Annotated in this window: 41 protein-coding genes and 1 tRNA gene; 16 read left to right on the top strand and 26 right to left on the bottom strand. The window is 60.7% G+C overall.

Translation table 11 applies throughout. The annotated features are described in order from the left end of the window. Positions 1–133: 133 nt before the first annotated feature. The 3 genes from ROE7235_RS12790 to ROE7235_RS12800 are packed head-to-tail and all read right to left on the bottom strand — an operon-like array spanning position 134 to position 2482. The gene (locus tag ROE7235_RS12790) at positions 134–616 is read right to left on the bottom strand and encodes a TrmO family methyltransferase domain-containing protein (protein WP_121095923.1); all 483 of its coding nucleotides are present in this window, start codon (positions 614–616) and stop codon (positions 134–136) included. After that, positions 613–1329: an RlmE family RNA methyltransferase gene (locus ROE7235_RS12795; protein ID WP_121095924.1), complete on the bottom strand. Its 717-nt coding sequence runs from the start codon at positions 1327–1329 to the stop codon at positions 613–615. The genes ROE7235_RS12790 and ROE7235_RS12795 overlap by 4 nt, the downstream gene beginning before the upstream one ends. Positions 1330–1339: 10 nt before the next feature. Continuing rightward, positions 1340–2482 (bottom strand): Ppx/GppA phosphatase family protein, encoded by a 1143-nt coding sequence (locus tag ROE7235_RS12800; RefSeq protein ID WP_121095925.1) that lies wholly within the window; start codon positions 2480–2482, stop codon positions 1340–1342. Positions 2483–2656: 174 nt separating this feature from the next. On the opposite strand from ROE7235_RS12800, the gene ROE7235_RS12805 reads away from it, so the two are divergent. From ROE7235_RS12805 to ROE7235_RS12815, 3 genes are read left to right on the top strand one after another with little or no spacing between them, the layout of a single operon-like run. Continuing rightward, positions 2657–2953: a virulence factor gene (locus ROE7235_RS12805; protein ID WP_121095926.1), complete on the top strand. Its 297-nt coding sequence runs from the start codon at positions 2657–2659 to the stop codon at positions 2951–2953. Between the two features lie 39 nt (positions 2954–2992). Then, positions 2993–3904 carry a methylenetetrahydrofolate reductase gene (locus tag ROE7235_RS12810; RefSeq protein ID WP_121095927.1) on the top strand — a complete coding sequence of 304 codons (912 nt, stop codon included), beginning with the start codon at positions 2993–2995 and terminating at the stop codon, positions 3902–3904. 21 nt (positions 3905–3925) lie between these two features. Next, entirely contained in the window at positions 3926–4915 is a 990-nt protein-coding gene (locus ROE7235_RS12815; RefSeq protein ID WP_121095928.1) for a methyltetrahydrofolate cobalamin methyltransferase, read from the top strand. 74 nt (positions 4916–4989) lie between these two features. Here the strand turns inward: ROE7235_RS12815 and clpX are convergent, their stop codons facing one another. The 3 genes from clpX to ROE7235_RS12830 form a co-directional block, all read right to left on the bottom strand. Next, complete coding sequence (gene clpX, locus ROE7235_RS12820; protein ID WP_183073505.1) at positions 4990–6252, bottom strand: ATP-dependent Clp protease ATP-binding subunit ClpX; 1263 nt, start codon at positions 6250–6252, stop codon at positions 4990–4992. 139 nt (positions 6253–6391) lie between these two features. Continuing rightward, positions 6392–7015, bottom strand: a complete 624-nt coding sequence (locus ROE7235_RS12825; protein WP_121095947.1) for an ATP-dependent Clp protease proteolytic subunit — start codon at positions 7013–7015, stop codon at positions 6392–6394. 111 nt (positions 7016–7126) lie between these two features. Continuing rightward, positions 7127–8086: a Gfo/Idh/MocA family protein gene (locus tag ROE7235_RS12830; RefSeq protein WP_121095930.1), complete on the bottom strand. Its 960-nt coding sequence runs from the start codon at positions 8084–8086 to the stop codon at positions 7127–7129. Between the two features lie 123 nt (positions 8087–8209). Between ROE7235_RS12830 and argS the strand changes: the two genes are divergently transcribed. The 6 genes from argS to ROE7235_RS12860 all read left to right on the top strand — a co-directional run bounded on the left by argS (position 8210) and on the right by ROE7235_RS12860 (position 14134). Beyond that, entirely contained in the window at positions 8210–9940 is a 1731-nt protein-coding gene (gene argS / locus ROE7235_RS12835) for an arginine--tRNA ligase (protein WP_121095948.1), read from the top strand. 266 nt (positions 9941–10206) lie between these two features. Beyond that, positions 10207–11298, top strand: coding sequence for an SPOR domain-containing protein (locus ROE7235_RS12840; RefSeq protein WP_183073506.1), 1092 nt, complete (start codon positions 10207–10209; stop codon positions 11296–11298). Then, entirely contained in the window at positions 11295–12302 is a 1008-nt protein-coding gene (nagZ, locus tag ROE7235_RS12845) for a beta-N-acetylhexosaminidase (protein ID WP_121095932.1), read from the top strand. Before ROE7235_RS12840 ends, nagZ begins: the two co-directional genes overlap by 4 nt. Then, positions 12299–13180, top strand: coding sequence for a LysR family transcriptional regulator (locus ROE7235_RS12850; RefSeq protein WP_121095933.1), 882 nt, complete (start codon positions 12299–12301; stop codon positions 13178–13180). Before nagZ ends, ROE7235_RS12850 begins: the two co-directional genes overlap by 4 nt. A gap of 62 nt (positions 13181–13242) precedes the next feature. Next, a tRNA-Ser gene (locus tag ROE7235_RS12855) sits at positions 13243–13332 on the top strand. Positions 13333–13435: 103 nt separating this feature from the next. Next, entirely contained in the window at positions 13436–14134 is a 699-nt protein-coding gene (locus ROE7235_RS12860) for a hypothetical protein (protein WP_147434211.1), read from the top strand. A 32-nt stretch (positions 14135–14166) separates the two neighbouring features. On the opposite strand, the gene ROE7235_RS20825 is transcribed toward ROE7235_RS12860, so the two are convergent. The 20 genes from ROE7235_RS20825 to ROE7235_RS12965 form a co-directional block, all read right to left on the bottom strand. Then, positions 14167–14463: an HGGxSTG domain-containing protein gene (locus ROE7235_RS20825; RefSeq protein ID WP_306418875.1), complete on the bottom strand. Its 297-nt coding sequence runs from the start codon at positions 14461–14463 to the stop codon at positions 14167–14169. Next, positions 14439–14981, bottom strand: coding sequence for a helix-turn-helix domain-containing protein (locus tag ROE7235_RS12865; protein WP_121095935.1), 543 nt, complete (start codon positions 14979–14981; stop codon positions 14439–14441). Before ROE7235_RS12865 ends, ROE7235_RS20825 begins: the two co-directional genes overlap by 25 nt. A gap of 21 nt (positions 14982–15002) precedes the next feature. Further along, positions 15003–15188, bottom strand: a complete 186-nt coding sequence (locus tag ROE7235_RS12870; RefSeq protein ID WP_121095936.1) for a helix-turn-helix transcriptional regulator — start codon at positions 15186–15188, stop codon at positions 15003–15005. A gap of 79 nt (positions 15189–15267) precedes the next feature. After that, the gene (locus ROE7235_RS12875; protein ID WP_121095937.1) at positions 15268–15717 is read right to left on the bottom strand and encodes a hypothetical protein; all 450 of its coding nucleotides are present in this window, start codon (positions 15715–15717) and stop codon (positions 15268–15270) included. Beyond that, a complete protein-coding gene (locus ROE7235_RS12880) occupies positions 15714–17009 on the bottom strand; it encodes a tyrosine-type recombinase/integrase (RefSeq protein ID WP_245963963.1) in 1296 nt (431 codons plus the stop codon). Before ROE7235_RS12880 ends, ROE7235_RS12875 begins: the two co-directional genes overlap by 4 nt. A gap of 524 nt (positions 17010–17533) precedes the next feature. Then, positions 17534–20509, bottom strand: coding sequence for a type I restriction endonuclease subunit R (locus ROE7235_RS12885; protein ID WP_121095939.1), 2976 nt, complete (start codon positions 20507–20509; stop codon positions 17534–17536). Continuing rightward, positions 20496–22628, bottom strand: coding sequence for an NADAR family anti-phage protein (locus ROE7235_RS12890; protein ID WP_220669567.1), 2133 nt, complete (start codon positions 22626–22628; stop codon positions 20496–20498). The genes ROE7235_RS12885 and ROE7235_RS12890 overlap by 14 nt, the downstream gene beginning before the upstream one ends. Further along, positions 22628–23662 (bottom strand): phosphoribosyltransferase-like anti-phage protein, encoded by a 1035-nt coding sequence (locus ROE7235_RS12900; protein ID WP_147434212.1) that lies wholly within the window; start codon positions 23660–23662, stop codon positions 22628–22630. Before ROE7235_RS12900 ends, ROE7235_RS12890 begins: the two co-directional genes overlap by 1 nt. A gap of 87 nt (positions 23663–23749) precedes the next feature. After that, positions 23750–25882 carry a type I restriction-modification system subunit M gene (locus ROE7235_RS12905; RefSeq protein WP_121095941.1) on the bottom strand — a complete coding sequence of 711 codons (2133 nt, stop codon included), beginning with the start codon at positions 25880–25882 and terminating at the stop codon, positions 23750–23752. 10 nt (positions 25883–25892) lie between these two features. Then, positions 25893–26093, bottom strand: coding sequence for a helix-turn-helix domain-containing protein (locus tag ROE7235_RS12910; protein ID WP_245963964.1), 201 nt, complete (start codon positions 26091–26093; stop codon positions 25893–25895). 167 nt (positions 26094–26260) lie between these two features. Next, a complete protein-coding gene (locus ROE7235_RS12915) occupies positions 26261–26644 on the bottom strand; it encodes a ParB/RepB/Spo0J family partition protein (RefSeq protein WP_121095942.1) in 384 nt (127 codons plus the stop codon). Beyond that, complete coding sequence (locus tag ROE7235_RS12920) at positions 26641–27948, bottom strand: recombinase family protein (protein WP_121095943.1); 1308 nt, start codon at positions 27946–27948, stop codon at positions 26641–26643. The genes ROE7235_RS12915 and ROE7235_RS12920 overlap by 4 nt, the downstream gene beginning before the upstream one ends. Continuing rightward, positions 27945–28397 (bottom strand): DUF2924 domain-containing protein, encoded by a 453-nt coding sequence (locus ROE7235_RS12925; protein ID WP_121095944.1) that lies wholly within the window; start codon positions 28395–28397, stop codon positions 27945–27947. The genes ROE7235_RS12920 and ROE7235_RS12925 overlap by 4 nt, the downstream gene beginning before the upstream one ends. A gap of 195 nt (positions 28398–28592) precedes the next feature. Further along, positions 28593–30275, bottom strand: coding sequence for a DEAD/DEAH box helicase (locus ROE7235_RS12935; protein ID WP_082237862.1), 1683 nt, complete (start codon positions 30273–30275; stop codon positions 28593–28595). Positions 30276–30286: 11 nt separating this feature from the next. After that, positions 30287–30913 carry a hypothetical protein gene (locus ROE7235_RS12940; RefSeq protein ID WP_050663906.1) on the bottom strand — a complete coding sequence of 209 codons (627 nt, stop codon included), beginning with the start codon at positions 30911–30913 and terminating at the stop codon, positions 30287–30289. A 4-nt stretch (positions 30914–30917) separates the two neighbouring features. Next, the gene (locus ROE7235_RS12945) at positions 30918–31814 is read right to left on the bottom strand and encodes an ATP-binding protein (RefSeq protein ID WP_050663905.1); all 897 of its coding nucleotides are present in this window, start codon (positions 31812–31814) and stop codon (positions 30918–30920) included. Continuing rightward, on the bottom strand, positions 31811–32101 hold the full coding sequence (locus ROE7235_RS12950; protein ID WP_050663904.1) for a hypothetical protein: 291 nt from the start codon (positions 32099–32101) through the stop codon (positions 31811–31813). The genes ROE7235_RS12945 and ROE7235_RS12950 overlap by 4 nt, the downstream gene beginning before the upstream one ends. 157 nt (positions 32102–32258) lie before the next feature. Next, the gene (locus ROE7235_RS12955) at positions 32259–32870 is read right to left on the bottom strand and encodes a sigma factor (RefSeq protein ID WP_050663903.1); all 612 of its coding nucleotides are present in this window, start codon (positions 32868–32870) and stop codon (positions 32259–32261) included. A gap of 183 nt (positions 32871–33053) precedes the next feature. After that, on the bottom strand, positions 33054–34139 hold the full coding sequence (locus tag ROE7235_RS12960; protein WP_147434213.1) for a hypothetical protein: 1086 nt from the start codon (positions 34137–34139) through the stop codon (positions 33054–33056). After that, on the bottom strand, positions 34105–35304 hold the full coding sequence (locus tag ROE7235_RS12965; RefSeq protein ID WP_050663902.1) for a hypothetical protein: 1200 nt from the start codon (positions 35302–35304) through the stop codon (positions 34105–34107). Before ROE7235_RS12965 ends, ROE7235_RS12960 begins: the two co-directional genes overlap by 35 nt. Positions 35305–35538: 234 nt before the next feature. On the opposite strand from ROE7235_RS12965, the gene ROE7235_RS12970 reads away from it, so the two are divergent. Genes ROE7235_RS12970 through ROE7235_RS13000 form a run of 7 tightly spaced genes read left to right on the top strand, consistent with a single transcriptional unit; the run spans position 35539 to position 40361 of the window. Continuing rightward, positions 35539–35745 (top strand): DUF6511 domain-containing protein, encoded by a 207-nt coding sequence (locus ROE7235_RS12970; RefSeq protein WP_050663901.1) that lies wholly within the window; start codon positions 35539–35541, stop codon positions 35743–35745. Next, the gene (locus tag ROE7235_RS12975; RefSeq protein ID WP_050663900.1) at positions 35742–36491 is read left to right on the top strand and encodes an isoleucyl-tRNA synthetase; all 750 of its coding nucleotides are present in this window, start codon (positions 35742–35744) and stop codon (positions 36489–36491) included. The genes ROE7235_RS12970 and ROE7235_RS12975 overlap by 4 nt, the downstream gene beginning before the upstream one ends. Beyond that, positions 36452–38857 (top strand): phage/plasmid primase, P4 family, encoded by a 2406-nt coding sequence (locus tag ROE7235_RS12980; RefSeq protein WP_050663899.1) that lies wholly within the window; start codon positions 36452–36454, stop codon positions 38855–38857. Before ROE7235_RS12975 ends, ROE7235_RS12980 begins: the two co-directional genes overlap by 40 nt. 4 nt (positions 38858–38861) lie before the next feature. Then, the gene (locus ROE7235_RS12985) at positions 38862–39473 is read left to right on the top strand and encodes a crossover junction endodeoxyribonuclease RuvC (protein ID WP_442476005.1); all 612 of its coding nucleotides are present in this window, start codon (positions 38862–38864) and stop codon (positions 39471–39473) included. Beyond that, positions 39470–39727 carry a DUF6378 domain-containing protein gene (locus ROE7235_RS12990; protein ID WP_050663897.1) on the top strand — a complete coding sequence of 86 codons (258 nt, stop codon included), beginning with the start codon at positions 39470–39472 and terminating at the stop codon, positions 39725–39727. Before ROE7235_RS12985 ends, ROE7235_RS12990 begins: the two co-directional genes overlap by 4 nt. Continuing rightward, positions 39724–39924 (top strand): hypothetical protein, encoded by a 201-nt coding sequence (locus tag ROE7235_RS12995; RefSeq protein WP_438829812.1) that lies wholly within the window; start codon positions 39724–39726, stop codon positions 39922–39924. Before ROE7235_RS12990 ends, ROE7235_RS12995 begins: the two co-directional genes overlap by 4 nt. Then, positions 39921–40361, top strand: coding sequence for a DUF6362 family protein (locus ROE7235_RS13000; RefSeq protein ID WP_050663896.1), 441 nt, complete (start codon positions 39921–39923; stop codon positions 40359–40361). The genes ROE7235_RS12995 and ROE7235_RS13000 overlap by 4 nt, the downstream gene beginning before the upstream one ends. Positions 40362–40845 lie beyond the last annotated feature (484 nt).

The raw sequence follows: 40845 nt of genomic DNA on the forward strand, positions 1-40845 counted from the left end.
ACGAAACCCCTCAAGACTGATAACCAAAATACGCTGCCTCACGGCAACGCGTCACAGGTGGCCGGATACCCCGGAACAGGTGGCCGGATGTTGTCGGAATAGGTGGCCGGATCCTCCGGAATACGCACGCGCCTTAGCTGCCTCGGGCTGGATTATCGACGCCGCGAATAAAAGGTTTGATATCTATAAGTGGAGTTCCGTTAACAGCATCAATCGCATCGACCTGTATCCACCCGCGCGCGCTGTCCATATAGGTAATCGTGACAACGCCCAACCCAATCGGGTTGGGTCTTGCGGGCGAGCGTAGCGCGAACGTGCCTGCCCCCTCGGGTTTGTGGCTAGGTGCTTGCCGCAGCAGATCGCGCGGGGCATCCGACATCCAGTATAGCAAAACAACCGCCATGCCGGGCGCCAAGCCGTCAAGCGCCGGGACCAGTTCGGGACGAAGATGCAAAGCTCCGGCCCCGCCACGCGCCCGCGCTGCGCCAAGGTTCTTGGGGCAATCCTCATGCGACCACGGGCTTTCAATATGGCCGATGAAGCTGACGCTGACATCGCCCACCAAGGGCGCAGGCAAGCGCTGCTCGCCCGGACGCAGCGTGCCACGCCCGCTCATTCCGTGCCTTGCCCCCGGAACCCGGTTGCGACGACGTATTTCTCGGAGCTGTCGGCGCGGCTGGCAGGGGGTTTGACATTGGCGACCTTGCGAAAATTCTGCTTCAGCAATTGTTGCAACTCGGCCTCTGCGCCGCCTGCCAAGACCTTGGCAACAAAGGTGCCGTTCTCGTCCAGAACGTCGAACGCGAAATGCGCGGCGGCTTCGCACAAAGCCATGATGCGCAAATGGTCCGTCTGTTTGTGCCCGGAGGACGAGGCCGCCATGTCCGACATCACCACATCCGCCGTGCCGCCCAACCAGTCCTTGACCTGCGCGTCCGCGCCCTCGTCCAGAAAATCGAGCACATGCACGGTGGCACCGGCCAGTGGCTCCACCTCTTGAATGTCCACGCCCAGCACAGTGCCGGTGCGTTTTCCCTTTTTCTCGCCCAGAGCGTTGACCCGCGCCACGGCCACTTGCAACCAGCCACCCGGCGCGCAGCCCAGATCGACCACCCGCGCGCCCGGAACCAGAAAGCGGTATTTGTCGTCCAGTTCCAGTAGTTTATAGGCGGCACGGCCGCGGTAGCCGTCGCGCCGTGCAGCGGCCACATAGGGGTCGTTCAATTGCCGCTCCAGCCAGCGGGTGGAGGATAGCTTGCGCCCGCGCGCGGTTTTCACCTTGACCTTCAGGTCGCGCTGGCCGCGTCCGGATGTATTTTTGCCCGTCATATTGAAACTCTCAATTCTGCGCCAGATCGAGCGCGCCGTCGCCGCTCATCTGCGCGTATAGCAGCCCTTCGCGCAGGCCACGATCGGCGACAGACATACGCTCCGTGGGCCAGACACGCATCAGTGCGGTCAGGATCGCGGCACCCGACATGATCTGCGTGTGCCGTTCGCGCCCGATGCGCGGGTCTTGCCGCCGCCCGATGGGCCCAAGCGCCAGATATTCACGGATCACGCTATCCACCTGGGTGGAATTCATGACCAGCCCGTCAACCTTGTTGCGGTCGTAGCGTTTCAGGCGCAGGTAACTGGCCGCCACGGTCGTGATGGTGCCAGAGGTGCCGATGATCTGGAAAGCCTTGTGGGGCGTTGTGTCGGCATAGGGGGTGAAGGCCTCTAGCTGTTCTTCGAAATACCAGCTCATCAGCGCGAAGCGCGCGGCGTCGTCGTCCACATCTGCAAAGTAGTCCTTCAGCGTCGCCACGCCCAAGGGCACGCTGATCCAGTCGACCACGCGCGGTTTGTCGGGCAGAGGGTCACGGTTGAACGCGCCTTTATACATCGACAGGATTGCGTTGCGTCGTCCCTCTGGTGCGACGCGCGACAGGTCAATCCACACAAGTTCGGTTGACCCGCCGCCAATGTCGATGACCAGAAGTTGTTCTGTATCTGCCGCCACAAGCGAGGCGCAGGACACGACCGCCAGCCGCGCTTCTTCCTCTGCGGTGATGATATCCAGCCGCAAGCCGGTTTCGCGCTGCGCACGGCGGATGAAATCTTGGCTGTTGCGCGCGCGGCGGCAGGCTTCGGTTGCCACCAATCGCATTTTGCGCACGTCATGCCGTTCCAGCTTGGACCGGCAGATGCGCAAGGCCTGAAGCGTGCGCTGCATGGGGCGGTGCGACAGCAGGCCAGAGCTTTCAAGCCCCGTACCAAGCTCCACGGCCTTGGAAAAGCTGTCCACAACTTCAAATTGCCCGCCCTTGGGGCGCGCAATGAGCATACGACAGCTATTGGTTCCCAAATCCAGCGCCGCATAAAGCTGCGCAGGTTTGGGGGGGCGCGGGGCCTTTGCCGATGTCCGGCCCGCTGCATGTGCGGGGCCATGGTCTGGTGTCAGGGGCGTACCCGCGCCTGCGGGACGCTGGGGCGTCATCTTTCGCCCTCCAATTCATGTTAGGTGCAACGTAGTCCAGCGCCGCCCCCCGTGCAAGGCTTCTCGTGCAAGGGGCGCGGGGTCGCGCGTGCGGGGTGCAAGGTCGGTTTTCGCATCGGCTGGTGCGTCGTGCCGCGCTAGAAAGAGGACAACAAGGCGCAAGGCGGATGGATCATGGCACAGCTAGTCGTTGTATATTGGCGCGATATTCCGGCGCAGGTGATCGTCGGCAAGGGGCGGCGCGCGCAGAAAGTGCAGCTTTCCGAGCGGTTCGAGCAGGCGATTGACCGTTGCGCGATGAAGGTTGGCGCGAAAGACGCCGACGCGTATCTGGCCGACTGGCGCAAAGCTGATCCGGTCGAGGTCGCTGGCAGCGATGAAGAGGTCGCAAGCGCCACGGCGGCCGATCTGGAAGCGACGTATGACGCTGACAGACTGCGCATGTTGATTGGCAATGACGGCTGGGCATAGGCGCAGGTCGTGGCAGGGTTCAAGCTTAGGGAGAGCATTATGGCGCTATTGAATTTTCGTCGCCCCGTCGAGACGGTTGCGCCGCAGAACGGGCAGGTCGAGGCCCTGATGCAGGGCTTCTCGCTAGAGGTCATGCCGCGCACTGCCGAGAAAATCGACGATTTCCGCGCGTTGCTGCCCTTGGGCACGCGGGTCTACATCGCGCATATCGAAGGCACCCCGATTGCCGAGATGGTCGCCACTGCCGCACGCTTGCGCGCCGAGGGCATGGAACCGATGCCGCATTTCCCGGCGCGTATCATTCATGACCGCGCGGAACTGGCCGATTGGGTCGGACGCTACCGCGATGCGGGTGTGCGTCAGGCACTGATGCTGGGCGGCGGGGTTTCCACCCCGGCGGGCAGCTATGACAACTCCATGCAGTTGCTGGAAACGGGCTTGTTCGACGGGTTCGACCGGCTGCATGTAGCGGGCCACCCGGAGGGCAACCGCGATATTGAACCTGCCGGGCAAGAGCGGATCGTGATGGACGCGCTGCGATGGAAGCAGGACTTCGCGCGCAGCACGGGCGTTCAGATGGCGATTGCGACTCAGTTCGCGTTCGAAGCCCAGCCCATCATCGCATGGTGTGACCGCCTGCGGGACCAAGGCATCACCTTGCCCGTGCATCTGGGTGTGGCCGGGCCTGCCAAGCTGCAAACGCTGATCAAATTTGCCGTGGCCTGCGGTGTCGGTCCGTCGCTGAAAGTGCTGCAAAAGCGCGCCAAGGACGTGTCGAAACTGCTGTTACCGTTCGAGCCAACGGAACTGGTCCAGGCGCTGGCCACGCACAAGGCCGCGCATCCCGATTTCGCGGTCGACCGGCTGCATTTCTTCCCCTTGGGCGGCATAAAGACCAATGCCACCTGGACCGCGACCCATGGCGGCGCCAGCGCGCGCCCCGGTCTGTAACCCTTAGCATCTGGAACGCTTATGACCCGCACTGTCATCGAATCCGCCACCAAGACCGTTATTATCGGTTTTGACGAACCGTTCTGCGTGATCGGCGAGCGCATTAACCCTACGGGCCGCAAGAAACTGGCGGCAGAGCTGGAGCTGGGCGATTTCTCGACCGTCGAGCGTGACGCGTTGGAGCAGGTCGCCTGTGGTGCGACGGTGCTTGATATCAACTCTGGCGCGGTGTTTTCCAACAAGATGGCCGAGGATCCGCGCTACGCCGACAACAACTTTGTCGAGCCGCCGCTGATGCGCGATCTGTGCGCCAGGGTGCAGGCCTTGGTAGATGTGCCCTTGTGCATCGACTCTTCCGTGCCCGCCGCGCTGCTGGCCGGGCTTGAAACCTGCAACGGTCGTCCCTTGCTGAATTCGGTCACGGGCGAAGAAGAGCGGCTGGAGGCGATCTTGCCGCTGGTCAAGAAGTTCAACGTGCCGGTGGTGGCGATTTCGAATGACGACACCGGAATTTCTGAAGACCGGGATGTGCGCTTTGCGGTTGCCAAGAAAATCGTCGAACGAGCGGCGGATTACGGTATTCCCGCGCATGATATCGTGGTGGACCCGCTGGTCATGCCCATCGGGGCAATGGCGACGGCGGGGCATCAGGTGTTCACGCTGGTGCGCCGGTTGCGCGACGAACTGGGCGTGAACACGACTTGCGGCGCGTCGAATATCAGTTTCGGGCTGCCAAACCGGCATGGTGTGAACGCGGCGTTCTTGCCGATGGCGATTGGCGCGGGCATGACGAGCGCCATCATGAACCCCGTGCGCGCGCAGGAAATGGAAGCGATCCGGGCGGCCAACCTGCTGATGAACCATGACGCGAATGGCGGCGCATGGATCGGGCTGACCAAGGTTATGGACGCGATGAAGGACGGCGCAAGCTTTGCCGAGGCCTCTCGCGCGGCGATGGATGCGGGCGCGCGCACCGGCGGGCGCCGCGGCGGACGACGCGCACGCGGCTAAACCGGACTATCCAAGAACACAAAAACCCGCCCGAGTGATACGGGCGGGTTTTCTAATGTGCTCGGGCGAGTTGCTCAGCTTGCGCTGGCCGCGCCTTTTTTGTTTTCGGCGTAGATCAGCAGGGGCGAGGCGTCCGATGTGACGGCTTCGTCATTGACGACAACCTCGCTGACATTGTCCAGACCCGGCAGGTCGAACATGGTGTCGAGCAGAATGTCTTCCATGATCGAGCGCAGACCGCGCGCGCCGGTTTTGCGGGCAATCGCGCGTTTTGCGATAGCGCGCAGCGCCTCGTCGGTGAAGGTCAGGTCCGACCCTTCGATATCGAACAGTTTTTGATACTGCTTGACCAACGCGTTCTTGGGTTCTGTCAGAATGGTGACAAGCGCGTCCTCGTCCAGATCGGTCAGGGTTGCGGTCACGGGCAGACGGCCCACGAATTCCGGGATCAGACCAAATTTCAGCAGGTCTTCCGGCTCCAGCGTTTTAAGCCGCTCGCCGATGCTTGTCTGGGTTTCGTCCTTCACGTCGGCGCCAAAGCCGATCGCCGACCCTTTGCCACGCTGCGCGATGATCCGGTCCAAACCGGCAAACGCCCCGCCACAGATGAACAGAATGTTCGTGGTGTCCACTTGCAGGAATTCCTGCTGCGGATGCTTGCGCCCGCCTTGAGGCGGCACGGCGGCCACGGTCCCTTCCATCAGCTTCAGCAGCGCCTGCTGCACGCCTTCGCCCGACACGTCACGGGTGATGGACGGGTTATCGGATTTGCGGGTAATCTTGTCGACCTCGTCAATATAGACGATGCCGCGTTGCGCGCGTTCGACATTGTATTCGCTGGCTTGCAGCAGTTTCAGGATGATGTTCTCGACATCTTCGCCGACATAGCCCGCTTCGGTCAGCGTGGTGGCGTCTGCCATGGTAAACGGCACATCCAGAATGCGCGCCAATGTCTGCGCCAGCAACGTCTTGCCGCAGCCGGTCGGGCCGATCAGCAGGATGTTGGATTTTGACAGCTCAACTTCGCCGGATTTGCCGGAATGGTTCAGCCGCTTGTAATGGTTGTGCACGGCTACGGACAGCACCCGCTTGGCCTGCTCTTGCCCGATGACGTAGTCATCCAGAACATTGCAGATTTCGCGTGGTGTCGGCACACCATCGGTGGTTTTCAGCCCGCCGGACTTGGTTTCCTCGCGGATGATATCCATGCACAATTCGACGCATTCATCGCAGATGAAGACGGTCGGGCCTGCGATCAACTTGCGGACTTCGTGCTGGCTTTTGCCACAGAAGGAGCAGTAGAGCGTGTTCTTGCTGTCGGTTTCGGAAGTCGGCATCACTCACCTCTGCGGTCTTGTCGATAGGATAGCTTGTCGGACGGGTCATTTCCTGACCTTCTTATGACAAAGCCTAGGTCACTCGGGCGGCAGGGACAATGCAAAACTGCATTGTCCTGTGTGTTTGGGCCGGAATGCATTATGCCCCGGCGGCATCGGCACGCGACGTGACGATATCGTCGATCAGGCCCCAATCCTTGGCCATTTCGGCGGTCATGAAGTTGTCACGTTCCAACGCGTCTTCCACTTTTTTCAGGGTCTGGCCGGTATGGTGAACGTAGATCTTGTTCAGCCGCTCTTTCAGTTCCAGAATCTCGCGGGCGTGGATGGAAATATCGGTCGCCTGCCCCTGAAACCCGCCGGAGGGCTGGTGGACCATGATGCGCGAATTGGGCAGCGAGAAACGCATGTCCTTTTCGCCTGCTGCCAGCAACAAAGACCCCATGGACGCCGCTTGTCCCACGACCAGCGTGGACACTTTAGGCTTGATGTACTGCATGGTGTCATAGATCGACAGGCCAGAGGTGACGACACCGCCCGGGCTGTTGATATACATGGAAATTTCCTTGGACGGATTTTCCGCCTCGAGGTGCAGAAGCTGCGCCACGATCAAGCTGGCCATCCCGTCATGCACCGGGCCGGTCACAAAGATGATGCGCTCCTTCAACAGGCGCGAGAAAATATCGTATGCGCGTTCGCCCCGGCTGGTCTGTTCGACGACCATGGGAACGAGGTTCATGTAGGTTTCAATAGGGTCTGTCATTGCGCCTGCTTTCATCCTTGACCTGCTACGGTCCGTGATACCCGAGATTGGTTGATTGAATCTTAGTGCTGCGCTGGGAGCGCCGCAAGGGGCGGGGGGAAAGATTGCGGCTCAGGTCGCGTCCGGCGACGCTTCGAAAATCGCATCTATCATCGCCTGATTGCCGCGTGACATCTCTAGCGGGCAGGCAAACGCGGCACCTGTTTCGGCGCTCGTGGCGAAATTTTCCAGCATCAGGGCGTATTGGTTCACATTGTTGAACCGTTCCATATGCAGCCGGTCTTGCGCCAGCCATTCCACGCGGGTGTCGCCATACACTGCGCCGTTGAACGGGGCGGACAGTTCTATCCAGCCATCCTGCCCATGAAAGATCATGTGCTGGCGGCGTCGTTGCATCATGCCGCAGTAAAACGACATGGTGAACTCAGGAAAATCAGCCCAGACACGGGCGAAGATATCGACGCCGTTCTGATACCGGATGTCAGAGCGCAGGCGCACGGGTTCTGCCCCGGTCGCCATACGCGCAGCGATGGAGGGATAAACCCCCACATCGCGCAGCCCGCCACCGCCTTTGGTCGGATCATGGCGGATATTGCCCGTGTCGCGGTTTGTGTAGGTAAAGCATGCCTCTATATGTTCCAGCCGCCCGATCACGCCTTTGGATAGCAAGTCGCGCACGCGGTCCCATTGTGGGTGGTGGGCGACCATGAAGGCCTCTGCAATAAGTTTGCCGGTGGCGTCGCGCGCGGCGATCAGGTCGTCGATTTGCGCTGCATGCAGCGCGATTGGCTTTTCGCACAGCACGTGCTTGCCTGCTTGCGCCGCGCGGATGGACCAGTCGACATGCATATCGTTGGGAAGCGGGATATAGACTGCATCAACTTCGGGGTCCGCCAACAGCGCCTCGTAGCTGGTATGCACGCGCAGGGCAGGGGCGAGGGCCTGGAATGGCGCCGCCTTTGACGCGTCCCGCGTCGCCAGCGCTGTCAGTTCTGCCCCGCGTGCCAATTGCATGGCTGGCGCCAGATCTGTGCGCGCGATTTTCGCGGCCCCGAGTATTCCCCAACGCATGATCGTCCCCCCTGTATGGCGGCGCTACCATATCGGTCATAGGGTCACGCGCAAGGGGCGCAGGCCATTGACGCTTGCGTGACCGGCGGCTAGGGCATGGCGCAAGCTATAGGATGGTCGCAGATGAACCTCTTTACCGAATTTCGTGCCTGCGTTCTGGACGCGTTGCAGGCGTTGACGGCCCAAGGCGCACTGCCGGACGGGCTGGAGTTTGCCAATGTCACCGTAGAGCCGCCGCGCGACCCTGCGCATGGCGATATGGCCACGAATGCCGCGATGGTGCTGGCCAAGCCTGCGGGTCTGAAGCCGCGCGAGATTGCCGAAGCCTTGGGCGCGCAACTGACCTCGGACCCGCGCATTGCCAGCGCAGAGGTGGCGGGGCCGGGCTTTTTGAACCTGCGTCTGGACAATTCGGTCTGGGCAGGCGTGCTTGGCACCGTGCTGGACCAAGGCGCGGCATTCGGACGCTCGACCATGGGGCAGGGCACCAAGGTCAATGTCGAATTCGTGTCGGCCAATCCCACGGGCCCCATGCATGTGGGCCATGTGCGTGGCGCGGTTGTGGGTGACGCGCTGTCGAACCTGCTGGCCTATGCGGGCTTTGACGTGACGCGCGAGTATTACATCAACGATGGCGGCGCACAGGTTGATGTATTGGCACGCTCTGCCTTTGAACGCTACCGCGAGGCGCATGGCCGCTCGCCGGAAATTGCTGAAGGGTTGTACCCCGGCGAATACCTGATCGAAGTGGGCGAGGCGCTGAAAGCCGAATTCGGGGAGCAGTTCCTTGACCAGCCGGAATCCGTTTGGCTGGAAACCATCCGCAATTTCGCGACCGAGCGTATGATGGGCATGATCCGCGAGGATCTGGCCGCTTTGGGCGTGCGGATGGATGTCTATTCGTCCGAAAAGGCGCTCTACGGCACCGGAGAGATCGAGCGTGCCATCGACCGGCTGCGCCAGAAGGGTCTGATCTATCGCGGCACGCTGGAGCCGCCCAAGGGCAAAACCCCCGAGGATTGGGAGCCGCGCGAGCAAACTCTGTTCCGCTCTACCGCGCATGGCGATGACGTGGACCGCCCGATCATGAAATCGGACGGGGGTTGGACCTATTTCGCGCCCGATATTGCCTATCATTCCAACAAGGTAGATCGCGGGTTTGACCTGCTGATCGACATTTTCGGCGCCGATCATGGCGGCTATGTAAAGCGGATGAAAGCGGCTGTGGCGGCACTGTCTGACAACCGTGTTCCGCTGGAAGTGCGGCTGATCCAGTTGGTCAAGCTGTATAAGAACGGCGAGCCGTTCAAGATGTCGAAACGCGCCGGCACCTTTGTGACGCTTCGCGACGTGGTCGAGGAGGTGGGCGCGGATGTGACCCGCTTTGTCATGCTGACGCGCAAGAACGACGCGAGCCTTGATTTCGACTTTGCAAAAGTGCTGGAGCAGTCGCGCGAAAACCCTGTGTGGTATGTGCAATATGCCAGCGCGCGCGTGCAATCGGTGCTGCGCAAAGCGGATGAGATGGGTGCAGGTGACACCTCGCCCGACCTGTCGGGCCTGACGCATGACGCAGAGCTTGCGCTGATCCGCAAACTGGCGGAATGGCCGCGCATTGTAGAGCTTTCCGCCCGCGTCTACGAGCCGCACCGCGTGGCAGGCTATCTGTCGGAACTCGCCGCCGAATTCCACGCGCTGTGGAACCGGGGCAATGACACGCCCGGTTTGCGTTTTGTGCAAGAGGGCGATCATGCCACAACGGCAGCCAAAACCGCGCTTGCGCGGGCGACTGGTGTTGTCATTGCGAACGGACTTGCTATTCTTGGCGTTGCCGCAATGACAGAGATGCGCTGAAAAGGCTGCATTTTTCGCGGGACGAAACGCGCCTGCCGTGGTATCGTGGCAGGACAGACAAACTATAAGCGCAATAATGCGCAGTTTTCGGCAGTGTCGGGCAGACATCTTGCCAACATGATTACACAGGATGGGCGTGGGGTATTCCCCGTGCCCAGCATGAGGCAGGTATGGGTGAGAGCAGATATTTCGCTGCACATGGCGCTCGTCCCCATGATGGGCATGGGCGGGATTCATGGGCGCGGCCAAGTGGTCAGGCGCCTGATTTGTATGATGATGCAGCATGGCAAGATGCTCAATGGGCGGGCCATCAGGCGGGCTATCCCGACCCCTATGCCCCTGCGCCGCCGCATGAGGATTTTAACCCGGCTCTGGGTGGTGCCCATGCGCGCAGCTATGAGGCGCCGCACCCCGCCTACGCCCCGCATCCGCATCCTGCCCAACACGACTATCAGGGCTATTCCCGTAGCGATCCCCGTGCCTATGCCAGCGCACCCGCGACCTCTGCACCGCCGGTGTCGCTGACAAGTGTCGCGCAGGGTATTGGCGCAGTGCTGTCCCTTGCGCTGCTGGTTGGCGGCGGGGTCTGGACGTGGCAGATGATGCAGCGTGACGTGTCGGGCGTGCCGGTTGTGCGGGCGCTGGACGGCCCGCTGCGCGTGGCACCCGATGATCCCGGCGGAACACAAGCCGCGCATCAGGGCTTGTCTGTGACCGAACTGGCCGCCGATGGGGCCACGGACCTGCCAAATGAAATCGTGCTGGCACCGGCCCCGCTGGACCTGAATGAAGACCTTGGCAACACGGCAAACGCAGGTCGGCCCGAGACTCCGCAACAGGACATGCTGATCGAAATCGGTCTGCCTGCACCAGAAGCCGACGACATTGCCGAAGCAGACCCCCTCGGGCTTGTCCGCCCCAACCGCTATGCCGTGACACGTTCGCCAAGACCCGCGCCGCGAAGCGCACGCGGCTCGGCGGCTGCATCTCCGCCCTCTGACCAGACCGCTGAGGCGGATTCCGCGCTGGCGGCCGCGATTGCCAATTCGGTTGCCGCCGATCTGTCTGGCGGGCGCAGCGTCGATGTCGACCCGGCCAGCATTGGTCCCGGCACCCGTCTGGTGCAGCTTGGCACCTATGAAAGCGCCGCGGACGCGCGCCGTGCTTGGGACGGCCTAGTGCAGCGTTTCAACCCGCTGCTGGATGATCGCGGTCGCGTCATAGAGGCTGCGCATAGCGGCGGATCAGTATTCTACCGGCTGCGCGCGCACGGCTTTAGCGACGAGCGCGATGCACGCCGCTTTTGTGCTGCGCTGATCGACCAGCGGCTTGACTGTATTCCGGTCCTGATCCGATGACATCCACGCCGCACGCTGTCATCTTCGGATGCGCGGGCACCCGGTTGAGTGCGGCGGAAAAGCGGTTTCTGGCACGGGTGCAACCCTGGGGCGCGATCCTGTTCGCGCGCAATGTGGATAACCCGGCGCAGCTATCTGCGCTAAGTGCAGACTGGCGCGACACGGTGGGGCGCGATCTGCCAATCATGATTGATCAGGAGGGCGGGCGCGTGCAGCGCATGGGACCGCCGCATTGGTCCGGTTGGCCGCCTGCGCTTGATCAGTCCCGTCATGCACGTGATCCGGTGCGCGCGATGTATCTGCGCGGGCGTCTGATCGCGGCGGAACTGCGTGCGGTCGGGTTGGATGTGAACTGCGCCCCGCTTGCCGATATTGCGCGGCCGGAAACCCACGCCATCTTGCATAATCGCTGCTACGGCGAAAGCGTTGCACAGGTCGTGGCCAATGCCCGTGCCATGGCGCAGGGCCTGCTTGCAGGCGGCGTTATGCCGGTTGTGAAACATATGCCTGGCCACGGGCGCGCGACACGCGACAGCCATCTGGACCTGCCTGTGGTGGACGCGGCGGCAGAATTGCTGCACACGCAGGATTTTGCAGCCTTCGCGGCGCTTGCAGATATTCCCATGGCGATGAGCGCGCATATCGTCTTTCCGGCATTCGATGCCGCGCGTCCGGCGACCACATCACCGGCCATGATCCGGCTTATCCGGGACGAGATCGGCTTTGATGGCGTGCTGATGACAGATGACCTGTCCATGCAGGCCCTGTCTGGCACCATGGCAGAGCGCGCCCGGGCCGCGCTCGCGGCCGGGTGTGATCTCGTGTTGCATTGCAATGGCGTGGCCGATGAAATGGCACAGGTCGCAGATGCCTGTCCGCCCCTGTCGGGCCAAGCCCTTGCGCGTACCGCCCGGGCGATGGTTCATCGCGTGGCGCCTGACGAAGCCGATCTTGCCGCATTGCATGCCGAATACCGCAGACTGTTACCAAAGGAGCCTGCATGAGCCTGGAGCCATGGGATGAATTGCGAACCGCGCTTCAGGTGGCACGCGCCGGCACTGTCAGCGGGGCCGCACAACGGCTGGGCGTGCATCATGCCACGGTGATCCGCCACATCGACGGGCTGGAAGACCGCTTGGGCGTGAAGCTGTTCCAACGCCACGCCAAAGGCTACGCGCTGACCGAAGCGGGCCGCTTGCTGACCGACAGTGCGGCTGATGCCGAAGCACGGTTCGACAAGCTCGCCGCACGGTTGCAGATGCTGCAAAGCGGCATCGAAGGCGAGCTGTGCGTGACCACTGTGCCGGAATTGTGCGATATCGTGCTGCCGGTGCTGATGGACCTGCGCACCCGCCACCCGTTGCTTGTTCCTTGCCTGCGGGTCGAAGAACGGCTGGCGCGGCTGGAATACGGCGAGGCGCATCTGGCAATCCGCGCGGGCGCGCGCCCGCAAGAACCCGACAATGTGGTGCAGCCGCTTGGTGTCTTGCCAATGGCGCTCTTTGCTGCGCAAACCTATGTTGATCGCCACGGGCTACCTGCGGCTGACGGCGATCTGTCAGAGCATGACGTGGTGACGGTGGAACCCGGTGCAGCGCGCGCTCCGTTCGATCGATGGATGGAACAGCACGGGCGTCGCGTAAGCTTGCATAGCAACGACCGCACGACGCTGCTGGCCGCGATGCGCGCAGGGCTTGGGCTGGGCTTTGCTCCCGCATGCCAGCAGATTGACGGCTTAATTCAGGCCATGCCGCCGCGCCCCGATTGGCAGGCAGAACTATGGCTTGTCACCCATGTCGATTTGCACCGCAGCCCCAAGGTTCAGGCCACGGCCACGGCCCTGAAAGACCACTTTGCCATGGTCGCCGCCGAAAGCCGTTGATCCGCGCGGAAAATCGGATTTTCCGGTTGCGGCGCTCCGAATGTATCATTAGACGGATCGACGGAGACGTGGCCGAGTGGTCGAAGGCGCTCCCCTGCTAAGGGAGTAGGCCCGGAAGGGTCTCGAGGGTTCGAATCCCTTCGTCTCCGCCACCACTTTTGCGCATCCTTCTGATATTAAAAACAAAATTGATTGATGCTGTGACCGCATCCCCCAAGCCGTCCCCCACAGTGACACGGACTGACCCGGAACAATTTGGAAGACTTGAGGCGACTTAAAGGCTACCATGAGAGCATTTTCAGTGAATTCGCGGCGGCCATGACAAAAGGGAATGCAGCAGACACTTTCGAGGGATGGGTTTCAGTTGGGCTCCTTCTCCTGCCTGGAATTCCGCTGTGGTTCTTCTGGGATGAGCTTCTGAGATGGTCTGGGGGCTACGGCGAAACCGTCGCAGGTGTCGTTATCTTCCTCCAAGCTGCGTCACTGTTGCTCCTCAGACCGCCGCTGATGCGCCGCATTCAAGACCTGTCGCGTTGGCTGGACGCTCGCCGAAAGAAACAACGCCCCAATTACCTGGACGAAACGAACCCGGCCCTCACAGGCCTTCAAGATAGTCTGCGCTCCGTGCCAGAAACGCGCGTTCGTGAGTTGACGGCTATAGGCGATGATCTTGCGCGACAGGATCGAGAACAGAATGTTCGGGTAGCTTTGACCCAAATGATCGACAAGCAATCCTTAGCCAATTCTTCGAAGATGCGGTTCTTCCTAGTGGACCGCTCCATTCCCGCCTTGGAGCCCGAACCCGGCTCCATGCTGCTGCTGGGCTCGGACGGAACCTGGTCGGACATATCCCCGTCCGAGGTTCTCGCCGATGAAGGCTCGCCCGAGGTGTCCGAGGAGATTTTCGTCTCCGTCGTGGCCCGGCTCGGCGGTTCCATGCCCCGCGAGTCCTGATCGAATAGCCTGCGCCATCCTGATAGACGGGCTCAATCTCCACGAAGCTTTTCAGCCCGCCATTTCGCCCAGCGCTGCCGTTGACTCTCGGCTATTCGTTCGCGGCCTTCTGGCGTCTTTGGTCCCGTAGATGCTCCGCCGTGAAACCTGCATCGCTCTTTTCCGGGTAGCGCTTTCGCCTTGCAAGGCGCTCCCTTTCGGGTGGTTGCACCACAACGGCTCTCCGGCAATTTTTCGGATAAAGCCCCAAAGCGCCCTAAGACCCCACCCCGCGTGCGCGCGAAGTCGGGTAAAAAAGTCGTCTTCATAGAAGCCCTACAGCTCTGCATTGCGCCTCGGTGACATGACCTTCTGAGACCAGCTCACGCGCCTTGTGTGCACTCACTCCTGTGAGCAAGTAGCGCTTACCGGTCTTGATCGCTTCAACTTCCATTTCCATTTTCTTCACGGCCTTCTTTGGCAAGGTTTTTTTAGGGTTCTTTTTGGGTTCGGGCGCATCCCGTGCGGGGTTGACCGTCGTCACCTGCGGGGGCTGGGTGCCTGCTGTGCTGGGGTGCACCACATGCGGGGGTGCATCCGTTGCCGGAGGCAGCGTCAGGCGATATAAGTTGCATCCCTTCGGTCCAGCATTTCTCTCGACGCTGATCAAGCCACGCTCTTCGAGCTCCCTTAGCACGCCCTGCACCTTTCTGACCGAACAGCAGACGTCGTCGGCAATCTTCTGGACACTGGGCCAGCAAACGCCGGTCCGTTTGTTGATTCGATCCGCGAGCCGCGCCAAGACATGGCGCTCATAGGTGCATGCAAGGTCCAGCGCATAGACAGCGCTCAATAGGTCGTTGGACATGTGGAGGGCTTCGTGAACGCGTTATGCATTGCGCTGCTGACGGCTTTCGAGCCAGTCACCAATGTCGCTTTCTCGCCAGGCAACGAGGCGCGCACCCAGCTTCACCGGCTGTGGAAATTCGCCTGCGCTGATCCAAGCATAAATCGTCGATCTGGAAAGCCCGGTGCGGGCTTCGACCTCAGGGCGGCGTAGCAGTTTTTCGGCCATTTTCGGTTCCTTTCGGCTTGAGCAAGTCACAGCCAGATCATGAAGAACTGGCGAGACGCCGAAAAACCTCAAAAGGCGATCATTTCTGAGTGCGTTGAAAATGGCGCTGAACGTAACCATTTAGCAGGCTCTTGAATTTCTTTTGGCCCCGACGGGCATGGGTTCGGAAAGTGGACTCGTTTTCCAATAGCTCGGGGTCAGCCTCGACACAGAAGTCTACCGCTTTTTCAAGGCCAACGCCCTTTGCACACATCATGGCATAAACCTTGCCGAAGGCTCGTAGCTCCTTTTCAAATTGGGCCATAGAAGCGGGCCTTCCCTTTTTCTTCTCACCACGCACAATACGCGCGGCAATATCTCTCGCCTCCGGTGTCTCCAAACCATTCGTTTCTAGTAAGCCTGCCAACGGCTCTGTTTTGCCATCTTGAGCTGCTCGAATTGCCGCGAACTCGTCGGAATGACGCGCTTCATGCTCAAGTTCCCAAATCAGCGCGTCACGCAGCAGAGCTACACCCTTGTGATCGTTCATCCCGGCGCACCGAGCTTCACAACGTTATCGACCTGCACTGCCTGGCCACCCAGGAACCCGGACCAATCGGCCATCATGGCGCGCCGCCTGTCGAGCATGTCGGATCGCTGATAGGCCCGCTCCACTTCCGAGCCAATGAAATGGGCCAGAGCGATTTCGGCCATGTCACGGGGATAGCCCCGTTCAGCCGCCCATTGCCTAAAGGTCGAGCGCAGCCCGTGCGGCACAGCTGGACGCTTGCTGGCCGGGTCTAGGTATCCTTGGTCGCCCGCCTTCTCCTGTGCCGCCTGCATGCGTCGCATGACGGCGGAAATGGACATGTCCGACAGCATCCCGCCGCGAGGCGCGAAGAACACGAAAGGAGAGCCATTGAGGCGCGGCAGGCTTGCCAGCAAGGCCGCTGCTTCGTTAGGGAGCGGAACGCGGTGCGGCCTGCCGTTTTTCATGCGCGAAGCCGGGATCGCCCAGACGGCCCGTGTCGCAGACGTCGCAAGCGTCGCATCTCCAAGGTCGATTTCGTCCCACATCATGCCCCGCACCTCGCCGGAGCGGGCGGCGGTCAGGGTCAGAAACCGCAGCGCCTTCGCGGCCATCCCCTCGCGTTGGGCGAGGTCGTCCCACCAGCGCGAAACATCCGCAAGAGCAAGTGCCGGTTGATTGTCCGACTTCGCCACCTTCGCGGGCTTGGGCAGCATTTCGGACAGGTTGCCCCGCCACCGTGCCGGGTTGTCCCCCGCGCGGTGCCCGGCCACAGTCGCCCAGGACAGCACGTTCTCGATCCGGCCCCGCAGACGGGAGGCGGTTTCGGTCTTGGTCTTCCAGATCGGCTCCAGCACGCGCAACACGTCCTGCACAGTGATATCTGAAACCAGCTTTGGCCCCAGTATCGGGGCGGCGTAGGTGTCCAGCGTAGAACGCCACTGTTTGCGGTGCTTCTCGTTCCGAAACTCTGACAGCTTGGCCGTCAGGTAGGTGTCCACTGCATCGGCGAAACGCATGCCCTCGCGCGCTTTGCGCTTGTCAGCCAGTGGATCGCCGCCCAGCATCGCCTTGCCTCGGTTTTCGAGCGCCAGTCTGCGCGCCATCGCCAGCGGCACGGCAGGCGGACTGCCAAGACCCAGCTCACAGCGCTTGCCGCGAATGACGATGCGCTGAACCCATTGCCGCGCGCCGTTCTTGGCGACCCTCAGAAAGAGGCCTTGTCCGTCGAAGTATTTGCCCGGCTCTGCCACCGTCTCCACGAAACGTGCCGAGAGCGCCTTTTCCGGTGTTCGGATACTCTCACGTGGCATATCGTCCCCCATTACATCCCCCACGACTTCGTGGATCGACTAGGATTATGCCGGAACATGACGCACAAAGGAAGGTGTTAAGCGACTAGTAAAACGAGACATTTAGGGAAGTTCACGGAAGACGTGGGAAACTAGCATGGCGGCCTTCGTCTCCGCCACTTGCCCTTTAGAAACGGTTCTCCCGATCCGGCTGCGGCCGGATTTTTCCGTTAGTTTGGGGGGTTATGCGGGAGAAGCTAAACACCGGCCCTAGTAGGCGGAGTGCTCAAAGCATTCTCTCCGGGCCGATATTCTCCGGACCTCATGACTGCGCCGATTTGGTGTTTAGGTTGTAAGTCGTTGGGGTGATGCGATTTTTTGTCGGTGCCGCTAAGCACTCCGACGCCGGTCGCGTTCGTAAAATAGGCCTCAGATCCAAACCTCGCCGTCTGGGGTTAGCAGACTTCATACAAAGCCTTTGGGCTCCACCCGCTTCTCATTATTGGATAGGTGGGTGGAACCCAGCCATTGACAACGGCTCTAGTTCAGCTGCGAGTAGCAGCCGAACCGGTTTGCGCCGCCTTGTCGGCATAGGTCGCCGCGAAGATCGTCTCCGAGAGCCATTTCTTGAACGATGGATTGTCGCTGAACTGTTTGAACAGCTCGGTATGGTCCGTCAGCAGCTCGATGACAGCGCGCTCCAGTGCCTTGTCATGCTCAATGCGGGCGTTCTGCTTGTCCGAGTTCTGCATCGCATTCTGGTAGGCCTTGTCCGCCGCAACCTTCGTGGGGAGTTCCTCAGCGATCACCTTCCCGATCTTGTCGGCGTCTTTCCAATCGATGTTGCCGAACATCTCGTTAAACGTTTTCAGAATGTTGCTCAGCAGGTCCAGTTCCGGTTCAGGCTTGCGACCGCCTCCGCCCAACGGCACAGGTCCGATTTCCGCGTCGGCATCGGGAAGCGCAATCGCCATTGTCGCCTGCGCCTCGACCCGGTAGCTGTCCATGTCGATGGCTTCGAGGATGCCCTTCGAGAGATCCTGCTCCTCAGGCGCCGGCAATTTCGGGGTGAGGAAGTTCAGAAATATCGAGAGCTTCTCCCATTCCGCATTCGTGTAGGGCAGGATGGCCGCGAGGAATCCATAGGTGCGCGTGAAAGCCTTCGCCTTGCCCTTAAAGTCTACCTGCCCATCTTCATCCAGGTCGGCCTTGTATACCGCGACACAGGCGTCGAGGATGGGGTCGAGCTTGTCCCGGTCGGCGCCACCGAGATAGAGCGCCACGAGGTCCTCCACCTGCTCCCAGGAGTAGGCTTGGTAGCCGTCGAGCCGCGCTTTCAAGTCGTGCAGCTTGTTCGGATCGGTCTCTTCGCTCAGGATCGTCGTGCGGTAATAGTCCTCGAACGACGCCTTGATGCCATCCACATCGTTCATGAAATCCAGCACGAAGGTGTCGTGCTTCTGCGGATGTGCCCGGTTCAGGCGTGACAACGTCTGCACGGCCTTGATGCCCGACAGCGTCTTATCCACGTACATCGTGTGCAGCAGCGGCTCATCGTAACCAGTCTGGAACTTGTCGGCGACGATGAGGAACCGGTATGGGTCCTTCTGGATCGTCTCCTCGATCTTGTTGCTCGGAAAGCCATTGAGCGACGCCTCGGTCACCTTCTGGTCGCCGTATTCGTGCTCTCCGGAGAAGGCAACGATGGCCTGGTAGGGGCTCTTTCGCTCCTTCAGATACTCCCCGAAGGCGTGAAAATACTGGATGGCGCGGTGAATTCCGCTGGTCACCACCATGGCGCGCGCTGCTCGGCCGATTTTGCGATGGGCCATCACCTGGTCGTGGAAATGATCGACCATGATCTCCGCCTTCTTGCGGATGGCATGGTCATGGGATTCGACATAGCGCCGGAGCTTTTTCTGCGCCCGCTTGGCGTCGAACTGCGGATCGTCCTCCACCGTCTTCATGAGCCGGTAGTAGCTCTCGACCGGCGTGTAGTGCTTGAGCACGTCGAGGATGAAACCCTCTTCGATGGCCTGCTTCATCGAATAATTGTGGAATGGGACGTGCCTGACTTTCCCGCCCTCGGGGACCGCCGTGCCGAAAATCTCCAGTGTCTTGTTCTTGGGCGTAGCGGTGAAAGCGAAATAGCTCGCGTTCGGCAGCACCTTCCGCGCTTCCATCAGTCGGTTGATGGTGTCCTCGACCGTTTCCTCTTCTTCCTCGGCGCCGTTCGCGGCGAGTGCGATGTTCATCTTCGCCGAGGTCCGGCCGCCCTGGCTGGAATGCGCCTCGTCGATGATGATGGCGAAGGTTCGCCCGCGATGCCCGTCCCCGATCTCATCCAGGATGAACGGGAACTTCTGCACCGTGGTGATGATGATCTTCTTGCCCTGCTGCAGAAAGGTCCGCAGCTGCTGCGACCCTTCGGTCACCGCTCCGACGATGGAAGACACCTGTGCGAACTGCTTGATGGTGTCGCGGATCTGCTTGTCGAGCACGCGGCGGTCGGTGACCACGATTACGGTGTCGAAGGTCGGCTTGCCACCGGTCTCCAGCCCGATCAGCTGGTGGCCAAGCCAGGCAATCGAGTTGCTCTTGCCCGAACCTGCCGAGTGCTGGATCAGGTAGCGCCGCCCGGCGCCCGAGGCCTCGGCATCCGTCAGCAGCTTGCGCACGACGTCGAGCTGGTGAAAGCGCGGGAAGACCTGCTTCGGCGGCTTCTTCTTTCCCCGCTCGTCCGTTTCCTCGACCACCTGCGCATAGTTTTCCAGGATGTCGGTGAGGTTGCGCTTGGTAAGGACCTGCTTCCACAGATAATCGGTCTTCAGGCCATGGGGGTTCGGCGGGTTCCCCGCGCCGTCGTTCCAGCCCTTGTTGAACGGCAGGAACCAGGACGCCTTGCCCTTCAGGTGCGCGCACATCCGCACCTCGTGGTCGTCCACGGCGAAATGGACGACGCAGCGGCCGAACTGGAACAGCAGCTCCTTGGGATCGCGGTCGCGCTTGTACTGCTCAATCGCGTCCTCGACCGTCTGCTTGGTCAGGCTGTTTTTCAGCTCGAACGTTGCCACGGGCAGGCCGTTGATGAACAGCGCCACGTCGAGCGACAGCTTGGTCGCATCCTTGGAATAGTGCAGCTGGCGGGTGACGCTGAAGACGTTGGCGGCGAACAGCTCCTCGGCCTTCACGTTGCCGGGGGTCGGCGTGCCGAAGAACAGCTCGACCGAGCCGGGGCCGTGCTTCACGCCGCCCCGCAGCACGTCGATGACGCCACGCTTTGCGATCTCGCCTTGCAGCCGGTGCAGGAACTGCAGCCGCTTCGGTCCGTCCACGCCGATGCCGAGGGCTTCGACGGCCTCCGGCTGCGTGGCGTTCAGGAAGTCGAACAGCTTCGCCAGGTCGACGGCATGGTCCCGGTCGAAATCCTTCGAGTCCCCGGCGACGTAAACCGCCTCGTCGATCAGCGAGCGGACGATGAGGGCTTCGAGGCCTTTTTCGCTGGTGTCAGTCGTCGGCATCGGCCCCCTCCATCACCTCGGCGTCGTCGCTTTCCAGTTCTTCCTCAAGCGTGTCGTCCTCGTCGGCGATCGGCTCGTCTGCAGGTGCGGCGATCTCGATATGGCGCACGTCCAGCTTGCCGGTGACGACATCGGCAATCAGGCGCTCGCGGTATTCTGCTATCAGCGCGATCTCATTTTCAGTCCGGCTAATTGCATTGGTGAGCGTGCTGGTTTCCGACGCGATTGAACTCAGCATTGTTTCCTGCTCGTCGGGGCTCGGAGGAAAGGCAATGCGGAGATTGCCGATGAAGCCCCACTCGGCACGCGGCATCTTTGCTCCGAAGGTTGAGCTATTCACGATGTCGATTACTGTTTTCGAGCAGAGCTTGACCTCTAGAAATTTGGCGCTTGGTAAGTCTTCTATAGGCCGCAGAACCAAGAACTCTCCGACACAGACCCCGGATTGCTGCGGCCGCGTCACCTTTGCGAGGTAAGGACGGAGCTTGCCGAAAAGCACATCGCCAGCTGCAAACCGCTTCACCTGACTGTCAAAAGCTATGTCGTCGCCTGGTGGTGTGATTTCACCCGTCCAGCTCTTTACATGCTCAAGCGCGATGTAGGTGTCCCCATCGCTGAGAGAGTTCGTTTGCTCGGTGACGTTGCGAACCAGTGTTTTCAACCGCTTGACCTCCCAATGCGCCGGAACCTCAGGCATCCAGTCGATGCCGGTGGGCTTCATTGGGGCATTGGGGTCGAGGCCGCGCGTGACGGCCCGGTTGATGATCGCCTGCTTCTGCTCGGTCAACAGCCCGATCAGCCGCCGCTTGTTGCGGATCAGGCGGCGGACTTGCACTTCCTTGGCGTGAAGGAAGGCAACCATGCGCTCCTGCTCCTCGCGCGGCGGGCAAGGGAACGCGATGTCGAGGAACTTGTCGGGATAGAGCCGCAACCGCGATGCCCGAATGCCGGTCGAGCGGCAGATGTACTCCCACCTCAGCATCGGCGTGCGCAGGAGGTAGTCGACGTACTCGGGTAGGAAGTCCTCCGAGTTCAGGGGTCGATAGACGCCATAGGCCGGGCTTACGATCCCCACGTTCTTCGAGACGCCAAGCGCCGACATCCACGCCCACATCGTGTTGATGACCACGTCGTTCGGCCGCGCCACCTTGTGGCCGACGTAGGACTCGGCCTTAAACATTGTCACGTTCTTCTGGCTGCGCGGTGTCACGCCGGTGGTGTGGGAGACTGAAAGCAGCTCCTCCTCGCCAGTCCGCGAACGCTCGTCGATTTCGCGGAAGAAGTACTTTCCGCGCTTCTCCTGCCAATGCGCCGGGATCTCACCGAGCCAATGAACTCGCGCGGGTCTATATGTCGGATATGCTGCTGGCGACTGCTTCGGTTTCGCCTCGACGGCGGGATTGGCTTGAATATCCATTTGGCCCTTGGCGATCATCGGCTGGTCGAAAAGCGAGGGTTGCGGCAGGTCGCGCGGCGGTGGCGGTGCAACCGATCGCGACGGGTGCGGCTCGATCCCGACCGGCTGGGAGGCTCCGTCGGCGGTGCAAATCACCTCGATCGGCCGCTGGAACAGAAGAAACTCGGGGATCGCCAGGGGCTCTACGGCGTGCAGGCTCTCCGCCTCAGCGCCCTTCAGCTGCTCGCGAAGCTCCATCAGCAGGCGGCCCAGCACGTTCATGCCGACGAGCGAACCGTCGTCGGCCACCTTCGCGCCCCAGAAATCATCTTTGCGAGACTGCTCGACGATGGGGCGGTCCTCGGTTGCCAGCAGCAGCCTGCCGAACTCGCGCCAGTTCTGCGCCAGCTTCACCCGAAGACACCAGCGCATGATCTTCACGCGCACCGCGTCCCAGTCCGGCCGCGAGTCCTTGCGGAACGGCTTGCTGCGCATCTTCGCCGTCATCGGGCTATGCTCGTCGATGATCTTGCGCTGCACGTCCGGCAGATGCGGGAAGCGGCAGGCCTGGTAGAGGGCTTCCGACGTGCGGATGCGAACCCCGTTCACCCGCAGCGGAAAGCCCGGCGCCATGTTCGACAGACCGCCAAACCGCTCGTTCGTCTTCAGGAAGACGACGCTGGCAGAGGGATCATACGTGCGAACCTGGCTGGCTTGGGACATCAGAACACGTCCTTCGCCAGCATCGCCATGAAGCGCTTCATCGACGTGTCGCTGTTGGTCGTCCGCGGGAACAGGGGATGCCAGGGATCGCCGGCCCAAAGTGCTAGGGGCGCGTTGTTCGGGCAGTTCCTGAATGTGACGATTAGCGAGCCGAAGCCAAGCGTGTCGAGGATCATGTTGCCGAGCGGTCGCTGGTACTGGTTCAGGTGCGGGCACATTTGCCGGATGCGCATGCCTGCCTTCAGGAATTCCACTTCCAGAAGCTGGCGGCCGGCATCGCTGGAGAAGATACCGTTCCCGCCGATATGACCTGCGGTGCGCAGATTTGGCGGAAAGCGCATGCCAGCCACATAGGCTTTCACTCCCTCGTCCTCGGGGATCGCAACCGGCCTCAAAACATCTGACGTTGTTGTGTGGGCCTTCCGGTCTTCCAGCTCGATTTCGCGCCACCAGGTCAGGTCAATATTTTTGCCCGCGGCCTTCGCCGCTTCTTTGATTTTGCCGTTGGCGTAGTACTGGCCGCCGCTATGCAGCGCGATCGTGATGACGTGCACCTTCGCTTCGGCCGGAGCCTGCTCAGCGATCCATGTTTCGAGATCGCGCCTGACACGGTTCCCGGTGAAGATGGCGTCATCCAGATAGACGAAAGCGTGGGGTGCAGCGCCGCAGTCGGCAGCTTCAAACCCGCACTTTTTCTCCAGCACCTTGCTGAACAGCGCGAGCATCTCCTTCTGGCTGGCGCCGCCGCCCTGAATGTCAAGGAACTTCACGCCCTTCCAGAAGGCGCATGGGTCCTCGCCGACGAGCTTTTCGGTTTGGAACAGTCCGGCCAGGAACTTTCTCGTCCCCTTTCGCGAGAAGTAGGTGTGCTTGAGGACGTGGTCCATCTCGCGCAGGATGGGGATTTGTACTGCTGCATCGAACTGGCTGATCCAACGCTCGACCCGTTCTGGTGTCGGTACTTCCCCGTCGGCTTCCCGGTAGTCGGCAGTTGTAGCTGCAATCGACGCCAAAAGGTCATCTCGTTCAGCCATATATAATTCCTCCGCGCTGGCATCGCTTCCAAGCTCCACCAAAGAAGCCCTCGCGATAAGTATTGATGTTTTGCACTGCCGGCATGCTCATCGGCCTCCAGTGAGCACTTCTTCGAACAGTCCTTCGGTTTCCTGTTCGAGCGCTCTGATGTCAGCTTCGATCTCCTCGAGAGTCCGAAGCGGCTGCGGCTGGTAAAAGTGCCGGGTGAACGAGATTTCATAGCCGATGAGCGTCTTCGACGGGTCGATCCATGCGTCCGACGCATGAGGCAGAACCTCGCGGCGAAAGAAGGCCTCGATGCCCCCATCTTCGAGAAAGGGCACCTGCTCAGTGTCTCTCAACTCGGTGTCCGGCTCGTATTCCATGATCGCCTTCTTGCCGTCGACGGCCCTATGGTAATTGCCGTACAGGGCGTCGGTTTCGGCATCAGCGCCCGGCTTGATCTTGGACACCTTCTTGATCACCGGTTCCGCTCCAGGATCTTTGATGCCCAACCCTGCCACCAGGAGCTTTCGGCGTTTTGCTGTCATGCGGACGCCGTGCTTACTCGCGACAGCTTCGGTTTCTTCGGTGAAGTGGTTGAAATCGAGATGGGGGCCTTCGCCCAACCGTTCGGTCACCTCTTCCAAAACGCTAATAAGGGGCTCTTCAGCGGCCTCGGCACACACCTTGGCGAAGCGGCGCTGTGTGCTCGCCGACAGTTCAGCCTTCAAGCGCAAGGGCCGCTCGACCGTCACCTTCCAATAGCCGAACGCCGCGTTGGGGAAGATCTTCGACTGCTCGCTTTCCTCGCTATAGAGGAAGCTATCGCAGATGTGCTTGATGTCGTCCGGCCGGAGAATGCAGTTCTTCTTGCCGAGGTTTTTCCGCAGCGGTTTGAACCACGCCGTCGCGTCGATCAGTTGGACTTTGCCCTTGCGCGACTCTGCCTTGCGATTGCTGAGCACCCAGATGTAGGTCGCAATGCCGGTGTTATAGAAGATGTTGAGCGGCAGCGCGATGATGGCTTCGAGCCAATCATTCTCGATGACCCAGCGCCGCACATTGCTTTCCCCGGATCCCGCGTCGCCTGTAAACAGAGATGAGCCATTGTGGACCTCAGCGATCCGGCTGCCAACCTTGGTGGCCCTCTTCATCTTGCTCAGCATGTTGGCTAGAAAAACCATCTGGCCATCGCTGGAGCGCGTGATCAGGCTGTACTCGGGATCGCCACCGTGCTCGATCACGAAGCGGGGATCTTTGATATCCTTCTTGCCGCCGAGCCGGTCGAGATCGGATTTCCAGCTCTTGCCATAGGGCGGGTTCGAAAGCATGAAATCGAATTCGCTCGATGGAAATGCATCACTGGAGAGCGTCGAGCCATATTTCATGTTTTCGGCTTCGGCGCCTTCCCCCTTGAGGATGAGGTCCGCCTTGCTGATGGCAAAGGTCTCAGGGTTGACCTCCTGTCCGTAGAGATGAACCGACACCTCTTTCTCATGATCGGCTGCCAGCTTGACCAGCGTCTCTTCCGCCACGGTCAACATGCCACCCGTGCCGCAGGCACCATCATATACAAGATAGGTACCCGACTGAATATCATCCGCGACCGGCATGAAAATCAGGTACGACATGAGCTCTACCACGTCGCGTGGCGTGAAGTGCTCTCCGGCCTCTTCGTTGTTCTCTTCGTTGAACCGCCTTATCAGCTCCTCGAAGATTGTTCCCATGGAGTGGTTGTCGAGCCCCGGCAGACGCACTCTTCCGTCTTGGTGCAAAACTGGCTTAGGGCTGAGATTGACTGATGGGTCAAGGAACTTTTCGATTAGGAATCCTAGCGCGTCCGCCTCGACAAGCGTCGGAACCTGATTCCGGAACTTGAACTTGTCCAGCACTTCCTGGACGTTTGGGGAGAAGCCGTCGAGATAGGCCTCGAAGTCTGACTTCAGCTGCTGACGACGTGCGCGCGCAGTAAGGTCGCGAAGTCGGAACTGCGAAGTGTTGTAGAATGCCTCGCCAGACGCTTGGCAAAGAGCTGCATGCTGGTTGGCGACGCCGGCATTGTCCAGCTGCCCCTTCATGGTCAGCACGGCATCCTTTGTAGGTTCAAGTACGGCATCGAGACGACGAATAACCGTCATTGGCAAGATCACATCCCGATATTTGCCTCGAACATATACGTCGCGCAGAATATCGTCAGCGATGCTCCATATGAAATTACTGATATTTAAATCGCTCACTCGTTTGTCCTCAATTGTTTTTTTGCGCAGCTTCTTTTTGCAAATCGATCCAACAGTCGAGGTCCGATCTCTTGAAGCGCCATGCGCCAGCGACTTTAAAACCAGGTAGTTCACCACGTTTAGCGAGCCGATAGACGGTCTTCTCGTCGACGTTCAGATAGCCAGCCACATCTCGAAAGGTCATGGCTTGCTCAGCTGCATCCGTCATCATTGCGCCCCTCCAGTTTTTCAGAGCATAGCAGGGCAAACTAGGGCAAGCCAGTCCAGATGAGCCCAGGTTGTTCGCGAGCCAAGGTACGACTGCCGCGAAAGGCAAAAGCCGAAAGCGGTCAATCTGGATTTCTTGCCAGAATGTCGAATTGGGACCGATTGCGTCGATCAGGTTAAAGATAGACGCTGCAGTGCCCATTCTGACGCAAACGGCTCCAGCGCTCGTGCCAGCGTCACCTCCGGTCCTTGCCTCCCGTCGAGAATCACCTCGACGATGTCTGGCGCGAGCAGCGTCAACCGCATGACGCGCGTCATGTAGGACGGTGCGATGCCTTCGCGTTCTGCGAGCTCGGCGATGGTAGTGAACTCGCTGGATTCCAATATCCGCTTCCAGCGAAACGCCCGCGCCAGCGCCTTGACCAACGTGTTGTCCATCTTTCGGTGGCTGGATGCACTGTCCGGCAGCTGCATCTCCTTACGCCCGCCACGCTTAACGAAGCGAAATGGGACATGTACTGTCACCGTTTCCGGCACTGCCTTCGCACGGGTCATGCAACTTCTCCGAGATCAGCCATCATTTCACGCGCCAGCCCGGTCAAACCGTCTATGCGGAGGCGGACATTCAGGCCATCAGTGCCGATGTCGATCCGCTCGACCAGCAGTGTCGCGATGCGCGCCTGTTCAGCGGGGAAGAGCTCATCCCACAGCGGATCAAGACGGGTCAGCGCGTCACGGGCGTCGGCCTCGGTGATCTCGCCATCCTGCGAGCGGGCCGCCTTCCATGTGCCCGCCACGATTTCTGGTTGGCGGAACACGGCGCGAAGTTGGTCGATGACGGCGGTTTCGATTTCGCCCGCTGGAACCCGGCCAACCGGGCATGACCCGGCACCATGCTTCAGCACCGACTGGCTGACATAGTATCGGTAGAGTTTGCCACCCTTGCGCGTGTGGGTTGGCGAGAAGGCCGCGCCATCCGGGCCATAGAGCAGCCCTTTCAGAAGCGCGGGCGTGTCCGCACGGGTGCGCGCGGCGCGTTTGCGGGGGCTTTCGGTCAGGATGGCATGTACCTTGTCCCAAACCGCTCGATCAATTATGGCGTCATGCTCGCCGGGATAGCTGTCGCCCTTGTGGACCGCTTCACCGATGTAGGCGCGGTTGTTCAGCAGGCGATACAGGTATTTCTTGTCGATCCTGTTCCCTCGCGGCGTGCGGATGCCGCGCGTGCCGAGCTCTCGCGCCAGTTCCGTGCAGGACCCGATCTCGAGGAAGCGGGCGAAGATCCAGCGCACATGCGCAGCGGCCTCTTCGTCGATCACCAACTTGCGGTTTTCGACGCGGTAGCCGTAGGGCGGCACACCGCCCATCCACATGCCCTTCTTCCGGCTCGCAGCGACCTTGTCGCGAATGCGTTCGGCGGTCACCTCGCGCTCGAACTGGGCGAAGCTGAGCAGGATATTCAGTGTCAGCCGGCCCATGGACGTCGTGGTGTTGAATGACTGCGTCACCGAGACGAAGGTCACGCCGTTGCGGTCGAAGACCTCGACCAGCTTGGCGAAATCGGCCAGCGAGCGTGACAGGCGGTCGATCTTGTAGACCACGACCACGTCCACCAGCCCGTCCTCGATGTCCTCCAGCAGCCGCTTCAGTCCTGCGCGTTCCAGCGTGCCGCCGGATATCCCGCCATCATCGAACTGATCGCGAACCAGCACCCAGCCCTCGGACCGTTGGCTGGCGATGTAGGATTCGCAGGCCTCGCGCTGGGCGTGCAGGCTGTTGAACTCCTGCTCCAGCCCTTCCTCGGAGGATTTGCGGGTGTAAACGGCGCAGCGCAGTTTCCGGACGATGGGTTTGGTCATGCTGACCTCCGGTGGTTTTTCAGCCCAAAGAATACCCAGCCGTTCCAGCGTGTGCCGGTGATGGCGCGGGCGATGGCCGACAGGGACTTGTAGTGCCGCCCCTGCCATTCGAAGCCGTCAGAAGTGACCGTGACGATCTGTTCGACACCCTGCCACTCGCGGATCAGCCGCGTGCCGGCGATGGGTGTCATGTCGGCGCGGATGCGGCTCTTCTTGCGGTCGCCGCCGTCGAGTTCCTCGCCGAGCCGCTCCAGCCGCCGGACGGTCTCGGGTTTCAGCCCGCCATAGGCCAGTTCCTGGATGCGATACGCCAGCCGGCTTTCGAGATAGCGCCGGTTGAACGGCGGCGGCTCGGTGTCGAACAGGTCGCGCCATTGCTGCTTCAAGTCCGGTGTCGAGGTAGTCTTGAGCGCGGCGAGGCGCGCGGGGATGGGGTCAGGCGTCTTCATGGTGTTCTCCGTTGAATGGAGTTGCATGAAGGCATTCGTCGGGCGGAGAGTGTAGGCAACTTTCTCCCGTATCCGCAGATGGTTGCGCCTTGTCTCGATGGCGCAGTCGCATCAGGCCGAGCGCCAGCAGGCCGCACAGTTCGGTCCGACGTTCGACGGGTGTCATTCGGTCGGGTGGGAGCGCGTTGGGGCGTTTCATGCGGCGTTCCGCGCCAAATCGCGCATCACCGCGCTGCGGATGCCTGCGCGGTTCCAGCGAAAGTTGAGATGGCAGTTGGCGGCGTATTTGGAGAGGCCGAAATCCATACCACTGATTTCAAATCCGGCGCGCGTCAGCAGTTCGATCTGGCGGAGGGTGGCTGGATCGTTCAACCAGCGCTTGCTCTTGGCCGAGGCGTTGCTGGTTTCGGTCTCTCGCAGAAAGTCATCTGCTGCCGCAAGCGCCTGCACCCGTGTGCCAACAGCCAATGTGCGGATGGCTTTGCCTTTGGGGCGGCCAAGCGCGTACCAGAGCGTGCCGTCATGGAAGACGCCAGCCCAGCCCTGAAACCCGCTGGCCATAAGCGCCTGTTCGTCTTCATGCAGCGCGACCCACGAGAAGGGTGAGCGATCCAGCAAATCGATCTCGGTCATCTCGAACGCGGTCAGTAACCGCTTCTCGCCGGTATCCCGCGTGAAAATGTGGCCGCAGAAATCGCAGATGGATGCCCCGAGGGGCAGTTCTGCCTCACATGACGGGCAGGTCTTCCACGGCTGAGCCCCGGTGGGCGTATCCTCATCTTCGAGGCCGATGTCCTGTTCCAGCGACCCATGGCGCATCGCCGCACCGGCAAAATCCAGCACGATGCAATCTGTCTTTATCATGCCGGGATAGCGCTCTGGATCGACGCGCCGAAGGCCGCGCCCAACGGACTGGATGAAGGTGCCTTTGTGCAGCATGGGGCGCAGGATGCCGATGCATCCTACCGGCTGACTGTCAAACCCCTCGGTCAGCACCATACAATTGGCAAGGACCTGAACCTCTCCGCGGTCAAACCGCGATATAAGGTCGGCGCGCGCTCCGGCGGCCATGTCGCCCGTGATGGTTTCGGCCGAGACGCCATCCGCGCGGAATGCTTCAGCAACGGCCTCAGCGTGGGCCACCGTCGAGCAGAAGAATATCGTGCGCCGGTCTGCCGCTTTATCTTTCCAGTGTTCCACGACGGTCTCATTGAGCACCGTGCGGTTCAGCACCTTATCGGCCTGGCGCATGTCGAAATCACCGGCGGTGCTGTTGATCCCGGACAGTTCATCCTCGACGCCGAGATCGATGGTATAGGTCCGGGGCCGCACCAGCAGGCCCCGCGCGATCAGCGTGCCGATCCGGAGATGGTAGCCCACGTTGCTGAAGGTTTTGCGCAAGGACTGGCCGTCCCCGCGACCGGGGGTGGCGGAAAGACCGAGCAGTTTGGCCTTCGGGTTCAGGCCGCGCACATGCTCGATCACGGATTGATAGCTGGTGGCCGCGGCGCGATGGCATTCGTCGATGATCAGGTGTGATATGGTCGGCATGGCCTCGCGCCGATTGACGCGCGCCAGCGTCTGCACGCTGCCAAACACCACGCGGCCGTCCCAGCAGTCCTGCTCCGCCTTGACCACCGAGGTGTTCAGGCCCGAGATGTGACCCATCGCCGAACGGTTCTGCTCGATAAGTTCGTCGGTGTGCTGGAGAACCAGCACCTTGGCATTGCGGTCCCGTTCTGCCTGTTCACCGACATAGAAGCCTGCGATGGCCGTCTTGCCCGCACCGGTGGGCAGCACGAGCATGGTGTTGCCATTCTCGGCCGTGCGGTTATGGGCGGCATCCACCGCTGCCCGCTGATAATCACGAGGAATCATGCCAGCCTCCCTTAGCGTGCCCAGAACGGCGCATTGCCAGAACTGGCGGGATCCGCACCGGGGGGGGCAGCGCTGCCGCCATATGCCGAAGTTGGCGCGGTGTTGGGGGGCGCAGGCGTGGGCGCAGCACCCATCACCGCAAGATACTGGCCGTGATCGGGGCCGATGGCCGCCTTGATCACGTTGCGTCCGGTATCTTCGGGATTGTCGCGATCCTTTTCGACGCCGATCTTGGCGACGAAATCCAGCCCGCTGAGATCACCGAGGCTTCGGATCAGACGTGCGGCGCGGGCCGCCTCCGACTGATCGCTTGCCTTGATGCCGCGCGCGGATTCGAGAATGCCTCTGATGAGAGCGCGGCCCCGGTTTGCATAGCTATCCTCACCGCGTTCGTTGACATTTTTCCCCTTGAAGCCGATGCGCGTGTAAATCCGCCGCCGCGCGTAGGGACCATCGAGCACGATTGCCTCGACATTCAGATAAAGAGCGGAGCTTGTGCGGCTCTGGGTCAGCCAGCCCTCAGGGCCCGCGCCGCCAGGACGGATGGTCAGGGCTACCTTGGCCAGCGTGTTTGCCGGGATGAGATCGAATGCGGCGTCCTGGCTGTCCGCGCCGTTAAAATCCATGTTGTCAGCCATGGGATCAGGCTCCTTTCGTCATGGGATCGGATTGGGGTGCTGCCTCGGGCAGTTCGAAATCGAGGCCAGATTTGGAGGTCGTTCCCTGACCGGCGCGGATCTTGGCCATCAGGCGGCCGAGGTGCGCCTGCTCGATCATCGAGAGTCGGCCGCTGCGGTCTTTGGCAGGGAATCCGAAATCGTTGATCGTGGTGCAGATAAAGGCTCGGAATGGATCGCCCTCTTGGGGGCGGATTTCAGCGAGCGTGATGACCTCATCGACGATGCCGGGCAGTTCGAGGCCGGTCTTGGATCCCTCAACCTGCATCGCAAAATAAGGCTTGCCGAAATCATCAATCTTTTTGTCAAGCAGGCCGACTAACCAGATGTTCTTACGCGGCGTGTGCTGGAGGTGGGTCAGCCAGCCGATCATTTCCTGACCGAGCAGCCCGTAGGCGCCGCGCATGTCGGGTTTGCCGCTACGGTCGGATTGTGCCTGGGGCTGTCCCTTGCACCATTGCATGCAGATGCGGGAGGCGACCGAAATGCTATCGACGAAAACCGTCTCGTATTTGTCGAGTACGGACGGATCGCCGAATGCGGCGCAGACGCGGTCGTAATCGCGCGGGCTGTAGGGCTGATCTTCGCGCATCGCCGGATTTGGTCCGCCGATCCAGCAGGCCAGATCGCGGGCACGTTCCCAATCACGGATTCGGATTTCATCTCCGGGCCAGCCCTGTACCGCCAATTCACCGGCCTCGAGGTTCAGGAAGAGCGTATGTTCCGGATCCATCGTCCAGAGCTGGCTGGTCTTGCCGATGCCGGAAATGCCGGTCAGGACACCCTTTATGCCGCGGGTTTCCTTGAGCCGTTCGTCGGCAGTGATGATCTTCAGCGGGGCGGGTGCGAAGGGCGCGCTCATTTGCGCGCTTCCAGTTCGCGGACAGCAGCCGAGACGGCGATATCGGTGCCCGCCGCGCCCTGCTTACGGGCCATCGAGATGATCTCTTCCAATGCCATGGTGGCTTGCGCGAGCGCGGAGCGTTCCTTGTTGAGGGGGATCAATGCGAACGCGATGTCATCAATGGAGGCCCGTTCAATCGCCACTGAGCGGGCGGAGCGGCCGCCGATGGCCGGCACTGCGATCGTGTCGGGGATTACGCTCAGCCAAGTGGACTGGCGCAGCTTTTTGAGGGGACTGGTGAACATGTGTGAATGCTCCTTTTTCGTCGTGCCCAGGGATTGTCGTTCAGGTGACAACTGCCGGGCCCGACGCCGCCCTGGAGCTCGCGGTCGGGGTGTTTCCCTGAGAGTTTTGCATTCCCCCGAAGGCCCGGCATGAATTCGATGATCTGCTTGCCTTCACTTACCGGCGGGGGGCCAAAACTGTCGGGGCAGCCTCGAAATACCCATCCAACCCAAGGCTCTGGGCGGTCCGCCGGATGACCGTGAGACGCTCGTAAATCGTGCTGCGGTGAAGCCCGAGAACACGCGCGGCCTCGGCGACGCTGAGGTGGCTGACTGCGATCGCGACCTGACGTGACGAGGGGCAGAGCGCGCCCAGCAGCTTTGCGACATCACCCCGAAGACCAGGCCCATGGGACAGGGCAAACTCATCAACAGGATCGATCGCGGCCGTTTCGGGCAAGACGTCTGACAGAGTCAGACCACCGTCAGCCTCATCCTCGCCCACATGGGCGTGCAGGGATTGCATCGCCCTCTCTGCGCGCACGGCCCTCGTGGCGCTGGCCAGCGTTGCGATCTGGTTGGCGATGACGCGATCTGCGAAAGTGTCGAACGAGGATTTCGTGGGATCAAAATTTTGGGCGCGTCTGATAAGATCGAGGCGCAACTCCTGCTCGATGTCATCAACATCAAGCCCGGGCACGGCACCTGAGCGCGCGAGCCTTGCGGCACGGATACGGATATTGCGGGAAATACGGGTGGTGGGGTCGGTAAGCTTGTGAAGCTGCTCCATGAGTTTCGCCTTGGTCCAGGTGGACGGGCACGCGGCCCGAGTACTTGGCACCGGCGAAAATTCGTTGGAGTGGCTGTTGGCGTGGCGTCACGACAAAGAAAAACCGCTGAATCGAAAGGATTTCAGCGGTTTTGGGCAGGCGATTTTTTTGAACTTTTTTACAGTTGGCTCAACGAAATTTCGTCAGCGTTGGTCCTGTTTGCCCTGCCGAAGATCGTCGGCGTGAGTGACATAGGACGCGACATAGTCGTCACCCTCAACTTTGATCGGATCCTCGGACATACCGGTCAGATTTCGCAGAGCCTTCGAAGCAGCTTCCTTTTGCTTGCTGATCCGTGATTGATCCGTGGCGTTAGTTCTTCGGCGATTAATGCGCCCGCGTTGCTGAGCCATCGCCTTCAGGAAAGACCAAGCCGCCTTTGGGCGCTGCGTCGTGGCATTTTTGAGTTCGAGATCGTCAGGTCCAAGCCGATGTGATGTGCCCGCAACGGTTAATCGGATGATCGCCAACTCAACGAATTCAATAGTAATGGCTGCCCAATTGGTTCCCGACGGCACCACAATCCCCGGACCAGTGGGGACGTTGTGACCGGCAGGAACTATGGCTTCGATAAGTGTCGAGAATAGACTGTCGATAGGTCGAGCCGGAGTCAGTTTTCCGTTTCCACCAGCCAGAACTATGTCTTCGAGCGCTATCTGGGTCGCCTGTTTCAAGCCAAGGAAGCTGCGCGCATTTTGGTCTAGCGACGACCGCGTGGGCGTGAATACAACCTTTGGTGCTGAAGCAGTGGCAATTTCGTCCAGCTTGGCCAGATCGATCGGGAAACCAGGAGTTGGAAGCACGAGGAATGCAGGAAATCCTCGGCCCGCGCTGATCTCGTATCGACCAAGGTACTGAACCGGAGCGCGACCAATGGTGTCTGGCGCATCTACAAGATGAAATACCTCAGCCAGTGCCGATGCAAGGTGTGCACGATTCAACTCGAGGACAGAGATGTCCGGACGCTCAAGAATTGCATAGTCACACCGGTTCGGAATATCGCCGCACTCGGCGCGCAGTCGACCGTCGATGAGTTTGACTATCTGTCGGCTGCAGCCGTTTTCACTAGATTTGGGGCAAGCAAGTTCGGTTGCCCGTCGGCCGCTCTTGCGTAGAAACGCCTCGGCACCAGACCACTCGTCGCCAAGTTCCTTCAGCCAGTCGCATCGCGCTGCGGCTGCGCCCGGCCACTGTTCAAGAGCTCGCCACAGATTTGTCATCTTCGTCAATGACGTCCTCCTCCTGCGGCGGTGCATAGAAATTCTTGTCTCGTAGCCAGGCTTCAACAAACTCTGCATCGGAGTCGCGGTCGTACCGGGCCGAGTCCAACCTTATGGTGACGCTCCGCTGCTTGGCAGAGCCTTCAAATACAAATCCGAATTTGGCTGAGGTAATACGACCGAACGTGAAAACTGCACCCCAGTTCTCGCCAAGGGCCCTAAACAGATCAGAGGATTTCTGAATATCGATCCTGGTGACGTCGCCCAAAATAACGCGGACGACCTCGAGGAGGCGGACTTGATCGATACCATCGATGTCGCCGCATTCCTGAATTTTCGGACCATCGTTGCGGATAGGCGCCAACGTGAAGATGTCTCCTTCGCCGAAATAGCTCTTCTTACCGAAGATCTTTTCTCCGAGTACTTCCTGATACAGGGTCTTTTCACCCTTACTTTGTGCGTTGATCCCGAGGACGTCGATTGCGGCGTCATATATCAAGACGTCGTGCTTCTGCGGTCGATAGAAGGCGACGCCCGGCTCACCATCCTCCTCATGCTTGCCTTCGCGCGTCATCGGCATTCCGTGCCGGACGAGGAGGAAGACCTTTTTTTCATCGGGGCGTGGGTAGGCGAAGATCCTGGTCCCGCGCCCGCGCTGCCGTTCCTCGAAAAAAGGGTCCATGAGCTTCGCCATCTCAGCGAGCTTGTCCGCACTGAGATCCGGTAGATCGCGCCCAGAACGCTGCTGACCCGGAAAATAGACAAAGGCCTGTTTTTGCAATGCGATCGTCTTCGTATGACGTTCCTCGAGCAGCTCAGGTTTCGCGATCCAGATCTGTACAGCGACGTCGGCGGCGGTCGACTTTCCGTGGCTCTCAATCTCAATGCTCTCGTCTTTGGCGCGCTGGATCAAATCATCCAGCGTTTCGTTCGATGCGGTTTCATCGATGAAATAAAGGCCGTTCATCAGGTCGATTGGCATATTTTCGTCGTAGCTCATGAGAGCTTCAGCCAATTTGTCGTGGGGAAACTCGTCCTCCCGGTTGGTCGGGATCTCCACGCCGCGATCGGCGAAATACTCCCGCCAAGGGGCCAGTAGGTTGATCAAATGGACGTTGGCTATGTGCTTCAGTCGATCGGGGTTCGTAAAAACGCGAATTTTCAATGTCGCCATGGCGGCCGCTGCTCCGTAAGTATCGTCAACTAGATCAAGTAGGTATTACGTCGCAGGCACACAAGGTCGTGATTGAATGAATCTTGCGCGGACCAGTAACCGACAGACGACGCCCCCCGCCGGTATGTGAGAAAAACGGCTGGAGCACTCCCCCATGATCGAGATTCCCGATCGCGCCATGCGCGTCGCCCTAGGCTTTGACTTCATTGCGGCCACTTTCGATGAGGAAGCGTCATGATCGACCCGGACGACCGTGAACGCCGGGCGTTGACGCATGCCATGAAGTTCATGGGCGAGCTGATGGCCGAGATCGGCTGGTCCACCCGCTTCAGTGAGCTTTCTGCCGAGCAGGCTGAAAAACTGGCCGAGGCCGCAGTGGATGGTTTCCAGGAAAGCATGCTTGCCACAGCTCCGCACGACGAGAACGAGGTGCCGTTTTGAGCGATGCCTTTCTCGATTTCAATCATAGGGAAAAGCCCCCTAGCTTCGCTGACAGCATCAACACGCTGATCGACCACGCTCTTGTCGCTGAAAATGCGCAGCACCCGCAGCGGGATTATCTCGGCGGTAGCAGGCTTGGCGATGCCTGCGCGCGCCGCCTCCAATATGAATACCTCAAGACGCCGAAAGATGAAGGTGGGGGCTTCTCGGGGCAATCGTTGCGCATCTTCGCGCTTGGGCATCTTCTTGAGGACCTCGCGATTGAGTGGCTGCGCAAGTCGGGGTTCGATCTCAGGACACGCAACCGCCATGGGGACCAGTTCGGCTTTTCCGTCGCCGGTGACCGGGTGCAAGGGCATGCGGATGGTGTTGTCGTGGCCGCGCCAAACGGCATGGCGGTCCCCGCGCTCTGGGAATGCAAATCGGCAAACGCGAAAAACTGGCGCGCGATCTCCAAGAATGGAGTTGCAAAAGCCAAGCCGATCTATGCCGCGCAGATTGCGCTTTATCAGGCTTATCTCGGCCTGACCGAAACGCCCGCGCTTTTCACAGCTGTCAATAAGGACACCTGCGAGGTCTGGCACGAGCTTGTGCCCTTCAACGGCGCGCTTGCACAGGCGGCCAGCGACAAGGCGGTGCAAATCCTTCGGGCTTGCGATGCGGGAGAACAGCTGCCCAGACACACGACAGACCCTGAGCATTTCGAATGCCGGTTCTGCGCCTATTCCGCGAGGTGCTGGGCATGACGGATCACCTTACAACTGCCGATACCGTCTCGCCCGTCATGCCCGATGCGGCCATGATAGCCATCTATGCCGATGTCGTATTCGGCTACTGCGAGTATTTGGCGCCGGTTCGGGCGCTGGCGGAGAAAGGGGTCGATGACGCGCCTCCGCACACGCCCTTTGTCGCTGTCGACAACGATCTTGTTCTCAAGCTCGCGCACCAGGCGGATTGGGCCGCGCAGAGTGGCATGGCGCTGTTTGTGGTGCCGGGCACTGTCCATGAAGCAGGGGCCGCGCGCGCCGAGCATGTGGTCCAGACGCAGGTTATTCTGGTCGATCTCGATCATGGCGACATCGCCGCCAAGCGCGCCCACCTGATCCAGCATCTTGGCACACCCACGCTCGAGGTCGCCTCCGGTGGGATCACACCGCAGGGGCAGGACAAGCTGCACATCTACTGGCGGCTGACAGAACCTGCCGAGGGCGAGGACATCGCCCGGGTTTGCCGCGCCCGACAGATGATAGCGGCCAAGGTTGGCGGCGATCCGGCATTCAAATCAGCCCACCAGCCCATCCGGGTGGCGGGGTCGGTCCATGCCAAGACGGGGGTCAAGCGGTTGGTCGCCATCCTCGAGCACAATCCTGTGGACTATGACCTCGCCGAGCTGACCGCGGCCATCTTCGCCATGCCGCCCATGGACGGCGCGGTGCCGGATGGGCTCGATTTCAATACGGCAGCGACCGATGGCGGGACGGTCCCGGAACTATTTGCCCGCCCGATCCGTGAGGGCGGTGTTGATGGGACCACAAGGTTCGACGCGCTTTCCCGCGTCATTGGATACTGGATCCGCCGTTGCCGGGAGGGCCATGTCACACCGGCAGAGGCATGGGGTGAAATCGTTGCCTACAACGATGCCCGTATTGATCCGCCCTGGCCGGAGGCACGGCTTCAGCAGGAGGCGGAACGCCTCTGGCGACGCGACCAGGCCCGGAATGGGGACATCCCGGACGATGGCGATGGTGAAAATACCGGCGGTGACGATGGCAGCGGCGATGGTGGCCCCAGCCCGGTTCGCTTCTCTGAGGACGCCTTGGCGGCCAATTTCGCGGATCAGCATGCCGACGCCTGGCGCTTTGTCGCCGCATGGGGGCAATGGCTGACCTGGACGGCGCGGATATGGAAGCGCGAGGATACACTGCAGGCCTTTGATCTGGCCAGGCATGTATGCCGGACAGCTGCTGTCCGGTCACCTTCGGCGCGGGTCAGAACAAAACTGTCTTCGGCCTCGACCGTAGCAGCCGTTGAACGCCTTGCTCGCAGCGATCGGCGTCATGCCACCACTACTGATGTCTGGGATCGGGATCCCTGGCTGCTCAACACCGCCGAGGGCGTGCTGGATCTTCGCAACGGTCAGTCGCAGCCTCATGACCCGGCATTCTACATGACGAAGATCGCGGCTGCTGCGCCAAAGGGCGACTGCCCGGTCTGGCATGCCTTTCTCGACACCGTGACCGGCGGTGATGCCGAATTGCAGTCCTATCTGCAGCGCATGGCAGGCTATTGCCTGACCGGCGTGACGAGCGAACACGCGCTGTTCTTTCTCTATGGCACAGGTGCGAACGGGAAATCTGTCTTCGCCAACACGCTGACCGAAATCCTTGGCGATTACGCCACCGTGGCACCGATGGACATGTTCATGGCCAGCCATGGGGATCGCCACCCAACCGACATGGCGGGGCTGCGGGGTGCACGGGTCGTGACCTCGATCGAAACCGAACAGGGGAGCCGCTGGGCCGAGAGCAAGCTGAAGGCGCTGACTGGCGGCGACAAGATCACCGCACGCTTCATGCGGCAGGACTTCTTCGAGTTCATTCCGCAGTTCAAGCTCCTGATCGTCGGAAATCACAAACCCTCCATCCGCAATGTAGACGAAGCAATGAAGCGGCGCCTGCACATGGTGCCCTTCACTGTCACCATCCCAGCAGCAAAACGCGACAAGCGCTTGCCTGACCGTCTGCTGGCCGAGCGGGATGGCATCCTCGACTGGGCGCTGCGGGGCTGCCTGGAATGGCAGAAGCACGGGCTCCGCGCGCCGCAGGCCGTCATGGCCGCAACCGAGGATTACTTCGAGGCCGAGGATGCCTTGGGGCGCTGGATCGATGAGCGCTGCGAGACTGGCAACCAGAACCACTGGGCCGGATCGACCGAGCTGTTCAACAGCTGGAAGGCATGGGCCGAAGCGAACAACGAATACGCAGGTTCCATGAAGCGGTTCTCCGAGACGCTGAGCACTCGGGGTTTTGAGAAGAACAGCAATGGGAAAGCCCGTGGGTTTCGCGGAATTCGCATTCAGGACAGCAGCGATGACCTATTTGAGCAGGAGTAGCAAAATGCCAATGAAAACTGGACAATTTACGGGTCTGACGGGTCAACCCTATATAGGCGTTACGCGCGCGCATGCGCGCCTGTCTACGGCTGATAAGCCAACACCCGTCAAACCCGTCAATGAGGTTTCAGCGCATGACCGCGATGTGCGCCCTGCAATCCTTGCCCTCGATCTTGGTACGACCACCGGTTGGGCCTTTCGTGGTTTTGACGGACTGATCACCAGCGGCACCGTCAGCTTCAAGCCCGGCCGCTACGATGGCGGTGGCATGCGCTTTCTGCGTTTCACCAACTGGCTTAGCGAGATCGACCGCCTGTCTGGGCCCATTGAGGCGATCTATTTCGAAGAAGTGCGTCGACACGTCGGCACAGACGCGGCGCATGTCTATGGCGGCCTCATGGCCACCCTGACAACCTGGGGGGAATTGCGCGGCGTGCCCTATCAAGGAGCCCCGGTCGGCACGATCAAGAAACACGCCACCGGAAAAGGCAACGCCAACAAAGACGCCATGATCGCCGCCGCCCGAGCGCGTGGGTTCAGCCCGGCTGATGACAACGAGGCTGACGCCATCGCGATCCTGCTCTGGGCCGTGGAAACCCATGGAGGTGTAGCATGACGCGCTCGATCATCCTCACAGAAGCAGAGCAGGTTCTTGAAATCCGGGCGGAGGAATACGGCCCGGCACGTGTGTCGTTGGACAAGATTGCAGCTCGGTGGTCGCAGAATTTGGGTTGTGAGGTGACGCCCGCGCAGGTGGTTCTCTGCATGATCGACCTGAAAATGGTTCGCCTGACCCACGACGTCGACCATCGGGACAGTCTTGTCGATGTGATCGGTTATGCCGTGCTGATGTCGGAGGCCCAGCAATGAAGGGAATGCGCTTCATACCAACGGGATATGGCGGTCATCGGCGAGACCCGGAGCGCGTGCGCCGGGAGGGCTGGAAGGAACAGAAGCTCCTCGCCGTGTCGCTCGATGATGACCGTCTGACCTGGCCTGAGCGTGAATTAATCCGTCAGCTGGGCGAAAAGCTGTACGGCAAACCGGATGCCGGAGATGGGCGATGAGCAGTTGGACACCTGCGCTGGTTGAAGCCCGTCTCTCCGAAGCGGCATTCGTTCTGAAACGGTTGCCCGAACCACGGCTGTCAGGATACTTCAGCACCTGGCCCGAGGTGGTGCAGAGTTTTGCCGACAAGGTCGGGCAAGAGCCCAAACCCATGCGCGTGCTGCCGTCGCCTGCTGCGATCAGCAGGATGGAAGAGACGCTGACCTGGACCGCTGGTCTTGCGCCAATGGATGGGAAGATCGTTTGGCTGCGGGCATACGGATATCGCTGGCGCGATGTTTGCCGGACCGTTGGCCTGCGACGGGCTTCGGCGCATCATCACTGGGTGTATGGCCTGTGTTTGATAGCGCACAAGTTGAACCGCATAAGCATCAGCCAGCGGCTCTCCATGCAGCAAGTCATCGACCTTGCGCGGGCTGACGACCCGGCCCTTTGAAAAAAAATCGCACCGATCAAAATTTCTGCCAGACACTTTTGCCATCCCGTCGGTATGTGAATAGTAAGTTCGACAGGTGCGTCGACGCGGCGCGCGGGACGGCCCGCACCGCTGGCTTCCGGGGTCCACCGAAGGGTCCAGTCGGGGTCCAATCGGCTAACCCATTGAATTCTTGGTTCCTTCCGGGCGACTTTCGTATGCTGGCGGGCGAAGCGCGCAATTTCGCCAGCGACAGGGCCGTTTTTTTGGGAGTCCACCCCGCGTGGAGTCCACCCCTAAAACCGGAAATAACCACGCAATAACAGCGGCTTGGAGGGTGGATTCCGCGGTGGATAGCCTGGACTCCGGAGTCCAGCGGGAATCCAGCTTGGAGTCCAGTGAAGTCCGCGCTGAAGGAATTCATCCTGGCGCCCGGTTCGGCGACACCTCCTCCCAGAATTGCCGCCGAACCCACGCTCGCCTGAGTGTATCGATGCCACCGAAG

Source organism: Roseinatronobacter ekhonensis (assembly GCF_900499075.1).
GTDB classification, from domain to species: Bacteria; Pseudomonadota; Alphaproteobacteria; order Rhodobacterales; family Rhodobacteraceae; genus Roseinatronobacter; species Roseinatronobacter ekhonensis.

Bases quoted from the DNA above. Each gene is read 5' to 3' on its own strand.
- ROE7235_RS12790 (WP_121095923.1), bottom strand. From the start codon at position 616: ATGAGCGGGCGTGGCACGCTGCGTCCGGGCGAGCAGCGCTTGCCTGCG.
- ROE7235_RS12795 (WP_121095924.1), bottom strand. From the start codon at position 1,329: ATGACGGGCAAAAATACATCCGGACGCGGCCAGCGCGACCTGAAGGTC.
- ROE7235_RS12800 (WP_121095925.1), bottom strand. From the start codon at position 2,482: ATGACGCCCCAGCGTCCCGCAGGCGCGGGTACGCCCCTGACACCAGAC.
- ROE7235_RS12805 (WP_121095926.1), top strand. From the start codon at position 2,657: ATGGCACAGCTAGTCGTTGTATATTGGCGCGATATTCCGGCGCAGGTG.
- ROE7235_RS12810 (WP_121095927.1), top strand. From the start codon at position 2,993: ATGGCGCTATTGAATTTTCGTCGCCCCGTCGAGACGGTTGCGCCGCAG.
- ROE7235_RS12815 (WP_121095928.1), top strand. From the start codon at position 3,926: ATGACCCGCACTGTCATCGAATCCGCCACCAAGACCGTTATTATCGGT.
- clpX (WP_183073505.1), bottom strand. From the start codon at position 6,252: ATGCCGACTTCCGAAACCGACAGCAAGAACACGCTCTACTGCTCCTTC.
- ROE7235_RS12825 (WP_121095947.1), bottom strand. From the start codon at position 7,015: ATGACAGACCCTATTGAAACCTACATGAACCTCGTTCCCATGGTCGTC.
- ROE7235_RS12830 (WP_121095930.1), bottom strand. From the start codon at position 8,086: ATGCGTTGGGGAATACTCGGGGCCGCGAAAATCGCGCGCACAGATCTG.
- argS (WP_121095948.1), top strand. From the start codon at position 8,210: ATGAACCTCTTTACCGAATTTCGTGCCTGCGTTCTGGACGCGTTGCAG.
- nagZ (WP_121095932.1), top strand. From the start codon at position 11,295: ATGACATCCACGCCGCACGCTGTCATCTTCGGATGCGCGGGCACCCGG.
- ROE7235_RS12850 (WP_121095933.1), top strand. From the start codon at position 12,299: ATGAGCCTGGAGCCATGGGATGAATTGCGAACCGCGCTTCAGGTGGCA.
- ROE7235_RS20825 (WP_306418875.1), bottom strand. From the start codon at position 14,463: ATGCAGAGCTGTAGGGCTTCTATGAAGACGACTTTTTTACCCGACTTC.
- ROE7235_RS12865 (WP_121095935.1), bottom strand. From the start codon at position 14,981: ATGTCCAACGACCTATTGAGCGCTGTCTATGCGCTGGACCTTGCATGC.
- ROE7235_RS12870 (WP_121095936.1), bottom strand. From the start codon at position 15,188: ATGGCCGAAAAACTGCTACGCCGCCCTGAGGTCGAAGCCCGCACCGGG.
- ROE7235_RS12875 (WP_121095937.1), bottom strand. From the start codon at position 15,717: ATGAACGATCACAAGGGTGTAGCTCTGCTGCGTGACGCGCTGATTTGG.
- ROE7235_RS12880 (WP_245963963.1), bottom strand. From the start codon at position 17,009: ATGCCACGTGAGAGTATCCGAACACCGGAAAAGGCGCTCTCGGCACGT.
- ROE7235_RS12885 (WP_121095939.1), bottom strand. From the start codon at position 20,509: ATGCCGACGACTGACACCAGCGAAAAAGGCCTCGAAGCCCTCATCGTC.
- ROE7235_RS12890 (WP_220669567.1), bottom strand. From the start codon at position 22,628: ATGTCCCAAGCCAGCCAGGTTCGCACGTATGATCCCTCTGCCAGCGTC.
- ROE7235_RS12900 (WP_147434212.1), bottom strand. From the start codon at position 23,662: ATGGCTGAACGAGATGACCTTTTGGCGTCGATTGCAGCTACAACTGCC.
- ROE7235_RS12910 (WP_245963964.1), bottom strand. From the start codon at position 26,093: ATGATGACGGATGCAGCTGAGCAAGCCATGACCTTTCGAGATGTGGCT.
- ROE7235_RS12915 (WP_121095942.1), bottom strand. From the start codon at position 26,644: ATGACCCGTGCGAAGGCAGTGCCGGAAACGGTGACAGTACATGTCCCA.
- ROE7235_RS12920 (WP_121095943.1), bottom strand. From the start codon at position 27,948: ATGACCAAACCCATCGTCCGGAAACTGCGCTGCGCCGTTTACACCCGC.
- ROE7235_RS12925 (WP_121095944.1), bottom strand. From the start codon at position 28,397: ATGAAGACGCCTGACCCCATCCCCGCGCGCCTCGCCGCGCTCAAGACT.
- ROE7235_RS12935 (WP_082237862.1), bottom strand. From the start codon at position 30,275: ATGATTCCTCGTGATTATCAGCGGGCAGCGGTGGATGCCGCCCATAAC.
- ROE7235_RS12940 (WP_050663906.1), bottom strand. From the start codon at position 30,913: ATGGCTGACAACATGGATTTTAACGGCGCGGACAGCCAGGACGCCGCA.
- ROE7235_RS12945 (WP_050663905.1), bottom strand. From the start codon at position 31,814: ATGAGCGCGCCCTTCGCACCCGCCCCGCTGAAGATCATCACTGCCGAC.
- ROE7235_RS12950 (WP_050663904.1), bottom strand. From the start codon at position 32,101: ATGTTCACCAGTCCCCTCAAAAAGCTGCGCCAGTCCACTTGGCTGAGC.
- ROE7235_RS12955 (WP_050663903.1), bottom strand. From the start codon at position 32,870: ATGGAGCAGCTTCACAAGCTTACCGACCCCACCACCCGTATTTCCCGC.
- ROE7235_RS12965 (WP_050663902.1), bottom strand. From the start codon at position 35,304: ATGGCGACATTGAAAATTCGCGTTTTTACGAACCCCGATCGACTGAAG.
- ROE7235_RS12970 (WP_050663901.1), top strand. From the start codon at position 35,539: ATGATCGACCCGGACGACCGTGAACGCCGGGCGTTGACGCATGCCATG.
- ROE7235_RS12980 (WP_050663899.1), top strand. From the start codon at position 36,452: ATGCCGGTTCTGCGCCTATTCCGCGAGGTGCTGGGCATGACGGATCAC.
- ROE7235_RS12985 (WP_442476005.1), top strand. From the start codon at position 38,862: ATGCCAATGAAAACTGGACAATTTACGGGTCTGACGGGTCAACCCTAT.
- ROE7235_RS12990 (WP_050663897.1), top strand. From the start codon at position 39,470: ATGACGCGCTCGATCATCCTCACAGAAGCAGAGCAGGTTCTTGAAATC.
- ROE7235_RS12995 (WP_438829812.1), top strand. From the start codon at position 39,724: ATGAAGGGAATGCGCTTCATACCAACGGGATATGGCGGTCATCGGCGA.
- ROE7235_RS13000 (WP_050663896.1), top strand. From the start codon at position 39,921: ATGAGCAGTTGGACACCTGCGCTGGTTGAAGCCCGTCTCTCCGAAGCG.